A 56,467-nucleotide genomic window follows, 5' to 3' on the forward strand; every position below is an offset into this window, starting at 1 on the left:
AGTCGGGGTTTTGTTTTGCACGCAGGAAAGTGCTCGACGCAAAAGGGCGACTGCAGGGCAGCCGTTAAAGATGGTCATGAGCGCATCGGTAATGCGCTCAGTTGTTATCCATCTGCAAGCTAATCCGTGGAGCACCAGCGATTGCGTCCCAAGCGCTTCGCTTGATACAGGCACATATCCGCCGATTTCAACAACATGGCCATCGTCACTGACTCATCAACGGGACGGCGGGTGGCAATCCCCGCGCTTGCGGTGACGTAGCCCAAAGGATGCCCGGTATGTTCCAGTTCCAGCAATCGGATAGCCTGCAAGATGTCCTCGGCGACTTGAATGGCACCCGCGTTATTAGTGTTGGGCAGGAGCACGGTAAACTCCTCTCCACCGTAGCGCACCGCGAGATCCCCCGGACGTTTGATCGCTTGCTGGATGGCTCTTCCGACGGCGCTGAGGCAATCGTCGCCTGCGGCGTGACCATAATGGTCGTTGTAGCGTTTGAAGTGGTCGACATCGAGCATGATCAATGACAACGGCGAGTTCTGGCGACGAGCCAGACGGATTTCATCCGCCAATGCGGTATCGAGGCGTCGTCTATTACCGAGACCGGTAAGGCTGTCTGTCAGCGCCATGTCGCGCATGGCTTGATGAGCGGAACGGATTTCCCGCTCCATCGCCATTCGCTGACGCAACTGGTTCAGGACGATCAGCCCGAAGCAAGCGAGTACCAGAATCAGAAAAATCAGCACGAAGCCGTTTTTCAACAAGTCCCGGCGCCACGGGGCAGTAATGGAGTCCTTGGACAGTCCTGCTTCGACGACCAGCGGATAGGTCGTCAACGCGCGATAGCCATAAAGGCGTTCGGTGCCATCCACCACCGCCCGGATCTGGGCAATGCCCTCGTTGGAGCTGGGCAGGTAGGTCTTGAAAATCTCGCTGTTTGCCAGACTTTTGCCAACCACCGATGCGATAAAGGGGCGGCGGACCAGAATCGTGCCGTCACGCATGGCCAGCACCAGCGCGCCTTTGTCATCAATGCGGAAGTCGCCGTAATAGTCCACAAAATAGCTGACTTTGACCGTCCCCAGCAGCACGCCCGCGAACGAGCCATCAGGATTGTTCAAACGTCGGGAGATCGGAATGATCAAATCATGAGTGGAGCGGCTTTCGACCACCCGGCCGATGCGTACCTGCCGATCATCATGTGTGCGGTGGTACTGGAAGTAGTCGCGGTCGGCGTTGTTGGCCATTTCCGGTGTGACCTCCTTGTCGGTCACGATCCAATGGCCATCCGGGCCGTAGATGAACAGGCCATGCAACTGCGGCATGATTTTCGATTGCTGCACCAGTAGCTTGTGAATGCGCGCAACGTCGAGGTTCTGCAGGCCGTCACCCTCGACGCGCTCTGCAAGCCCGGCGGTGAGCACATCGACCTGGCGAATGGTGTCTTCGGCGTGTTGGGCCGTGGCACGAGCGAGGTTGGTGGCGGAGTCGCGAGCGGAAGCAAACACTGAACGATAGTCCCGCCAGGTTCGCCAGCTCTCTACTGCCAGAAAAGCCACGACGACCACCACCATGAAGCTGACGGTCAGCCGAAAGGTCGAGCCGGCCTTCACAGCTGTGTTGCGCCGCCCGTGGTTCGCAGTTGGCTCCTGGGAATTGCGTCCGAGCATCAACTTTTCCTTGAATGTCGTTCTGAACGTAGTGCTTGCAAACATTATGACAAGGATCGGCAGCAAGTTCGGCGCAGCCCCCCAATCTGGTGTCATTGTCTCCTTGCAGTTGACGGTGAAACCCTTTTCAGGCGATTTATCCCTTTCAGCCTGGCCATTAATCTGTGCCCATCTTGAACGCAACCGAACTTGCACAACTAAAAAGGGATTCAACATGAGCACTGCAACCTACAACCGCCTGAACAAAGACGACGCCGTCGTTCTGCTGGTCGACCACCAGACCGGCCTGATTTCTCTGGTTCAGGACTTTTCGCCGAACGAGTTCAAGAACAACGTACTGGCTCTGGCCGACCTGGCGAAGTTCTTCGAGTTGCCGACCATCCTCACCACCAGCTTCGAGCAAGGTCCGAACGGCCCGCTGGTGCCGGAGCTCAAGGAAATGTTTCCGGATGCGCCTTATATCGCACGTCCCGGCCAGATCAACGCGTGGGATAACGAAGATTTCGTCAAGGCCATCAAGGCCACCGGTCGCAAGCAGATCATCATTGCCGGTGTGGTGACCGATGTCTGCGTTGCGTTCCCGACGCTGTCGGCACTGGCGGAGGGGTTTGACGTGTTCGTGGTGACCGATGCCTCCGGCACCTTCAACACCACGGTGCAACAAGCGGCGTGGAACCGCATGACCCAGGCCGGCGCACAAATGATGAACTGGTTCTCGGTAGCCTGTGAGCTGCACCGCGACTGGCGCAACGACATCGAGGGACTGGGCAATCTGCTGTCCCAGCGGATCCCCAACTACCGCAACCTGATGAATGGCTATGCGGCACTGACGGCCCACCAGAAATAAGGTCATACCCAGACAAAAGCCTGCTGAAAAGCAGGCTTTTGTCATTCACGGCAGACACGGAAAAGGGGTGTCTACCTCAGACGGTGACGACAACCTTTCCGACTTGCTGATTGGCTTCAAGGAAGCGATGCGCCTGCTGAATGTCATCCAGGGTGAAGGTCTTGGCAATGACCGGTTGCAGAGCACCCGAAGCCAGACCATCGACAATAAAGGTTTTTGCGCGTGTCAGCACGGCCGGGTCTGAAACGATTTCCGAGTAGAGGTAACCCTTCAGCGTCAGGCATTTACCCAACACGGTAAACAACGGGAACGGTGTGGGTTCCGGGCTCAAGGCGCCGTACTCCAGCAGGATGCCCCCGCGAGCCATGCTCTGGGTCAGCGGCTCGAACGAGGGGCCGCCCACCGGATCGAATACCACGCGTGCGCCCTTGCCGTCGGTCAACGCCATGACCGCTGCCACCATGTCCTCTTCATCGCTGACGATCACGTGAGCTGCGCCGGCGTCCAGCAATGCCTGCTTTTTGGCACGGGTGCGGGTCACGGCAATCGAGGTGGCGCCGACCATCCGGGCAATCTGGAAGGCTGCGAGTCCGACGCTGCTGGAGGCGGCAGTCACGATCACGAAGTCGTTTTTCTGAAGTTTCGCTTGTTCGACCAGTGCTCCCCAGGCGGTGACATATTGCATCCAGGAGGCGGCGGCCTGTTCGAAGGACAGATTCGAGGGATGCTTGACGGTCAGGCTTGCGGGCACGTTGGCCAGTTCGCCGTAGGTGCCCCAGCGTGCAATGTCCAGCGGTGGAATGACGCTGACCGCATCACCGGCCTTGAACTCGCTGACATGGGCACCAACGGCGACCACGACACCGGCCGCTTCGTAACCGAGGCGACTCGGGAACTCCGCTTCCTGCAGATAAGCGTGATTGCGAAACATCACTTCTGCCCGATTCAGGCCGAAGGCTTTGACCTCGATCTGCACTTCGTCCGCCGCAGGTGCCGGGACATCAACGTTTTCCAGTTTCAGGACGCTCGCGTCACCGTATTCATGAATCCTGACAATGCGTGCCATGGGTAGCTTCCTCGGTTATCGATGAAATTGCACCAGTGTAATCGGTGCCATGGACGCCAATTTAGGCTTTGGCCTGCCGCCGATAAAGGCCTACGATGGTGCAACACTAGAAACAACGAGTTTCCAATGGATCGACTCACACTCATGTCCACGTTCGTCAAAGCGGTAGAGCTGGGGTCCTTCAGCGCGGTGGCAGATGAGCTCAATCTGTCCCCGCAAATGGTTGGTAAACAGGTGAAGATGCTGGAGCAGCACCTGGGTGTTTCGCTGCTCAACCGCACCACCCGCAAGCAAAGCCTTACGGATTTTGGCCGTACGTTCTATCAGCGGGCGAAGATGATTCTGGCTGACATGGAGGCCGCCGAAGAAATGGCCGCCGTGACCCGTGGCGTACCCAGTGGCCGGTTGCGCATCAATGCACCCGTCACGTTCGGCGTCAGTACGCTGTCGCCAAAGCTGCTGGAGTACATGGTTCGCTATCCGCAGGTTTCGGTGGATCTGACGCTGTCGAACGAACTGGTCGATCTGGTGGACGGTGGATACGACGTGGTGTTCCGCATCGGCGAGCTCGCAGACAGCGGCCTCAAGGCATTGCCGCTGATGCCCTATCACATGGTGCTGTGCGCGGCGCCGTCCTACCTCGCACGTCGCCCACCCATCACCACGCCCTGGGATCTTCAGGAACATGAATGCCTGGCGTTTGCCTATTCGGATGGCCGCTCACACTGGCGACTCGAAGGCCCGGAAGGGGTGATCGACGTGCCGATTAAAAGCCGATTGACGATTAATCAGGGTGACCCTTTGCTGTCCGGAGCAGTGGCAGGGCTTGGGGTGGTGATGCTGCCGCTGGAACTGGTCAAGGACTCGCTGAGGAGCGGCACACTGCTGAGTCTGCTACCGCAGTACAGGGTGCCGGTTTCGCCGATGAATCTGTTGTATGCACCGGATCCGAGGCTGACTCCGAAATTGAGGAGTTTTATTGATTTTGTGCGCATAGCGTTTGGACAAGAGCTGCATTGAGTGATAATGCTTAACGATCAGAGACTTGTCGCACCCAAATCCCTGAGTCCGGGCTTCACATACTTTCGCTACTCATCGACAATGCGCGCTCTGTTCCGGGGTAGTTCAGCGGTAGAACACTCGGCTCCTAACCGGGTGGGCGCTGGTTCGAATCCAGCCCCCGGACCCACTACATAGTAGGTCACAAGGAAGTATGTCCAGGCTTGAGGGTGAATCGGATGTGCTCGGCGGAATAAACGCCGGTTATGCGCACTTTCAACTGTCTCGCGCGCTCACTGCGCTTGACAACGACGCCAGTCCGAATGCACTTGCCCGGATCGAACGCTGGCAAAAGGTTCTCGAAAACCTGATGCATGGCCGTGCACTCTATGGTTCGCGGACGCCGTTTGCCGACTTGCCAGAATGGATCACGCTGGAAGTGGCCACTGGCGGCTTTGCAACGGGCAATCTTCTGGCCGGTGGCGAGTTGACCGTTCATGAGCGTCAATTGGCGTCATCGATCCCCGGCATTCGAGTGGGTTACGAACGACTCGATTTGAACAGGTGGCATCTTTCAGACGAAGGCGTCAGAACGTTGCAAGAGCGACTGACGAAGGAAAACTATCGGATCGATGCACCGGAAGAGGCTGCGTTGCTGACAGTGGCTTGGTTTCTGGGGCAACAACGAGTCGAAGAAGCCAGGAAGTTGATCGAGCAGATCGTGCCTTTCTTCGAACGAGTGCGTTTCTTTCCCGCGGCAGCCAGCGAGCGCCCGCTCCCGATGGCCGAGGTTGAGGTTTTCAATGCTGGCGAAATCAGCCTGCGCCTGTCCGTCCTCTCACCCCAGTCTCGTCTTACAGTTCAAAAGCATGTAGTTGAACGCAGGTTGCCTCTCTACGACGCAGCTGTCTCGCTTTTCCTTCTGACGTACAAGGATGGTTGGCCTTGCAGGTATTACCCTGAAGGCTGGTTCGAGCGCGCTTCGGTGCTTGGTAAAGAATTTGATATCGCCACTGAGGCTGATCCCCGCCGCGCAGGTAACTCCAGTGATCGGGTGGCGGAGTTGCTGGCATTGCTCAAGCAATGCGCCATTGATCCTGCGTCGCTTACGGGGCGCCAGGTTGGGCGTATTCGCAGAATTGTCGATGACTTTGTAGGCAAGCATGGACATCCCGAGTCCGAAGAACATTTCAGCAAGCGCGCACAACAGCGTCATCACGTATCCGCCTCGGCACACTATTTGATTGCCAAGGCTGCTTCCGCGCGTCTGGCGAGATATCCGGTCTCGGAAGGCATCCCTGATTTCGCGCCGTTACTGGAACCCATCACCAACGAAGAGGCAAAGGCTCACTCATTGAATGCGGGTGAGACGATCCCTCCCTCGGTGCGCCGACGTCTCGAACGTTGTCGCAAGGGAACGGTTGCTGAATTGATTGACCATGGCGTCATTACATCCGCAGATACAGTAGCAAAAGTGTTGCCGGCGATGACGGCGCAAATCTGTAGCGCTGGATATCGAGACGTGGCGTTACGGGCGTTATCTGCCGCTACCTATCGTGCTTTCAGGCGTCGACGCTCTTTATTACTGTTGAACATGCAGCGTCAGTTGAAAATCGATGATTTGCCTTGGGTTAAGGCTCTGGCGAGTGAGTACGACGCCGATGTTCTTGCGGTTGAAGGTGCCAGACAGGCTTTGGTCGAAGCGGCTGCATTGACGCTTGCTAAGTTTCCTCAGGCCATTCTGCCAAACAAGCTGCTTCAGGAGTTTTCCTCACTTGCTGAGTCGGCCAAGCTGGATCTTCCCTTCGTAGAAGAGATCGCGGCTGACATTTTCACGGGCGCTTTTGCCGGAAAATATATGGAGGCTGCCAAGCGTTCAGTCCGGTTGATTGCCGGGTCTCTTTATGCACGCTATTACGATATCGACATAGAGCAGTTGGCTGCACTGTCCAAACAGCGGAAAACTCGAAGCAACAGCGGTGTGCTGGCCGATTTGTGCGCGCGGCGGGCGAATGCCGATATCGGTAGATGGAGTCCAGCGAGCAACGGCACGATCATCGAGCAGCAACAGATTTTGACCACGCAAAACCTGGCAATCCTGTTTGATGATTTGGGTCTGAAACAGCTGTTGCATGATCGATTGAGCTCAATGGCCGAGTTGTGTTTCAAATGGATATGCAGGCACCAGCAGATGCAGATCAAGCTATACCATGCACGCTTGGTGATGTTGAAAAACACAGCGTATGCGTGGCGCCAGATGGTTTTTTATCTATCGATGCTGGAGCCGTCTCGGTTGGATAGTGTGCTTGGAAACATTGAAGTGCACTTTGCCGCTCAATCCGATGCATTTCGTGAAAGGTTTACTCCGGCCATGATCGGACTCCGTCTAGCAGCGTCCGGTCGCACCTTGACCATGGATTGCCAAAAGCGTGAGAAGGGCAAGGTTTTTCTCGGGTGGACCACTGAACGGCATTGGCTGATGCCGTCCTGAACATCTGAAATGTCTGCTGAGAAAAGAAAGGCCTGCCCTTGTGAGCAGGCTTTCTGCATTTTCAGAATCGGCTCAACCTGTAAGGGGCTTTGCTTGGTAGAGCATGAGTGCGTGCCATCGCTACTGTCGAAACCATCCCCCCAACCATCTCCGCTGTCACCGCCGCCTGCGTCAGCCCCAGATGCTGATGCCCGAAGGCAAGCAACACTTTTCCATCACACACCCGGTCAATCACCGGCAACGAATCCGGCAGCGATGGCCGGAATCCCATCCACGACGTGGCGGCTTCGATATTCAGCTCATTGCGGAACAAGCCCTTGCTCAGACGATGCAACTGCCAGGCCCGCGCCATGGTCGGTGGGGCATCGAGCCCGGCGAACTCGACTGTCCCGGCCAGGCGCAGCCCCTCGGACATCGGCGTCATGATGAACTTGCGCTCCAGCGAAGTGACGGGGAAGGGCAGTCGGTCATGTTCGTGAGGCAGCGTCAGGTGATAGCCGCGCTCGGTATCGAGCGGTACTTTTTTGCCGGTCAGTGCCGCGGTGAGTGTTGCCGAGTGGGCGCCGCAGGCGATCAGCACCTGACGAGTCGACAGTGTGCCGTCAGCGGTCAGCAGGTTGACGCCATGCTCCTGCACTTGTCCGTCCTCGACCCGTTGTTTTACAAACTGCACGCCGCTGGCCTTCGCGGCATTCACCAGTTCACACACCACCCGGTACGGATCGATGAAGTGTCCGGTGTCCGGAAAAAACAGACCGCCCTGAAGGCGTTCGCTCAGTTGCGGCGCGCGGTCATGCACCGCACTGGCCGACCAGATATCCACCGGGACTCGCTGCTGAAGCAAACGAGCCTGCAACGCCTCGATGGCCGGTCGCGAATCAGGTCGTTCAAAGACCAGCAACGAGCCTTCCACTTTCAGCAACTCGGGACGTTGGATGTCATTGAGCAACCGGTGCCAGGCGTCGAGCGAGTGTTCATTGAGCGCACGCAAGCCCGCTACTGTGCGTTGGAACGGCGCCGGCCGCAGATTCAACAACAGCCGAGTGAACCAGGGCACGGCGCCGGGCAGGTATTTCCAGTCCAGGCGCAGTGGCCCCATCGGGTCCATGAGCATGGCCGGCAAGCGCTTGAGTATCGACAGGTCGGCAATTGGAAATACCTGCTCGGTCGCCAGGTGGCCGGCATTGCCGAACGACGCACCGTGGCCGGGTTCCTGCGGGTCGACCACGATGACCCGCAATCCTTGCTGCGCCAGCCGCCATGCACAGGCAACGCCGATGATGCCGGCGCCGACCACGGCGATGTCATGGGTGATGTTCGGCATGGTTTCAGGCTTCCCTTTGGCCATCGAGCAGGCGTCGCAGTGACAGAGGATTGGATTGTTTGAGGGCGGCTGGCAGCAACATGTCGGGGAAGTCCTGATAACAGACCGGGCGCAGAAAACGCTGGATCGCAGCCGTACCGACCGATGTCGTGCGCCCATCGGAAGTCGCCGGGAAAGGCCCGCCATGCACCATCGCATCACAGACCTCCACACCCGTTGGCCAGCCATTGACCAGCAAGCGTCCGGCCTTGCGTTCCAGCGTTGGCAGCAGAGCGCGGGCCTGATCCAGATCCTCGTCATCCAGATGCAGGGTAGCGGTCAGTTGACCTTCCAGATGTTCCAGCACCTGACGGACGTCATCGTGTTCGGCGCATTCCACGATCAGGGACGTCGCACCAAAGGTTTCGGCTTGCAGCGCGGCATCGGCGAGAAAATCCGCCGCGTCGGTGACGAAAACATGTGCCTGCCCCTGATTCGGACCGGCAGCTCTTTGACCGACGGCTGCAAGACGTGCGCGTGGATTTTCCGCCAGTGCATTCACGCTGGATTCATAGGCATCGAAAATGCCGGGCGTGAGCATGGTCTGGGCCGGGCTGCGCTGGGCAAGTTCGGTCGCAGCGGTGACGAAGGTATCCAGTGCCGGTCCCTTGAGTGCAATCACCAGTCCGGGATTGGTGCAGAATTGGCCGGCACCCAGCGTGAGCGAAGCGACAAAACCTTCGGCCAGCGCTTGCGGCCGATGGCGCAGCGCAGCAGGAAACAGCAACACCGGGTTGATCGAACTCATTTCCGCATACACCGGAATCGGTTCGGGGCGAGCCTGGGCCGCTTTGATCAAAGCGAGTCCGCCGCTGCGCGAGCCAGTGAAGCCCACGGCTTTGATGCGTGGATCGCTGACCAGCGCAATGCCGACCTCATGTCCGGAACCGTACAGCAACGAGAATACGCCCTCTGGCAGACCGCACGCCTTGACGGCCCGAGCCACAGCGCGACCGACCAGTTCGCTGGTGCCGGGATGTGCGCCATGGGCCTTGACGATGACCGGGCAACCGGCGGCGAGTGCCGAGGCGGTATCGCCGCCGGCGACGGAAAACGCCAGTGGAAAATTGCTCGCGCCGAACACCGCCACCGGACCCAGGGCAATCTGGCGTTGGCGCAGGTCCGAACGCGGCATTGGCTGGCGCTGTGGTTGTGCACTGTCGATTCGCACACCCAGCCATTCGCCGGCCCTTACGGTGCGAGCGAAAAGGCGCAGTTGCTGGCAGGTGCGCCCGCGCTCGCCCAACAGGCGAGGGCGGGGCAGGCCGGTTTCGGCCATGGCGCGGTCAATCAACTCATCGCCAAGGGCTTCTATCTCGTTGGCGATGGTTTCGATGAATTCGGCGCGGCTTTCCAGCGACGTTTCCCGATAGCCGTCGAATGCGGCCCGGGCCAATGCGCAGGCCTGTTCGACATGCTCGGCGGAGCCGCCGGCGTAAGCGGGTTCCAGCAGAGTATCGGTGGTCGGGTTGATCCCCCGAAAGACCTCGCGATTGCCCGAGAGGGTTTGCTGACCGATCAGCAGTTTGCCCGTGAGAGACATGGCATCTTCCTGAAAAAAGGAGACCCGCCGCCGAAGTGCGCGGCGGGCTGAAACAAGGCGGGGCTCAGGCGAAGTTCTGTTCCGCCGACCAGTTTTCGTACCAGTGACGGAACAGCGCGTACTGGTTTTCCGCGTAGCGTCGCTGGGAATCGCTGAGGGCATCGGTTTCGTTGAAGTGCAGGGTGTATTCCTTGTCGCCGTTGAGCACCATCAGGTGTTTGTAATACAGCACCAGATCCGTGCCTTCGTCGAAGGACGACAGCACCGCCAGCGCCGACTCCAGCTCCCGTGCCTGGCGCCGGGCCTTGGCATCTCCCTTGGCCGCTTGCTTGCTCAGGGCTACCAGTTGCAGCACCTCACGGGGCAGGGCGTTGCCGATACCGGTAATCGCGCCGGTGGCGTTGCAGTTGACGAAGCCGTGTACGACCTGGGTGTCGACACCGACCATCAGCGTCACGTCATCGTCCTTGGAGGTGATGTTTTCAGCGGCGTAACGCAGGTCGCCGGCACCGCCGAACTCCTTGAAGCCGATCAGGTTCGGGTACTCGCGACGCAGTTCGAAGAACAGGTCGGCGCGGGTGGCGAAACCGTAGTAAGGGCTGTTGTAGATCACTGCCGGCAGGTTCGGCGCAGCTTGCAGAATCGCGGCGAAGTGAGCCTTCTGCGCGGCGAGCGAAGCACCACGGGACAGCACACGAGGAATCACCATCAGCCCCTGAGCGCCGACTTTTGCCGCATGGGCGGCGTGAGACACCGCTTCACGGGTGTTGATGGCGCCAGTCCCGACGATGGTCGGAATCCCGGCAGCCACCAGACGCGCCACGCCTTCCTGACGCTCGGCTTCGGTGAGCAGCGGCCAGTCACCCATGGAGCCGCAATACACGACAGCGCTCATGCCGATATCGATCAACTCGCGACCCTTGGCCACCAACGCATCGAAGTCCGGTTTGCGTGCGGCGGTGCACGGGGTCATCAGGGCGGGCATGCAGCCGGTGAAGATGTTGTCGCTCATTATTGTTCTCCTTGGAACGGTCATTCAGAAAGGTTTGGAAAAGCAGCGCAGCGGCTTAGATGCCCCACGCGAAGGGATCGTCTTCGTCGATCAGCAATGTGCTGTCGGCGCTCATGTAGGCACGGCCGGTGATGAACGGGCGCACGCGTTCACCTTCCCATTCGAAGCGACCTTCGAACTCGCTGCCGGTGATGCTCGCTTGCACCCAGCGTTCGCCGGGCTTGAGTTTTTCGTCGGCGGCCAGGCAGGCGAGTTTGGCGCTGGTGCCGGTGCCGCACGGCGAGCGGTCGTAGGCTTTGCCGGGGCACATGACGAAGTTGCGGCTGTCGGCGCGGTCGTCATCGGCGAACAGCTCGATATGATCGATGAGTGCGCGGTCCTCGCCATGGATGCCTTGGTCCTCGAGGGCCTTGAGCATTTTCCAGGTGAAGTCGGTCAGGGTTTCGACGTTGTCCATCGTCAGCGTCTGACCGTGCTCCGACACCAGGAAAAACCAGTTGCCGCCATAGGCGATATCGCCGAGGAACCGGCCGTATCCGGGCACTTCGACTGCCACCTGTTTGCGGAATCGATAAGCCGGCACGTTACCCAACGTCACAGCACCGTCTTCATGCAAAGTGGCGCTGACGGGGCCGACCGGTGTGTCGATCTTGTGCACGCCCGGGGCGATCAGCCCCAGATGCTGCAAGGAAGCGATCAGGCCGATGGTGCCGTGGCCGCACATGCCCAGGTAACCGGCGTTGTTGAAGAAAATCACGCCGCAGGTGGCGTCTGGCGACACCGGTTCGCAATACAACGCGCCGACCAGCACATCGTTGCCCCGCGGTTCCAGCAGGCAGGCCCGGCGCCAGCGGTCGTGCCGGTTGCGCAGGGCATCGCGCTTTTCGGCCATGGTGTTGCCGGGCAGATCGGGGAAGCCCTTCATCACCAGACGCGTGGGTTCACCGCCGGTGTGGGAATCAATGACGTGTACGCGTTTCATGTTCGTGTCCCTTCAAGAGGTTTCAATAAGCGCCGGCAGCGCGAGAGTTGGCAGCGGTGGCCGGGGATGTCGAAGCGACTTCGCTTTCATCCTCTTCGGATTCCAGACGCAGCAGGTGCGCCGGTACACCCGTGGCGGCGCCCCAGTAGTAAATGCCGGTGGCGAAAGCGGCGACGACCAGCGTGTCGAAGGGGTGAGCGAGGATGCCGAGACCACCGAAAGTGCCGAGTTTCGACAGCACGATGGTCACCGCGTAGAAGGCAATCAGCCACGCGGATGAACGCACTTGATGGGCAAGGCTCAGATGCCGGGTCGGTACGAAACGACCGCACAGCAGGTACACGACAAACATCAGGATTTGCAGGCCGAGCAGCCAGGAGACGGTGTTCCAGCCCGACCAGTAGACGATCAGCGCGGCGATGATGAACGACACCGGTCCCAGCAAGCCCATCCGCTTGACCCGGAACGGGCGCGGCATGTCCGGCGCATTGCGACGCAGTGCAGCGACGGTCACCGGCGCCACGGCATAGCTCAGCACCAGGGCGGCGGATACTACGTTGATCAGCGCTTCCCATGACGGGAACGGCAGGGTCCAGAACACCGACAGGGCGAAGGTCAGCCACAGTGCCGGACGCGGGATGCCGGACTTCTCATCGATGCGGGTGAAAACCTTGAAGAAGGTACCGGTCTGCGCCCAGCCATAGATCACGCGTGGCGTGGCGTTCATGTAGATGTTGCCGCAGCCGCTGGGCGAGATCACCGCGTCCGCCACCACCAGATAGGCCAGCCAGCCCACGCCGAGCGCCAGGGCGATGTCGCGATAGGGCAGAGCGAATTCCTTGGAAACCCCGGCCCAGCCATTGGCGAGCAGTTCAGTGGGGATGCCGCCGAGGAACGCCGTTTGCAGCAACACATAGATCGCGGTGGACAGCAGCACCGACAGGATCAGTGCAATCGGAATCGTGCGCTGGGGGTTTTTCACTTCGCTGGCCACCGAGATGATCGGGGTCAGGCCGAGGTAGGCGAAAATCACACCACCGGCGGAAACCGCCATCTCGATTCCCGAGAGCCCGAAAGGAGCGAAGCCCTGAACCTGGAAGTTCTGCGGTTTGAAGAAGGTGAACAGCACACCGATCACCAGCAGCGGCACGATGAACTTGAACACGCTCACCAGATTGTTGGCCTTGGCAAAGGTTTTCACGCTGCGATAGTTGAGCAGGAAGAACACACACAGAAGAGCGAACTGCACCAGCCAGCCCAACACCGTCGGATCGCCGCTGCCGGGCTGGGTCAGGCCGGGAAACCACGCCGCCGCATATTGGCGCGAAGCGACCACCTCGATCGCCACCAGACTGGAAAACGCGATCAGCGTGATAAAGCCCATCAGATAACCGAGCAGTGGCCCGTGGCTGTAGACCGGGTAACGCACCACACCGCCGGCCCGGGGCAGGGCAGCGCCCAGTTCGCAGTAGACGATGCCCAGCAGCAACACGGCGAAACCGCCCAGCAGCCAGGAAAATATCCCCGCCGGCCCGGCAATCGCAGAAACGTGACTGGCCGCGAACAGCCACCCCGAACCGAAGATCGCTCCGAGTCCGATAAACGTGAGATCGATCAATGAAAGCTGTTTTTTGAACTTGCCTTGGCCTGACATGGCGTCGCCTTCTTGTGAGTTATTGGATAGGCAGGTGTGTGTCACTGGGACGGGCCAAGATTGAACTCATCGGCAGCTGCGTGATTGATGCTTTGCGCAAGCCTGGATGACGAAATCGGCACAATTGCGATGAGAGATGACTGGCCTCGACAGGCCGTGGGCGTTGCTGCACTCTGCATGCGAACGCCGCATGGCGGGCCATTGGCCGACCCCACCGCGAAGGAAGACACCGACGATGCAGAACGCATTTGCGATCCTGTGCGAAGGCGATGAGCGCAATCGCCCCCAGACCCTCGAAGCCTTGGTGGCGGGCGTTGCCGCGCTGTTGCCGATGCTGGACGTGATTCCGAACGCGGTGATTTTCATCAAGGATCCGCAAGCGCGTTACGTCCTGGCCAATCGCACGCTGGTGCAGCGCTGTGGGTTGAAAGACCTGAAACCGTTACTCGGCAAAACCAGCGCGCAGGTGTTCCCGGCGCAACTCGGACCGGGCTACACCGAACAGGATCGCCGGGTGCTGGAAGATGGGTGGGTGCTGGAGGATCAACTGGAACTGCATCTGTACGGCAGTCGCGAACCGGGCTGGTGCCTGACCCATAAGCGACCGCTGTACAACCGTGACGGCGCGATCATCGGTCTGGCGGGCATTTCGGTGGACCTGCAATCAGCCAGTGAAACCCATCCAGCCTTCGAGCGTCTGGCCGCCGTCGACGAGCACATCCGCGCGCATTTCAATCGTCGGGTGACGCTGGGCGAACTGACCCGGATCGCCGGCATTTCGGTGGCGCAACTGGAGCGTTACTGCAAGCGCGTGTTCCACCTGACGCCTCGGCAGATGATCCAGAAAGTACGGCTGGAACATGCCCATCGCTTGCTGCACACCGACCTTCCGATCACCGAAGTCGCCCTGCAGTGTGGCTATACCGACCACAGCGCCTTCACCCGGCAGTTCAAGGCTTCAACCGGGTTCACACCGCGCCAGTACCGGCAGGCGACGGAGCAATGAGCGGTTCTCGGGTCATTGCGGATAAACTGAGCCCGTCAGTTCCAGGTTGCGCAGGTAAAACGAGATGAACCGGATACGAATACGCCATTGCGCGTATTTTCTTTGCGCGATCATGCTGACGTTGACGACGGCTTGCTCCAGCAAGGCTCGATACGCTACCGTGGGTGATCGCTGCTATGCCAAAGCGGTGCCGACCATGGGCGAGGGTGGCCTGGCCTGGGGACAGACCCTGGGCCAGGCACAGAAAAAATCAATGGATAACTGCATGCGCTACGCCAGCCGCTCCGGCGGAACGCCCGGTACTTGTCAGGTGGTGTTGGCCAAGTGCAAAAATTAACAGGGCGGTATAGCCGCCCACGCCACATCGACCGAAAAGGACTTCAGTGAATCTTCATCTTGAAATCGAGCGGATTTTTACCGACCAGGCCTTCGCAAGGCCCCTGTTTTATTCCCGCCCGGGAGGACTGCGTTTCGAACTCTCCGAAACCGGAGGAATGATCGAACAGTTCCTGTTGGCCTTGCGAAAATCGACCGAGATCTGCACCGACATTTTCAGTGACGAGCCCACGCTGGTGACGTGCCTGCGCTTTCACTCCGGCGGCCAGCGATTTGCCCATCGAGCGTTGCTTCAGTCCGTTCGATCTGCAGGTATCGAGATACCCGCAGAACGCTCGATCTGGAGTGAACGCACCGATCCGGACGACTGGTTCTGCGAAAGCGAGCCCGAGTACTGGATCAACCTCGCTTTCGAAGTGCCCGCAAGGATGCTTCAGGCATTGCTCTGGTGCGCACTGGCCACGGATTTTGGTGCGATCGCGCCGAATCCACGCTGCGCGATCTACCTGTTCAACCTGAAGGCCGGAGTGATGGTTTTCCCTTACGACGACCGAGGGATGGACGTGGTCGGGCCCAACAAGGATCTGCTTTCAAGGCTGTACCACCGGCATCATGCGTATCTTCTCGATTACGACCGGCCAGCGATGGATGCTGACTTCGCGGGCTTCTTCTGAGCCTGGGTCCAACCCGGGCATTCAGGCCCGTGCCTTATCAGCGTGCGCGTTTCAACGATTGAGAAAGAGCCTGCTTGGCGATCAGTGAGGCAACGTCCTTGGCACCGAAGCAGCGGAATTTGACACTGTAGGCGTCGGTATCGAGACGGACGATCTTCGTCACGAAGCCACCTTCGACGGTGACCTTGCGGATCGATGTCATGGGCAGTTCGACGTCCAGTGTCCCGTCCTGAGCCATGCGGTTCATGGCATTGGCGTTCAAGTGAACAGCGTTCTGGGTCACGGTCACTTTCCCGCCTACCCATAACCCGCTGTAGTGATTTCTGAACCCCTCGAGCACGCCGGCCAGCACGCCGACATTTCCGCTGCCGACGACCTCGTAGAATTCGCCCACGTCCTCGTAGTTCACTTCGGCGTCGGTCACCAGAAAGTTGGCCATCTTCGACTTCAATACTGCTTCGGCCATCCCTGCATCTCCTTTGTTTGATTACAGTCCAGAAACTCAGACGCCTGTTTACCTGACAAAAAACAAAATCACCATGTGTTTACTTCGTTCCTTCATGCGTCGCAGTTCTCACTGCCCGTATCTGTCTGTCTGGAGTTCTCTCGATGCCCTCGCTCAAAACACTGCCCGCTGCATTGCTGGGGCTGGCCCTCGCCTGTCCGGTCGAAGCCGAGTCTCAGGGCATGGAGTTGGGGCAGGTGCTGATCGGAGCTGAAGAACAGAGCGGCGAAGACTTTTCGGTGCAGGAAGCGAAGTCCCGGCTCGCGCAAATCCCCGGCGCGACCAATGTGGTCGACATGCGCACGCCCTTGCAGGGACGGGTGGCGAGCAATCAGGATGTGCTGGCGTATCAGCCGGGTGTATACGCGCAGTCGGCGGGCAACGAAGGGGTGAAGGTCTCGATCCGTGGCTCGGGCATCAACCGCGCTCCCGGTGCCCATGCTTCCGGGCTGTACACGATGCTCGACGGTCTGCCGCTGACCGGCCCCGGCGGTACGCCCTACGAGTTGCTGGAGCCACTGTGGCTCGACCATGTGGAAGTGTTGCGCGGTGCCAACGGTTTTGATCGTGGTGCGCTGGCGTTGGGTGGGGCGGTCGATTACGTCAGCCACACCGGCTACAACGCGCCGCTTTTGAACGTGCGCTACGTCATGGGCAGCCACGGTTATGCCCAGCGGCAAGTCAGTTCGGGCCAGGTGCTCGGCGATTTCGATTACTACCTGTCGATGACCGATGCGCACTCCGACGGTTATCAGGATCACACCGCGAGCAAAAGCCAGGGCGTGATCGCCAACTTCGGTTATCGCTTCAATCCGGACCTGGAAACCCGTTTCTACATCCGTCACCGCGAGACCGACAACGACCTCGCCGGTCGCGTGACCAAGCATTCCATCGAGCACGATCCGCGTGCGGCCAACCCCGCCTACGTGAACCGCAACGACAGCCGCGATCAGCCCGGCAGTACTTTCATCGGCAACAAGACCACGTATTACATCGACGACGATTCGAGCATCCAGACCGGTCTGGTCTATCACGATTACCCGATGGACCTGCGTGAAGGCCCGAACCGTTTGAAGGTCGCGTATACCGATGTCAGCGGCACGTTCGACTACAAGCGCCGCGACACCCTCTGGGGGCTCGAAAGCCGCAGCACGGTTGGCCTGCGGGTGACCAAACACCTGCCCAACGACGGTGCCAGCGAGCTGGTTCGGATCCCCACCGGCAACACCGCCGGTTATGCGCCGGGCACGCATATGCGCAACTTCACTTATCAAGGCTCGGACACCGTTCTGCACTTTGGCAATGATCTGGAGATCGCCGATGACCTGTGGCTGACCACGGGCCTCGCCGCGATCTACACCCGCCGCGAAAGTGCCGTGACTTACCCCGACGGAGGCGGCAAGACCAGCCTCGGCGACTGGGATTACGCGCCACGTCTGGGGCTGCGCTATCAGGTGACGCCGGACCTGCAACTGTTCGGCAACCTCAGCCGCTCGGTCGAAGCGCCGCATCCATGGTCGCTGATCTACAGCTCCAACGTTCGCTTCCCGGCGGGCAGCGGCGCCGCCACCGGCACCCAACGTGATCCGGTCAAACTGCAGAACCAGACCGCGACCACCCTGGAGCTCGGCGGTCGTGGCGACAGCGCACTCGGCGAATGGAGCCTGGCCTGGTACTACGCTCAGGTACGCCACGAATTGCTCTCGGTTTTACCGGACGCCAACGCCACCACGCCTTATGAACTCAACGCCAGCCCGACCGTGCACCAAGGTGTTGAAGCCAGCCTCAACAGCAACCTGTGGTCGGCGAACGACGGCGGCAAGTTGAGCCTGCGTCAGGCCTACACCTTCAGCGACTTCCACTACCGAGACGACGACCGTTTCGGCGACAACCGTCTGCCGGGCCTGCCGATGCATTACTACCAGGGCGAACTGCGCTACGACTTCCCGCAGGGCTTCTTCGCCGCCGTCAACACGCAACTGGTGTCGAAAGTCGCGGTGGATTACGCCAACAGCTACTACGCCGACCCTTACGCCACCTTCGGTGCCACACTGGGCTACAACGCGCCGAAGGGCGACTGGCAGACCTGGCTGGACATGCGCAACCTGACCGACAAGCACTACGCCGCTACCGTTACGCCGGGCTATGACGACAAGGGGCTGGATGCGGCGCGATCAACGCCAGGTGAGGGGATGGCGATGTATGTCGGGGTGTCGTGGAGTCTGCTTTGAGCTGTGTCGGATCGGGCCTAAGCTAATGAGAAAAGGGTATTTGTCCGGTGTTTTTAATATCGTTTAGTTTTGTTTTATCAACGAATCAAAAGCATCAAACCGACAGACCCCCGATTGCCATGACGGCACACGCTGAATCGATCACAGGCTCTTCAGGTTTGATTCACACGGGAGTGAATCATGCCGCATACCTTGGACATCACTGCATTACCGACCCTGGACCTGTCGCAGCTGGACGGTACGCCGCAGCAGCGCCAGGCCTTTCTCGATGAATTACGCCACGCCGCCCGCGATGTCGGTTTCTTTTACCTGACCGGTCATGGCATCGACGCCGAGCTTCTCAGGCAGGTGCAGGACCACGCCCGTCAGTTCTTTGCCTTGCCCGACAGTGAGAAAACCGCCGTCGGCATGATCAATTCGCCGCACTTTCGCGGCTACAACCGCGCCGCGTCGGAGATCACCCGAGGCCAGCCTGATCAGCGTGAGCAATTTGATCTGGGGGCCGAGCGCGACGTCTTGCCGTTGAACGCTGACAGTCCGTTGTGGGCGCGTCTGCAAGGGCCCAATCAATGGCCGCAAGCCTTGCCGCAACTCAAGCCGCTGCTGCTCGACTGGCAGCAAGCGATGACCCACATGTCGTTGCGTCTATTGCGTGCCTTTGCCCAGGCACTCGCGCTGCCGGAAGACGCCTTTGACCGCTTGTACGGCGACAAACCCAATGAACACATCAAGCTGATGCGCTATCCGGGGCAAGCTTCGTCGGCGAGCAGTCAGGGCGTCGGCGCGCACAAGGATTCGGGTTTCCTCAGCTTTCTGTTGCAGGACCAGCAGGCAGGCCTGCAAGTGGAAATCGAAGAGGGGCGCTGGATCGATGCGTTGCCACGGGATAACACGCTGGTGGTGAATATCGGCGAGTTGCTGGAACTGGCCACCAACGGTTATCTGCGCGCCACGGTGCATCGCGTGGTCTCGCCGCCCGAGGGCAGCGAGCGCTTGTCCATCGCGTTTTTCCTCGGCGCGCAACTCGATGCAGTGGTGCCGCTTTATCCCTTGCCGACGGCGTTGCTGCGTGAGGCTCGCGGTCCGGCCAGTGATCCGCTCAATCCGTTGTTTCGCGATGTCGGCTGGAATTATCTGAAGGGCCGACTGCGCTCCCATCCCGATGTCGCACAGCGCTTCTATGCCGATGCGTCGAATACCCAAACACCGCTTCGCAAGACCGCCAACGCCTGATCCATCACTCGCAAAAGGACACTTCCCATGTTGAAAAAAACAGGCCTGACCCTGGCCGTCCTCAGCGCGCTGGTGACTTCGTTCAGTGCTCAAGCGCTGGAGCCATTGCGCGTTGCCGCCGACCCGGTGCCCCACGCGCAGATCCTGGCCTACATCCAGAAAATCGATCCGCAACTGAACCTCAAGGTGATCGAAATCCCCCAGGGCGTGAATTCCAACGAGCTGCTGGTGCACGGCGATGTGGACGCCAACTACTTCCAGCATCTGCCGTATCTGCAATCCCAGGAAAAAGCCCTCGGCGAAAAACTCGCGGTGGCCGCCACGGTGCATATCGAACCGCTGGGGATCTATTCCCATCGTCACAAAACCTTCGCCCAGGTGCCGGACAAAGGCACAGTGGCGGTGCCCAACAACGTCACCAATCTGAGCCGTGCGCTGTACCTGTTGCAGGACAACGGCCTGATCAAGCTCAAGCCCGGTTTCAATGATCCGGCGGCCGATCAGGCGACGCCCAAGGACATCGCCGAAAACCCGAAACACCTGAAGATCCTCGAAATCGAATCGCCGCAACTGCCCCGTGCGCTGGATGACGTGGATCTGGCGGTGATCAACGGCAACTACGCACTGGAAGCCGGGCTGGTGCCGGCCAGGGATGCGCTGGGGCTGGAGAAGCCTGAGCACAACCCTTACGCCAATATTCTGGTGACCACGCCGAAACTGGAAAACGATCCGCGCATTCAGCAACTGGCGAAAGACCTGACTTCACCGCCGGTGGCCCAATACATCACCGAGCACTTCAAGGGCTCGGTGATCCCTGTGGCGGATGCCAGGCCATGATCGTCATCGAGCAGTTGAGCAAGACGTATCCATCAGCATCGACAGCGGCGCTGGACCGGGTATCCCTGAGCATTCCCGATGGCGCGATCTTCGGCATTCTCGGACGCAGCGGTGCGGGCAAGTCGACATTGCTGCGCTGCCTCAATCTGCTCGAACGTCCGGATGCCGGGCGCATTCTGCTGGACGGCGAAGACCTCACGGCGTTGTCCGACAGTGAACTGCGCCGTCAGCGCCAACGCATCGGCATGATCTTTCAGGGCTTCAATCTGCTGCATTCGCGCAATGTATTCGACAACGTCGCGGTGCCGCTGGAAATCGCCAGAGTCGCCAAACCCCAACGTCGTGAACGGGTTCGGGAACTGCTGGATCTGGTGGGCCTGAGCGACAAGGTCCAAGCCTTTCCTTCACAGCTTTCCGGTGGCCAGAAACAACGGGTGGGCATCGCCCGGGCCTTGGCGGCGCGACCGGCGTATCTGCTGTCGGACGAAGCCACCAGCGCCCTCGACCCGGAAACCACCGCATCGATTCTGGAGCTATTGCGTGACATCAATCGGCAGCTCGGTTTGACCATCGTCCTGATCACCCATGAGCTGGACGTGGTGCGCTCGATTTGCGATCACGCCGCCTCATTGGCCAATGGTCGATTGGTGGAAGCGGGACCGGTCGCCAGATTGCAGGCGACGCCGAATTCCGCGCTTGGTGCGGCGCTGCGGCCCAGTTGCGGCTTGCCGCTGGGGCATGACGCGCCGGGACTGAGTTTTCTGCGGCAATACGGTGTACGGGCGGCCCACTCATGAACCGGACCGTCGACTGGAACGAAATCCTGCAACTGGTGTTCAACGCCACCGGCGAAACCCTGTACATGGTGTTGTTGGCAGGGCTCTTCACCTTGCTGATCGGCCTGCCGCTGGGGGTGTTGCTGTTCATCAGCCGTCGTCAGGGTTTGTATCCGTTGCCCTGGCTCAATCAGGCACTGGGCGCGGTCATCAACCTGGGGCGTTCACTGCCGTTCGTGGTGATGCTGATTGCCCTGATCCCGCTGACCCGTCTGGTGGTCGGCACCACATTGGGCAGCACCGCCGCCGTGGTGCCGATCACCATCGGGGCGTTTCCGTTTTTTGCGCGGATTGTCGAGAACGCCCTGGACGAAGTGGAAAAGGGCCGGATCGAAGCCATCCTCGCCATGGGCGGCGACATCCGTCATGTGATTTTCAAAGTGCTGTTACCCGAAGCACTGCCGGCCCTGTTGGCGGGTGTCACCCTGACGCTGGTGATGCTGATCGGTTTTTCCTCCATGGCCGGGGTCATCGGTGGTGGTGGACTGGGCGATCTGGCGATCCGCTACGGCTACCAGCGCTTCAAGTGATGGTCGCCACCGTGGTGGTGCTGGTCATGCTCGTGCAGGATGTGCAAAGCCTGGGCGACCGATTGGTGCGGTCGCTGGCTCATCGACGCTGAGTGTCGGTTGCAGGCTTACCGCTTGAGGGGCGTGACGATCGAAGTTTCGTCGCTGTCGAGGACGAACACCGCCAGCAGGCGCGCAGGTTCGGTGTCGCTGGCGTTGGCGCTGACCAGATGCACGGAGCCCGGCTCCTCGACGAAGTTTTCGCCGACGTGGTAGATCTTTTCAGGCTTGCCCTTGACCTTGATGCGAAACGAACCTTCCAGCACCGTGGCGTAGATGAAGGCGGTCTTCGGATGGGTATGGGACGGTGATGCCGCTCCGGGCCCGTACTCGACGACCACCCCCCGCATGCTTTTGCCGGGGATGTTGGGAATCGGCCTATCAAAGACCACCGAAACCTTGCCGGCAGGCGGCTCGGCGGCCGAGGCAGTGCTGATCGACAGCGCTGCGAATGCCGCGCTCAACAGAAATCGGGTAACCATGAGATGTCTCCTTGGCAGTCAGGAAGTGGAATGGCCTGAGTGACTATCGAGCCGTCGAGCGAGCGATCCAGTTTTCAAAACGGATGGCCCCCAGACGCGAATCTTTGCCGGTGACCAGCGACTGATCGTCAAGCAGCGTCCCGAAGTAGCGTGCGTGCACGTCCGGTACGACTTTGCGCTTGTCGTGGCTTGCTTGCAGATAACGTCGGGCCAGTTCGTCCAGCGGCAGCGCCTCGGGCCCGCCGACATCCACCGAGCCGTTGAGCGGGGGCGCCAGAACGACGTCGAGTAACGCTGCGACCACATCGTCAGAGGCGATCGGTTGAATCAGCGCCGGAGGCACGCGAAGTTCATCGGCAACCGCAAAGGACTCGGCGATGCCGCCGACAAATTCGAAAAACTGTGTGGCCCGCAGGATCGAACAAGGCTGACCGGACGCCTTGATCAGGTTTTCCTGGGCCACCTTGGCGCGCATATAGCCAGACTCGGGCAACCGTTCACAACCGACTATCGACAACGCAACGTGATGGCGAACCCCGGCAGCCGCTTCGGCCGCCAGCAGGTTACGGCTGGACGTCTCGAAGAAATCCAGGACGGCCTGATCCTCCCAGGACGGCGCATTCGCGACGTCGACCACCACATCCGTGCCGTCCATCGCGGCCGCCAGTCCTTCGCGGGTGATGCTGTTGACGCCCGTGCTCGGGCTGGCGGCGAACACGTCATGGCCGCGCTCGCGCAGAAGGGGCACCAGTTTCGAGCCGATGAGGCCGGAGCCTCCGATAACGACAATCTTCATGGGTCTCTCTCCTTGATGACGCCAACCGTTGGCGCCGATGGAATGGAGAGTGCCGGTGCGGGGGAGGGAAGTCCTTGTGATGACCTTGAGTTTGCCTTGTCGAACCCTTGCATTTCCGTCCAGCCGGCGTTGCAAACTGGAGACAGTGGCGTGTTCACGGCAGGCGTATTATCGTTCTGGACCTCTCACCCTCTGCCGCCCGGAACACGGAGTCGAAGGCGCCTCGTCAAGGGACGTTCGCTGTGCCATTCAGGTTTGAAGACTATGTACTCGATCAAGAACGTCGCGAGCTGACCTTGCGCGGGCAGGTCGTGCCCATCAGCCCGCAGGTCTTCGATCTGTTGCTGCTGTTCGTCAACAACCCTGACCGCGTACTGAGCAAGGATGCTTTGCTCGACACGGTATGGAGCGGCCGCATCGTTTCCGAATCGACCATCACCAGCCATATCAATGCCGTGCGCAAGGCCATCGGCGATACCGGCGAGGAGCAGCGCCTGTTGCGCACGGTCGCCCGCAAGGGCTACCGCTTTATTGGCCGGGTCGATGCGCGCATGACCGGATCGGTGCCGGATCCCGTCGAACGCCCGATCGCCGCTACGACACCAGCCGCTTCCGGCGCGCGGGTGCTGCCGGAAAAGCCCTCGATCATCGTCCTGCCATTCCTCAATCTCAGCGGCGACTCCGAGCAGGACTACTTTGCCGATGGTGTCGTGGAGGACATCATCGCCGCGCTGTCGCGTTTGCGCTGGTTGTTCGTCATTGCGCGCAATTCGAGTTTCACGTTCAAGGGCCAGGCGGTGGACGCCCAAGGGGTCGGGCAGGAACTGGGCGTGCGCTATGTGCTGGAAGGCAGTGTGCGCAAATGCGCAAATCGGGTGCGCATCACCGGGCAACTGATCGACGCAACCAGCGGTGCCCACATCTGGGCCGAGCGTTTCGAAGGCACCCTCGGCGATATCTTCACGCTGCAGGATCAGATCACCGAAAGCGTCGTCGGCGCCATTGCGCCCCAACTGGAACGTGTGGAGATCGAGCGCGCCAAACGCAAGCCGACGGAAAGCCTGGACGCCTACGATTATTACCTGCGGGCCATGGCAAAACTGCACAGCGGCAATCAGGAGGCCATCGAACAGGCCCTGCCGATGTTCTACAAGACCCTCGAACTCGATCCGGAATTCGCATCGGCCTATGGCATGGCTGCCTGGTGCCACTTCTGGCGCAAGCTCAATGGCTGGATGGTGGATCGACCCGCCGAGATCGCCGAGGGTATTCGTCTGGCGCGCCTGGCGGTCTCACTGGGGCGCGATGATGCGGTGGCGTTGACCCGGGGTGGACATGCCCTTGCGCACCTGGCCGGTGATGTGGACGGTGGCATTGCCTTGCTCGACCGCGCCCGCCTGCTCAATCCCAATCTCGCGCCCGCGTGGTTTCTTGGCGGGATCCTGCGTGCGCTTCGTGGCGAAGCCGCGCCAGCCATCAAGGACTTGAACCATGCCGCCCGCTTGAGCCCGCTGGATCCGGAAATGTTCAGGATGCACGTCGGCATGGCCCTCGCGCATTTCTTGGCCGAGGATTTCGATAGCGCCGCCGAGTTCGCCGAAAAGGCCCTGGGCAATCTGCCCACGCTGTTGGTGGCAGCGGTGTTGCTGACTGCCAGTCATGCCTTGGGCGGCCGTGTTGAAAAGGCCCGCCAGGCGATGTTGCGTTTGCAGGCGATGAACCCTGCGCTGCGTCTCGGCCATCTTGAAGACTGGCTGCCGATTCAACGCCCCGAAGATTTCGCCCGCTTGATTGAGGGGCTTCGACTGGCAGGACTGCCTGAGTGAGCGCTCGAACGGACACGCTCCGGACACGGTTGCGGTGAACCTAAGCTAATGCAAAAACGGTATTTGTTTGTTGTTTTTAAGATCGTTTAGCTTTTACCGACCAACCCATCAAATCTGCAAACGATAGAACCCTCGATTGCCATGACGGCGCGCGCTGAATCGATCAAAGGCTCTGCAAACATTTCTTGATGACGGGCTCCATGAACTGGCCTGTCGCCGATAAGGATGTGTATGAGTGCCCCCGTCGCCGTGGCCTGCGAGCCGCTGATTCGTGTGCGTCAACTGAGCAAGGCCTTTGGCTCGAACCGCGCGCTGGACCGGGTCAGCCTGGAGATCTTTCCCGCCGAAGTGGTGGCGCTGCTGGGCGCCAACGGTGCGGGCAAATCGACATTGGTGAAGATCCTCGCCGGTAGCCAGTCGGCCGACAGCGGCGAGATTCAGGTCGACGCTCAGCCTCGGCAATTCAATTCGCCGCTGTCAGCGCGACGGGTCGGCATCGTCGCGGTCCATCAGCAGATCAACGAAGGCATCGCACCCGGATTGAGCGTGGCGGAAAACCTGCTGCTCGACGAATTGTGCCGCCCGGACGGCGACTTCTGGCTCAACCGCAAACGCCTGCTGGAACGTGCCGCGAGCATTGCCGCCGGCCTCGGCCTGGAGTTGCCGCTGGAGCAACCGATCGAACATCTCGGCCAGGCCGAACGGCAACTGGTGGTACTGGCGCGGGCCTTTGCCCTGAAGCCACGGTTGCTGATTCTCGATGAGCCCACGGCGGCACTGTCGGACGCCGAAGCGCAACGCCTGTTTGGCCTGATCGACACTTTGCGCAGCCGGGGCGTGGCGATCATTTATATCTCCCATCGGCTGTCGGACCTGCAACGGGTGGCCGACCGCGCCATCGTGCTGCGAGACGGGCAACTGGCCGGCGAATTCAGTGCCCGGCAATTGCCTCAGGCGTTGGAAGCCATGCTCGGCCAGGCGCTGGAGGCGCACGTCTACACGCCGCGAGCCGCAGGGCGCGAAGTGCTGAAGCTGCGCGGCGTGAAACTGCTGCCACGCACCCAAGCCTTTGACCTGACCTTGCACGAAGGCGAAGTGGTGGTGCTGACCGGGCTGCTCGGCGCCGGCAAAAGCGCGATCGCCGAAGTGCTGTTCGGTCTGCGCCAACCCTTGTGCGGCTCATTGCAACTGGACGGTGCCGACTGGCGACCGGGCTCGCCACGTCAGGCGATTCAGAGTGGCGTGTTCTTCGCCGCCGAAGACCGCGCCGGCCAGTCGCTGGTGCCGGATTTCTCCCTGCGCCGCACCCTGACCTTGCCGTTTCTCGAACGCTTTACCCGTGGCGGCTTCATCCGCAACCGTGCCGAAGCGGCAGCGGTGCAGGCGCAAGTCGCGGCGCTGGGGATCAAGGCCGCCGGCATCGACGTGCCGATGAGTGCGTTGTCCGGCGGTAATCAACAGAAGGTCGTGCTCGGTCGCTGGCTGCTCGGCGAGGGCAGGGTGCTGATTCTCGATGAGCCGTTTCAGGGCGTCGATGTACGCGCCCGACGCGAAATCGGCCAGTTGCTGCGCGACACGGCCGATGGCCGCGCCACGCTGGTGATCTGTGCCGATGTCGATGAAGCGCTGGAGATTGCCGACCGGATTCTGCTGGTGCGCGATCACGCGGTGGTCGCCGATTACCCGCGTGCGGGGCTGGATCGCGCCGCTGTGGTCGCTGCGATGGCCGGCACCGAAACGGAAAATTCTTTTGTTCACGTCGCGCCAAGGAGTAGAGCGAGTGCCTGATTCAAGTTCCCTGTTGTCATCGGCCCCGGCGATGTCCGGGCGCTTCGTACAAGCGTTGATCCGTTACGGCCTGCTGTGGGTGCTGGCGTTGATCGTGGTGTTTTTCAGCGTGGCGGAACCGGCGTTCCTGCGGGTCGGCAACCTGTTCAGCATCCTGCAGTCGGTGTCGATTGTCGCGCTGCTGGCGCTGGGCGTAACCCTGACCATGGCTGTCGGCGGGCTGGACCTGTCCATCGGCGCGGTGGCCGCCATGAGCCTGATGATCGCCAGTTACGTGATGGTGGTGCTTGGCTGGGGCGCGGTGCCGGCAGTGTTGATCAGTCTGGCGGGCGGTGCACTGGTCGGGCTGCTCAACGGCTGGCTGATCGTGAAGATGCGCGTGCCGGACATCCTGGCGACTCTGGGCAGCATGTTCCTGGTGATCGGCGTGCAGTTGATTCCCACGGGCGGGCGCTCGATTGCGGTGGGCATGACCCTGCCCGATGGCGATGAAACCGAAGGCGTGTTCAGTGCGCTGTTTCTGGCGCTTGGACGTGGACGGCTGTGGGACGTCGTGCCGATTCCGGTATTGATCACGGCTGTTGTCGCGCTGGCGGTGTGGCTGTTTCTCGAACGCACGCGCATCGGTCGATTGTTCTACGCGATTGGTGGCAACGAGCAGGCGGCGCATCTGGCGGGGGCGCCCGTACAGCGCTTCAAACTGCTCGCTTACGTGCTCTCGGCGCTGTTGGCCTCGCTGGGTGGCGTGTTGTTGGCGGCGCGGTTGGGACGGGGCGATGTCAGTTCGGGCAACGGCCTGGTGCTGGATGCACTCGGCGCTGCGCTGATTGGTTTTGCCGTGCTCGGTGCGAGGAAGCCCAACGCCTTCGGCACCCTGGTCGGCGCGCTGCTGGTGGCCTCGTTGCTCAACGGCCTGACCATGCTCAACGCGCCGTATTACGCACAGGATTTCGTCAAGGGACTGGTACTGGTGCTGGCCCTGATGTTCACCTTCGGCCTCGCGCATCGGGCGCGCTGAGCCGGTTCATTGATGCTTCAAGGAATGATCCATGCACGGTTCAATCAAGCAGTTCGCACGCCATTGCCTCACTGGTGCCTTGCTTTCGGCACTGGCGCTCAATGCCCAGGCCAAAGCCTTGCCGGGTGCACCGGCGCCGTTCGATAAAGGTCAGGTACAGATCGCGCTGGTGGGTTATCTGTTTTCCGGGGATTTCCCCGAAGCCTATTTGCGCGGTGTCGAAAAACAGACCGAAGCGCTGGGCGCCAATCTGCGGGTGTTCGATGCAAGGCAGCAGGCGGCCAGCCAAGGGGAGATGATCGATCAGGCGGCCGACCTCGGTGTCGACGGCATCATTGTGCAACTGGGCCTGGCCGAAACCCTCAAGGGGCCGATTGACCGCGCTATCGCCAAGGGCATCAAGGTCGTTGCCTTTGACGTTGACCTGAATACACCGCAGGTGACCCAGGTCGAGCAGGATCACCACGCACTGGCGCGGCTGGCGCTGGATCAGGCGGTGAAGGACAACGGCACTCGCTTCGATGCGGGGTACGTCTACATCAGCGGTTTCACGCCGATGGAGCGCCGCGACGAGATCTGGAGCCAGGTCAAGAAGAACAATCCGGGGATTATCGAGAAGGCACGGTTCGGCACCCTCAATCCGCCGATTGCCAACGCCGTGGCCGATCAGGCCAGCGCGGTGTTGCGCGCCAATCCGGGCATCAGCGTGATCTTCGCGCCGTTCGACGAGTTCGCCAAAGGCGCGAAGATCGCCGTCGACGAGGCGGGTCTGAGCCGCAAGGTGAAGATCTACAGCGCCGACATTTCCACCGCCGACATCCAGATCATGAAAGAGCCCGACAGCGCCTGGGCGGCGACGGCGGCGGTCAATCCGCAAGTGGCCGGGGCGATCAGCGTGCGCAGCCTGGCGCTGCTGATCGCCGGAGAGGATCCGGGTCACAAGGTGTTGGTGCCGCCGACCCTGATTACCCGCCAGCAGTTGCTGGATCTGGATGTGAAAAACGTCCGCGATCTGGGGCAGAAACTGCCGTCCTTCGGTGACACCGCCAACGTCGCGCGGGCGCCGTGGATACCTGTGGCGAACTGAAAATCCCAACACCCATAAAAACTGCAGCAGACATTTCCGTGCCTTGACTGACGACTCCTTTTTGTCGCCAGCGGCCGGGTATTGGCTGCGATAAAAGGAGCTGTCACATGATTCACCGTTCCCCTTCATTACTGGCCGTCGCTGTTGTCGGTGCGATCTGGCAACTGCCGGCGCACGCCGAGGACACGTCCACCCGCGCCGACGATGACACACGGCTGGGCACCGTGCTGGTCACCGGCACCCGAGGCACCGCGCGTACCGTACTGGATTCGCCAGTGCCGGTGGATGTGCTGACCGCCGAAGACCTGAAATCCGCCGGTGCCGCCGACGGCGAACTGGGGGCGGCGTTGCAGACACTGCTGCCGTCGTTCAGCCTGCCGCGCCAGTCCAACTCCGGCGGTGCCGACCACGTGCGCGCCGCTCAGCTGCGCGGCATGAGCCCGGACCAGGTGCTGGTGCTGGTCAACGGCAAGCGCCGGCACACCTCGGCGGTGGTCAACGACTCGTCGAAAATCGGTCGCGGTACCGCGCCGGTGGACTTCAACTCGATCCCGATCAGCGCGATCAAGCGCATCGAAGTGCTGCGTGACGGTGCCGGCGCGCAGTACGGCTCCGATGCGATTGCCGGGGTGATCAACATCATCCTCGACGACGCTCCCGAGGGCGGCGAAGTATCCACCAGTTATGGCGCCTACCACACCCATCAGGATGCCATCGGCAAAACCACCACCGATGGCCAGAACAGCGTGACCACCGCCAAGATCGGCACGCGGCTGGGCGAGGAGGGCGGCTTCATTCGTGGCGGTACCGAGTACAAGAATCGCAACCCGACCAACCGCGCCGGTTTCGACGGTTTTGCCGACACCCCGGGCCAGCGTAACTATGTGATGGGCGACGGTCTGGCGCGGGACGTGAACCTGTGGTTCAACGGTGAATTGCCACTGGCGGGTGGCAAGGCCTACAGCTTCGGCACCTACAACCAGCGCCACACCACCGGCGCCGAGTTCTATCGCTACCCGTCAGAGCAACCGCAGTTCTATCCCAACGGCTACCTGCCGCAGTCCCTTGGCGACAACACCGACATCTCCGCCACCGCCGGATTCAAAGGCCTGATCGGCGACGATTGGGACTTCGACAGCAGCCTCACCCACGGTCGCAACCGCTTCGAATCGGCCACCCGTCGCACCCTCAACGTCAGCCTCGGCGCGGACTCGCCGACCCGCTTCGACACGGGGGATTATGAGCTGCGCCAAACCACCGCCAACCTGGATTTCAGCCGCGAACTGCGCCTCGGTGGCCGTTCGTTCGTGCTGGCCCTGGGGGGCGAATATCGCTACGAGAACTACCTGACGTTTGCCGGTGACGAGGCTTCTTACATTGGCTCCGGGGCCGATGGCGCCAACGGTTTGCGCCCGAGCGAAGAGTCGGATCTGGACCGCAATGTGTTCGGCACCTATGCCGAATTGTCCGGGGATCTCACCGACCGTTTCTTCGTCGACGCCGCCACCCGCTGGGAACATTACGACGACGCCGGCAGCAAACTGACCGGCAAGCTCAGCGGTCGCTACAAGCTGACCGAGCAGTGGGCCGTGCGCGGCGCGGTGTCGAACAACTTCCGTGCACCTTCGCTGGCGCAAAGCGGCTTCCAGAACACCACCAGCAACTTCGGCGAGGGCGGCACGCTCACCGATATCCGTGTGCTGTCGGTCAACGATCCGATTGCCCGGGCGCTAGGCGCGCAGAAGCTCGATCCGGAAACCTCGAACAACTACAGCCTCGGCCTGACGTTCCAGTTGAATGAGCGTTTCGACGCCTCCCTCGATGTGTTCCGCATCGACGTCAAGGACCGCATCACACTGTCCCAGCGCATCGGCAGCGACGCGCTGGAAAGTTACATCAACGACAACTTCGGCGTGCCGGGCGTGCACGACGTCAACTTCTTCACCAACGCCGCCGACACCAGCACCCACGGCGCGGAACTGGTGCTCAACTACCATCAGCCGTTCTACGACGGGCAACTGGGGCTGACCACCGCGTACACCTACAACCACACCAAGGTCACCAGCACCAAGGGCACGCCGTCGCAACTGACCGCGCTGGGGATCGGCAACGATGCGCTGGTGGGCGTCGAGGAAACCAACACCCTGACGGATGCGGCACCCAAGGATCGCTTCGTGTTTTCCGCCAACTGGACCAGCGAACACTGGGGGTTGCTCGGACGTCTGACCCGTCAGGGCGAGACCACCCGGGTGTTCGATTTCGGCGACTCGCAGCCCGAGCAAACCTATGGTGCGGTGTGGCAACTGGACGCCGAGGTGACTTACAAATTCACCCCGACATTCAACATCGCCCTGGGCGGCAACAACCTGACCGACAACTACCCGGAACGCTCCGGCTCGGCCATCAACTGCGGCGGCAACCTGCCGTACGATGTGCTCTCGCCGATCGGCACCAACGGCGCTTACTACTACGCCCGCGCCACTTACGGCTTCTGAGCCTTGCCGCCATGGATGGCGGACTCTCTGCAGGATCACGCATGAGTAAAGCCAACGGCCCCCAACGCCATCTGCCGGTATTCCAGGCCTTGCTGATCACGCTGGGCATGGTCGTCACCACCGACATCCTCAAAACCGCGCCGACCGTTGCCTTGAACGTCGGGCCGGAACATTTCTATTGGGTCTGGGTACTCGGCGGTTTGGCGTCGATGGCCGGGGCCCTGTGTTTTGCCGAGATGGCCACCGCGTTTCCGCATCCGGGCGGTGACTATCACTTCCTGCGTACCGCTTATGGCGAGCGCATGGGTTTTCTATTTGCCTGGTCGCGGTTTTCGGTGATGCACACCGGATGGATCGCGCTGTCGGCATTCATGTTTGCCGACTACTTCAACGCGGTTTTTCCGCTGGGGGCGTACGGATCGGGGCTGTTTGCCGGCGCGATCATTGTTGCATTGGTGGTGCTGAACCTGATGGGCAGGCACATCGGCTTCATCACCCAGAGCGTGCTGGTCGGGCTGCTTGCCGTGGGCTTTCTGAGCATAGTCGGCGCCGGTGTATGGCTGGTCTGGCAGGGCATCGAACCGCTTGCGCCGAGTGCGCCGGTCACGCCAGAGCATACCGGCGCGGCAGGGTTTTCCGCCGCGATGATCTTCGTGTTTCTGGCCTTTGGCGGCTGGAGCGACGCGGCGACGTTGTCGGCCGAAGTGCGCGATGGCCGGCGTGGCATCTTCATCGCCATGCTCGGCGCGCTGACAGTGTTGATGGCGATCTACCTGGCGCTGAACTGGGCGTTTGTCCAAGGGTTAGGATTCGAGGGGCTGGCGGCGAGCAATGCGCCGGCGGTTGAGTTGTTGAACCGAGCATTCGGTGCGCCGGGGGTGATGCTGATCCTGCTGATGGTCGGTATCGCGGCCATCGCCACGATCAATTCGACCTTGCTGGTCGGCGCCCGCACCACCTACGCCGCTGCCCGGGACGTGCCGCAACTGCGCCGCTTCGGTGAATGGGACGAGCGCGATGGCGTACCGCGCAAGGCGTTGCTGGCCGAGGGCGCGGTGGCGTTGCTGCTGGTGGTGTTCGGCAGTTTGACCCAGAGCGGTTTCAACACCATGGTCGAATACCTGACACCGGTTTACTGGTTGTTTCTCAGTCTGAGCAGTCTGGCGTTGATTGTCCTGCGTCGGCGTTTTCCCGAAGTGCCACGGCCGGTCAGGGTGCCGCTTTATCCGATCGTGCCGCTGCTGTTTTTCGGGTTGTGCGTGTACATGCTGTATTCCAGCGTCACGGTGGTGGGGTGGGGGGCGTTTCTGGGGATCGGGGTGTTGGTGGTGGGGGCGCTGCTGCTGGCGGGGTTGAGCCGCCTGGTGTCGACACCTCGGCAAGCTCGGCAGCAGACGGCGGATTAAAACGATACCTGGGCCGGCTGCGACAGCCGCAACACTGACAAATCCCCCGTAATGCGTTTATAAGCCAGACGAATCGCCTCGATATCGCGCTCACGCTTCGGGCTGCCTTCATGCAGGATCACAATCACCTTGGTCGCCAGCCGCTCAGGCACTTTCGCGTCATGGTCCTTCCACTGCCCGTAGGCGTCCAGCACGGTGAAACCGTCCGGGAAACGCGGCGTCACTTCCTGATCGAGAAACTCGCGCCAGCGCGCCGGGCTCACCACGCCTTCCTTGCCTTCGATCGGCCCCACCGAGAAATACAGCTCGGTGCGCACCCACTGCGCCTGCGCCGGGCGCGTGGCATCGCCTTGCAGGGTTGAACTGGCGGGGTCTTTGGTGTGTACGGAGGCGGGAGGCGGGCTGGCGCAACCGGCGATCGCCAAAAACAGTGCGGCCATCAACAGGCTTTTTTGCATGGAAACTTCCTTTTTATGAGTTGAGTTCAGGCGCGGGCAATCATAAAGGGCAGCAGTAATAGCGATAAAAGATTAAAAAGTGGACGCTTGCTTGATTTATGGAATAAGTAGGTCAGCTAGGAAAATCATGAAACAACGGTTTATCCGGGAACAAAAAAAGGCGCATGAGGTGTTAACTCATGCGCCTTTCATTCATTTACTGGCGTTCAACACAATCCGATACCTCGCTTTACCGCTGCGCAGATGGTCGACCGCTTCATTGACCTTGCTCATCGGAAACTCCTCCACCTGCGGCAGGATCTGATGGCGGGCACAGAATTCGAGCATGGTCGCTGTGGTGGTGGGCGAACCCACCGGCGAGGCCGACAAGGACTTTTGCTGGGGAATGAGGTTGAACACGTGCACCGGAATCGCATCCGGGACAACACCGACGAAATGCAGTCGTCCTTTGCCGCGCAGCGTCGCGAGCATGGCGGTCCAGTCCAGGTTGGCGTTGGCGGTCACCAGCAGGAAATCCAGCGTTCCGGCAATGGCCTTGAGCGCATTGCTGTCGGTGGAGGCGACGACCTTGTGGGCGCCGAGGCGTTTGGCTTCGTCCTGTTTGCTCAGTGAGGAAGTGAAGGCTGTGACCTCGCAACCCCAGGCATTGAGAAAACGCAGCGCCAGATGGCCCAGGCCGCCGATGCCGACCACACCGACTCGGTCAGTGGGTTTGATGCCGAATTGCACCAGCGGATTGAACACGGTGGAACCGGCACAAAACAGCGGCCCGGCCTTGGCCGGATCCAGTCCGTCAGGGATCGCGGTAGCCCAGGCCCAATGTGCTCGCACGCGGTCGGCAAATCCGCCGTTGCTGCCGATGATCGTCGGTTGCACCGTCGTGCAGAGATGATGGGAGCCGCCCATGCACGAAGAACAATGCATACAGCTGCCCTTGTACCAGCCGATCCCCACCCGCTGGCCGACTTCCAGTCCCCGAACCTGCGGGCCTGCCCGTACGATCCGGCCAACCACTTCGTGACCGGGAATGAACGGGTACTGGCTGATGCCCCAGTCGTTGTCGATCAGCGACTGGTCGGAGTGACAGACGCCGCAATACTCCACGGCGACTTCGACTTCTTCCTCTCCCAGCGGACCGGGATCGTAACTGTAACGCTCCAGCGGCGCACCGGCTGCGGTGGCGGCCCAGCCGGTAAATGCAGTGGGTTCGGTGTTATTGCTCATCGGACACCTCCAGGTCTGGCGCTGCGGACGCAGCCTGAAGAGTCTAGCGGGTCATCGTGCAGGCGCGAGCCAGGTGTCCAGCACGCGTCGGTCGAGTTCTTCCCAGTCCGCCATACCCAGCACCCGCGTGGTGTTGAGGCCGCGCAGATAACCGCGCAGCTGATTGGCCACGGCCCGTACCGACTCCGAGTCGTCCGCTGACTGTCCCAGCACGGTTTCGTATTCGACGAGGTATTCAGCCACCCGGTCGCGGAACTCGGGCAGAACGGCATCGCGGATCAGATCAAAGGTACGCACGGAAAATCCTCATTTGTTTTCGTTGTGATCGAGTGTGCCGCAGTCTGCACGCTGCGCAACTATTGCTTCAAGTAATAGTGACCATCAAGAAACGCAAGTTCTGCTTTGCGGCCGACAGGCGGAAAATCGCCTCCATCGAAACGCAGCTCAAGGAATTTGCGCGATGAAGACTTTGACCCGACTGGCTTTGGTCGCCCTGCTGATGGGCGGGGTAGCCACCACTGCACCGACTTACGCAGCCGACGCCGGTTCGTGCCATTTTCTGCCCATCGGCGCAGCCGGCAGCGGACTGCAGCACTCGCAAACCGTGGGTGTGTTGTACAGCGAAAATACTCTGGACAACCTGCAATACCTCGAGCGCTATCACGATGTGGCGGTGAACGGTGCCAAGGATGCGCTCGATGCGCGGATTCGCGAGGCCTTCGTCAACAGCTCCGACCCGGAACTGGCCATCGACTGGTTGATGAGTTCGCTGCAACAGCAGTTTCTCTCGGTGACGGTCTACGACAACCTGGATTCATTGCTTCAGGCCCATCCCGACGTGGTGGTGATGCTCGACACCCACAACCGCTTGCTGACGCAACGCAACAGTCAGGTCGAAGCGCGATTCGCCGCCCGCTTCTACGACGCCAACCTGCAATACATCGGCAAGGCCGAAGGTGCGGTGGAAAAACAGATGCCGTCGGTATGGGTTCACGACAAGGCCGCGCCCGAGATCGCCGCCCGGATCGAACAGCAACGCGACCTGCAATTCAGTGCCTTGAAGCAGTTCGATGATTCGCTCAAGGCCCTGGTGAGTGCTGGCTGAATACCCGAATCAGATATCGCAACGGCAGCGCCCATGACGCTGAACGTTGCTTGAGAACCGAAACTTTATTTTCAGGATGTTATCCATGCGTGCCTTTTTTATCCCTGCCATGGCTTCTGCCGCTTTGCTGCTGAGCGCTTGCGCCTCCGCGCCGAATGACCCGACGTTGACCTTGCAGACCCACAAGACGCCGGCCCAGTACGCCGAATGTGTGGTGCCGAAACTGCAGCACAGCGCGATGAACCCGACGGTTTCCCAGACCCAGCGCAGCTACCGGATTGTGGTGCCGAGCAAGGTGTCGGCGGACAACGTGCTGGAAGCCTACAAGGCGCAGGACGGCGGCAAGGTGTTTCTGTATGAGCGTCACTTGCTGGCATCGAGTTTCCTGCCGTCGAGTTTTGAACGGGCCGCCCAGGAGTGCCTTTGACGCCTGACGCTCAACGCTTTTGACGATGCTCCTTTGGTTGGCCGCAACCAACCAATTTCTTGCCCCGCACCTTGCGGGGCTTTTTTTGTCCGGCGTTTGCTGCCGCCGGCGCTACGCTGGATAGCGCAAAGGTATTTCGGGAGAACCAGGAGATGAAGAAGGACAGCAGCGGCACGGCGACCGAGAATCCCTCTGCGCTGATCGACGCAAGAATCCAGGAACTGAACGACTGGCGCGGCCAGAGACTGGCCGAGATCCGCGCAATCATTCACGAGGCGGATCCTGAGGTGGTCGAGGAGTGGAAGTGGCGGGGTGTTCCGGTCTGGTCACACAACGGCATCATCTGCACCGGTGAAACCTACAAGGCCGTGGTGAAAATGACGTTTGCCAAAGGCGCGGCGCTGGAGGATCCGTCTGGACTGTTCAATGCCAGTCTGGAAGGCAATACCCGGCGGGCAATCGATGTTCACGAAACTGACAGGATCGATGCAACGGCACTGAAAGCACTGGTGCGTTCGGCGATTACATTGAATTCGAAAAAGTGATTTGCCGTTGAGGCAGAGATGAAGCGGAGGAGGGTGAAACGAGGAAGGAAAATGGCAGGGGCGGCTGGATTCGAACCAACGCATGGCAGGATCAAAACCTGCTGCCTTACCGCTTGGCGACGCCCCTGTAGCTATTGTGTTCAGTCCCGGGAGGACCTCTGCAACAGTGGGCGGCACTTTACCAGCGCTCTTGCGTTCTGGGAACCCCTGAATCAAATAAATTTCATGAAAAACAGCTACTTATTTTCCGGAAGGGGAGAAAACACGGATTTTCAGCGGGCGTGACCGGTCCAGGCGCCCCAAAAGGCGCGGACGCCTGAACCTTGTTTCATCCCAGCCGGCTCGGTTCCATTCCCAATAATCCGGTCAAGGTATTCATGATTGCCTGCTGCCGCGCTCGGTCTGTCAGATAACGCGCCTGGGCGGCCGCGACGTCGGCGTGGCAGTGCGGGCAGATCGATTCGTGGGGATGAATGTATTGCAGGCAGCTTCGGCACAGCGCCAGTTGTTCGGGTATGCGTCCTTCCTCCGGGGATTTCTGACCCTGATTGATCCAGGCCAGTTTGATCACCTGGCCGCTGTCGCTGACACTGCTGATTTGTTCGCCGGTATCGATGCGTTCGGTGATCAGGTCAAAGCGTCCGACCGCGAAGGAGCGTTGCGCCGCGTCTTCGAGCTTGACGATGCGCTCGCGCAGTCCGCGTTTTTTCAGTTCCAGGGTCCGGTAGTGGCAGTACGGGTTGTTGCCGGGTTTGCCCAGCAATGAGTGCGACGTCCAGGTGCAGCCACCCCGGCAGACATCGTTGTAATAGCAGGTGCGACAGTAGCCCCACAGGTCGTCGACCGAGCGCAGGCGGCCGAAGTGGATGCCTTCGCTGTAGTGCCAGATATCGTGCAGGCTCATGTTGCGCACGTTGCCGCCGGAGAAGCCGACGGTCGCCAGCGACGGGCAGCCTTTTACCGTGCCGTCGGCTTCAAGCGCCAGTACCGTCTGGCCCGCCGCGCAGCCGCTCCAGTGCACGCGCTCGTCACCGAAACCGCGCCACAAATGCTCGTAAGGGCCGTAATAACCGATGTTGTTGCCGACGTTCATCAGCAGACCGCGATCCACGCCTTCACGGTACAGCCGGGCGAGCAGCGGCATCACTTCCAGCAGTTGATAGGGTTGCAGCAACAGTTCCGGGTGGTCCACGGCGTTGCCCATGGCCACGGTGATCTGGATCTGCCAGTGGGTGGCGCCCAGTTCGATGATGGTGTCCATCAGTTCCGGCAGGTCAGGCAGGGTTGCCGCGCCGATCTGCGTGTTGACGCTGACGGCCAGCCCGGACGCCTTGGCCCGGCGCAGGGTGTCGACCGCCTTGTCGAACGAGCCGGGCACGTTGCGCACCTTGTCGTGCAAGGGCGCGAGCCCGTCCAGAGAAATCCCGACGCCGTTGAGCCCGGCATCGACCGCCGCCTGCATTTTCGCCGGGGTCAGGTTGCGGCCGCCGGTCTGGATGGCACAGTACATGCCGTGGTCGTGAATGGCCCGGATCAGTTGGGTCCAGTCCTTGCGCAAATAGGCTTCGCCGCCGATCAAGGTGATCTCGCGGGTGCCGAGGGCCGCGAGAGAATCGATGACATCGAGGCATTCGCGGGTGTTGAGTTCATCCGGGCGTCGATGCCCCGCGCGCGAGCCGCAATGCAGGCATTTGAGATCGCACGCCAGGGTGATTTCCCAGACCACGTGCACCGGCACGTAGCGTTTGAGATCGGTTTCGCTGAGGTAGCGGGCAGGGCGGTTGTCTGTCATGGGGAGATCCTTGCGCACGGTCCTGTGCGCGGCACGATTGGACTGACCTTGAAAACCGGCAAGACGCCGGGCGCGAAGCCTCGCGCCCGGCGTATGCGGTCTAGCGAGCTTCCAGTCGGGCAATCTCCGCGTTCAGTTGCTCAAGGGCACTGCGCAAGGCGCCTTCGTGCGCCAGTTGCTGCTCGCCCTGTTGCACCACTGTTTTCAGTTGCGCCAGATCACCGCTGGCCTGGGCCGTCTGCATGGCTACGGCATACAGAGGGTGAACGTGATGCTCCGGCGGCTGTGGCTCGACACTGGGCGCCTGATGTACGGCGACGTGGCGCACGTCATGCCACTGGCCGTTTTCGTTGTAGCGGTAATCGACAAAGCCGCTGCTCCAGTCGTTCAGAATGCCCTTGAGGTGGAAGGTCTGGGCGATCTGGCTCAGCGGACCGCTCGGGCTGCCGTCGAGGGTGAGGATGATGTAGTTCTCGGCCGACGGCGTCAGTCTGGCCTCGGAATAGTCGCCCCAGATCCGGGCATGAAAATTGACGGGCGGCCAGGTGCTTTGAAAGACGCTGGCCACGCCGCTGACTTTTTTGCGGACGGTATCGACCACGATATCGAGGGTCAGAACCGGTGCGCCGAGCAGGGAATTGCTGGCGATGAGGCGGGTGTGAAAAAGTCCGATCGACATGATGCTGCTCCCTTGTGAATGTATGGGTTCCAATAGCCGATCAATGGCTTTGCAGGCGGCTGATTTCTTTTTTGGCGGCGTCCACCGCGATGCGCAACTGCGGCAATTGCTCCAGTTGCTGCCGGGCAAGTCCCGACAGGTTTTTCATCTGGGCCAGGTCGCCGCTGGCAATGGCCGTCTGGATCGGTGCGGCATAGAGCGGCAGGACCGGTTTGTGCGGTTGAATGACAGGGCCCGGATGGAAGGGCTGGAAGACTTTCGATTGCACCTCCACCAGATGGGCGGGCACGTTGTTCAGTTCGTGCCAGCGTTGGCCGTCGAAATATTCATAGTTGGCCACACCTTCGCGCCAGTCGGTACCGACCACCAGATGGATCTTGAAGTTGATGATGGCGTTGGAACCAGGGCCGCCGTGATTGCCCTGTGCGGTGATCAGGATCTTGCTGACACCGGGCTTCATGACCGTCAGGTAGGTGTATTCACCCCAGACATCCGAATCGATGTCGAGCGGCGGATTGGTGGCCTGCGTCACGGCGGCCGTGCCGGTGACATGCTGCTGTGGCGTGGACACCAGCAGATTCAGCGCAAGGCTTTGCGCGCCTGGCTGGCCCGTGCCGATCCTGTAGCACACGGGGAACAGACCGACATTTTGCTGAGTGACTGACATGTGATTTGCCTCCATTGCAAGGTGAGTAATGGCCTTAGTGTTTATCCAGACGGGACACTTCTCTGGCCAGTTTTTCGTACGCGGTTTGCAGCTCCTTCGCTTCCGGCTTTGTCGAATCGCGTTGCTTCAACAAAGTCTTCATCTGTTGCAGATCGCCTCCCGAAATCGCGTCCTGGATGGCAACGCCGTAGGGCGGCATGTTGTGTTTTGAACCAGTCATGGCGAGGGTTTCCTCGTGGTGGTTGCCGAACGTTCCCCTTCAGGCAAGGGGAGTCTTTCCTGACAGACAGGCGACAACCGGCACCGGGAATCACTGGCGACAGTGACTCGCGGCGAAGTGAACGCCTGATCCGTCCGGATCCGTATATTCGTGGTGATTGAAGGGGCGCCGACGCCGCGGGCGTCAGCCGAAACCGTCCGGTCTGCTGTCCGGAATCGGAAGGCGCGTCTGCCGTGGCAGAGGGCAAGAGAAGTTCGCCTGTACGTTGGTCATCTTTCTGTCCTTGATAGAAAGCAACGAAACACAGGGATAGGTTGTTCACTCATCAAGAGTGCATTAACCCGCAAGCACAAAAACCATCCCTGATTTTTCTTCCAGTGCTGCCGATGGCGTTCGTCGAGAGACGTTTGCCAGGTGGCCAGCATATCGCCAGCCACGCAACCCTAGCCCTGTTTGTCCGGGGCTGCCAGAAAAAGCGCCGAACGGTCATGGCCGCTGCTATCCTGCGCGAATCATGAAGCAGGCAGTGAGTACGCGCGCTGTATGAACACGAATCGTGATCCGTTTCCCTTGCCCGAAGACCTCAAGGTTTTCCTGACGGTCATCCGCAAGAACAGCTTTGCCAGCGCTGCCGATGAGCTGGGCTATTCGCCGGCCTACGTCAGCAAGCGCATCGCGGTGCTCGAAAACACGCTCTCGACAAAACTTCTGCACCGCACCACCCGGCGCATCGCCCTGACCGACGATGGCGAGCGGGTGAGGATCTGGGCAGAAAAGCTGCTGGGGGATTTCGATGACTTCCTCGGCGAAATTGCCCAGGCCCGGCACCAGCCGGCGGGCTCGCTGCACATCTGCAGCAGCTTCGGTTTCGGGCGCAATCACGTGGCGCCGGCCATCAGTGAGCTGTCCCGAGCGTGCCCGAAGCTCGATATACGTCTGGACGTGTTCGACCGCGTGGTCGATCTGGTGGGCGAGGGCTTCGACCTGGAAATCCTCGTCGGCGATGACCTGCCGGGCCAGCACCTGGCGCGCAAACTGGTGAGCAACCGGCGGGTGCTGTGCGCCACGCCGCAGTACCTTGAGCGCCGGGGCACGCCGCAAACCCTTGCAGATCTGCAGGACCACGATTGCCTGGTGCTGAAGGAGCGCAACAATGCGTTCGGCATTTGGGAGCTCACCAGGGACGGACAAGAGGAATCGGTGCGGGTCAGCGGCCCGTTGTCCTCCAACAGCGGCGAAATCGTGATGGAGTGGGCCCTGAGCGGCGGCGGGATCCTGTTGCGTTCGATGTGGGACGTCAAACCGATGCTCGAACAGGGGCGACTGGTGCAAGTGCTCGCGGACTACACCCAGAGCGCCAACGTCTGGGCCGTTTACCCGACGCGGCTCAGCGAGTCGGCCAAGCTGCGGGTGTGTGTTGAGTTTCTTGAAGAGTATTTCCGCGACCTGTCCGTCGAATGAAAAACCGGGTGGTTCAGTGAGCCACCCGGTTTTCTGTGTTCAGCCCAGCCAAGGGTTTTCCGCGAGATGCCGCGCTTCAAAGGCGCGAATCTGCCCGGCCCGTTGCAGCGTCGTGCCAATGGCGTCCAGCCCCAGCAACAGTGACTGTTTGCGCAGCGCGTCGATCTCGAAAGCGATCCGTGTGCCGTCTGCCAGTTCGATGGTCTGCCCGGGCAGATTCACGCGGATCTGCGCAGTCGCCGGCACGCTGATGACTTCGGCGATCTGCTTGAGCTGCCCGGCATCGAGCTGGATCGCCAACACGCCGTTGCGCTGGCAGTTGTCGTAGAAGATCCCGGCGAACGTGGTGCCGATCAACGCCCGGATCCCCACTTGTTTCAAGCCCCACACCGCGTGTTCACGGCTGGAGCCGCAACCGAAGTTGGGGCCGGTCACCAGAAACGCCGCGTCCTGCCAGGCGGGCTGATTGAGCACGAAATCGGGATTGGGCTCACCCGAGGCCAGAAAACGCAGATCGAAGAACAGCCCCCGGTCCAGCCCCTGACGATCAATACCCTTGAGGAACTGCTTGGGCATGATCACGTCGGTGTCGATGTTGGCCGCCAGAAACGGCGCGGCGCTGCCGCTGATGGTGGTGAACGGTTGCATGGCTCAAACTCCCGGCGCGAAGGCGCGAACGTCAGTCAAATGGCCGGTGATGGCCGCCGCCGCGACCATCGCCGGGCTCATCAGGTGCGTACGCGCACCGGCGCCCTGACGGCCTTCGAAATTGCGATTGGTGCTGGAGGCGCAGCGATCCCCCGGCGCGAGGACATCGTCGTTCATCGCCAGGCACATCGAGCAGCCCGATTGCCGCCATTCGAAACCGGCGTCGCGAAAGATCTGCGCCAGACCTTCGTCTTCGGCCTGATCGCGCACCTGCGTCGAGCCGGGCACGATCATCGCCCGCACATGAGCCGCGACTCGCTGGCCGCGCACCACGCGGGCAACGTCTCGCAAATCTTCGATCCGCGCATTGGTGCAGGAGCCGATGAAGGCGTGGCTGATCACCACTTCGTTCAGCGGCGTGCCGGGTTTCAGGCCCATGTAATCAAGGGCGCGTTGCAGGCCCTGGCGCAGTATCGGGTCGGGCTGACTGGCCGGGTCCGGCACTCGTCCGCCGACCGGGGCGGCCTGATCCGGGCTGGTGCCCCAGGTGACCATCGGTTCCAGAGCCGAGACATCCAGGCTGACTTCACTGTCGAACACCGCGCCATGGTCGCTGTACAGGCCTTTCCAACGCTCCACCGCCTGCTCCCAGACTTCACCTTTCGGCGCACGCGGCTTGAGTTGCAGATAGGCGAAAACCTTGTCGTCCGGGGCCATGAACGCCCCACGGGCGCCGGCCTCCACGGCCATGTTGCAGATGGTCATGCGCGCTTCGACGCTGAGGTCGCTGATCGCCGGGCCGGTGAATTCGATGGCAAAACCGGTGGCCCCCGAGGCGCCGATCTTCTCGATCAGGGCCATGATGATGTCTTTCGACGTGAGCCCCGCGCCCAGTTCCCCCTCGACCGTCACCCGCATGGTTTTCAGGCGCTTGTAGACCAGGGTTTGCGTCGCCAGCAGGTGTTCGATTTCCGAGGTGCCGATACCGAAACCAAACGCACCCAGCGCGCCGTAAGTGGTGGTGTGACTGTCGCCGGCCGCTACCACCATGCCCGGCAGAATGAAACCCTGCTCCGGCGCCACGACATGCTCGATGCCCTGGCGCTTGTCCAGCACATCGAACAGTTCGATGCCAAAGTCGCGGCAGTTTTCCTCGAAATACGACACCTGCCGCGCACCTCCGGCATCGGGCATGGCCGCGGTGCGGGTTGGCGCGGTGGGGTTCACATGATCGACCACCGCCAGCGTGGCCGCCGGGCGCCAGACCTTGCGTCCGGTGTCGCGCAAACCGCTGAAAGCCTGCGGGCTGGTGTATTCGTTGGCGACCTGACGGTCGATGTACAGCAGCACATGACCCTGATCGTCGAGATCGCAGACGGTGTGGCTGTCGATGTGTTTCTGGTACAGGGTTCTCGGGCTGGGCATGGCGCGGGCTCTTTTCTGTCAGTGCAAAAACAACGTACGGACAGAGTCATTGATCGCCGAAATGGCATCAAGCGCGCTTTGGTAAAGCCGTTGAACACGGATTGTGAGTAATAAAGCGACGGCGAGGCACTAAGCCGTAGCGTCGAATGCCTCGTGATACGTCACCACGCCCACCGGCCATTCACCTTCAAACGCCAACGCCTGAAAGTACTCCGCCGGAACGCCCGGCAACGCCAGACCGGCATGGGCCTTGAAGCCGAAGCGAGCGTAATAGTCCGGATCACCCAGCACTACGCAGCCAACGCCGCCGATGCGCTGCAACTGCGCCAGCGAGGCTTTCATCAGCGCCGAGCCGATGCCCTGTTGCTGGTGGGTCGGGGACACGGAGATCGGGCCCAGGCCGTACCAGCCTTGAGCACCGGAGGAGATCGTCACGGGTGAAATGGCGACATGGCCGACCACCGTATCGTTCTCCACCGCCACCAGCGAAACGCTGAGCTGGCCGGCGCGGCGCAAGGCGTCGACGATGAATTGTTCGGTGTGGCTGGAGTGTGCTTCGTGCTGGAAAGCGGCTTCGGTGATTCGGGCGATGGCGTCGATGTCTTCGAGGCGTTCGTTGCGGATTGTGATGTTTGTTTTCATGCGTTCTCGGGTGTCACGGTCGATCAGGGTCCGAAGGGTTTCGAACAACGGATCGGCACTGGTGTATTGCTTGCCGTAGGCCAGGTTGAAGCCATAGTCGAAGTCTGGCGGATTCCTGCCTTGCGTGTGTTGTAAAAGTGTTTCCAGCTTGTCCAGCGCCTTTACCGCTCTGGCTTCGGCAGAACCGGCGTTTTCATAGTCGTCCCAGAGCGCGAGGATCTCGTTTTTCAGCGCGTCGTCCAGAGCGCGGGTGAGCAGCAGCAAGTCGTTGCGTTCCTGTTCGCCCTTGTCGGGCAAACCGGCTTGATCGACCGCCGGAATGTCACCGTTGATGGCCTCGCCGAGGTCATGGATGACGCACATCTTCAGGACTTTCAGCACATCGAGCCCGGCCAGATCGTCGGCGAACACGATGGCCATCAGGCACAGGCGCCAGCTGTGTTCGGCGGTGCTTTCACTGCGCCCGGAGGAGGTGTGAGCGCTTCTGAGGACGTCCTTGAGCCGTTCCGCTTCGCGCAGAAAGTCGAGGCGTCCCTTGATTTTTTCAAGGTTCATGCAGGGACCGGGATTGAGAGGGCAGGATCCAAAGCCTAGGCCCGGTCTTGATCATCGTCCACGCATAAAATATGCGGCGGGTGGCTCAGAGGGTTTCCACCAGCCGTGCGGCGGTGCCGTCCGACAGGGTGATCCGCGTCCAGCGACACAGGCTCTCGCGGATGGGGACGACGGTTGAGTCGTTGTGGCCGGTGACGAATTCCAGTGCCGGTGGCGCCTGGACTTCCCGCCAGCCGTTGTCATCCAGCAAGGACTCCCTGTGCTGGATTTCTGCCGTCGCAAAGCACCACAACGATTGCCCCAGCAGCTCGCTCAGCGGCCTGCTGAACTGCGCGGCGCGGGCCGGGGAGCAGGCCAGCAGGCGATGGGTCAGGTCGCAGACAAGGTGAACCGGGCGCGCACTGTCCGTCACCAGTCGGGCGAGCGCCTGATCGGCGGCGCTGTCGAGTCGTGCCGCGAGCAACCGTTCAAGATGAAAATGGGCGTCCGGATCCATCGCCTGCACACCGCTTTCCCAGCGGGAAATCGTCGACTGGGTGACCTTGAACAGCTCGGCGGCATGGCTCTGCTTGACGCGGTGCAGCACCCGCCAGCGGCGCAGGGCGAGGCCGGGGAGACTGGGCTTGAGCAAGGTGTCGGGCATGGCGATGGATCGCAAAGGGAATGCGGGCCGACAGTCTGAAGACTGCCGGCCCGTGCTGCAAATCGGCGCGATATCAGGTCATTCCGGCAGCCTGGCGATCACCTTGATCTCGAACTGAAAGCCATACAGCCACGTCACGCCGACCGCGGTAATGGTCGGATGCGGCGCTTCACCCCAGAACTCCGGCACCACTTCCCAGATGGTTTCGAACGTGGATTGCGGATCGACCATGAACACCGTCACGTCCACCACGTCATCGAAACTGCCCCCGGCTGCGCCGAGAATCGCATTCAGATTGGTAAACGCCAGTCGCACCTGTTGCTTCAGATCCGGCTCGGGCGAGCCATCCTCCAGGCTGCCGACCTGCCCGGAAACGAACAGGAAACCGTTGGAACGCACCGCTGGCGAATAGCGATTGCGCTCGTAGAGGGCATGGCGTCCGGGCGGGAAAACCACGTCGCGTTTTGGCTGGGCATGGGTCATGGGGTGTCTCCTTTAATGGGTTGAGAACCTGCGATGGAGAAACTCTAGGGGCTTGCATCGGCGCGATAAACGCGCAACCTTGGCGCTCACTGTTTGTAAATCCCAAACAATCGAGCTGCCATTAGAGGTGGGTAATGGACCGTTTTGACGCGATGCAGGCTTTTGCCCGAGTGGTGGAGGCGGGCAGTTTCACCAAAGCCGCCGAGACGCTGCACATGAGCAAGACCACCGTGACCCAGCTCGTCCAGCAACTGGAGGCGCGGTTGAGAGTGAAATTGCTCAACCGCACCACACGCAAGGTCAACGTCACGGAGGACGGCGCGGCCTACTATGAGCGAGTGATCAAATTGCTGGCGGACATGGACGACGCCGAAACCAGCCTTCCCGGCACGGCGGCCCAGCCCAAGGGGCGCTTGCGGGTCGATGTGCCGAGCCCTTTGGCCAATCTGATTCTGGTGCCGGCGCTGCCCGAATTTTATGAGCGCTATCCGCAAATCCAGATCGACATGGGCGTCAGCGACCGGATCGTCGACATCATCGATGAAAACGTCGACTGTGTGGTGCGCGGCGGTGAGTTGCGGGATCAGTCGCTGATGGCCCGCAAGGTCGCCGATCTGCAACTGGGCGTGTATGCCGCGCCGAGTTACCTGGCCCGGGCCGGCACGCCCAAGCATCCTCGTGAACTGGAAGACTCTCATCACCGGGTGGTCGGGTTTCTCTGGGCGCGTACCGGCAAACCCGTGCCTTACGCTTTGCACAACGAACTCGAAGATCTGCAGATCAAGGGTCGCCATGTGCTCGCGGTCGATGACGGCAATGCCTATCTGGCGGCGGGCCTCGCGGGGCTGGGCGTGTTGTGGTTGCCCAGGTACATGTCCAAGGCACACGAAGCGAGCGGTGATCTGCTGCCACTGTTCGAAGGCTGGCGCCTCGATCCGATGCCGCTCTACGTGGCGTACCCGCCCAACCGTCACATCAGCCGCAAACTGCGGGTGTTCATCGACTGGATCGCCGAGGTGATGGCCCGCCACGCACCGGTCATGGATCGCCCAGGTTCGCCAGCAACCACTCGGTGAAACTTCGCGCCATGGGGTCGTGTTCACTGTCGCGGTGGGTCAACAGGGCCCAGTTCGGGCCGCGAATGGTCTGCTCAACCAGTGGCTGCAACAATCCGTTTTCCCGTGCCTGACGGCTGAGCAACTGGCTGACCAGCGCAATCCCGAGACCTGAGCAAGCCGCGTCCAGCAACAGGCCCGGGTCGGAGAAGTTCAGCCCCTGTTCCTGCTGCCCGATATCGATACCGGCCTCTACCGCCCAATGGCTCCAGTCCATCTCCCGCTCGCCGTGCAGGGTGGTGCGCTCAGCCGGCGGCACCGTCAGCAGGCTCGGGTGGCACGCAGGGTAGAGCCGGTCGGCGTGCAGCACTTTGAAACTGCATTCGGCCTGGGAGCTGATGTCGTCGCGCACCGCCAGATCGATGGTCTGGGTCGCCATGTCCGGCACTTCATCGGTGCTGAAAATCCACAGGTCCACCTTCGGGTGCTGACGGCGGAAGACTCCCAGCCGTGGCAGCAACCAGTGCCGGGCAAACGCCGGTGTGGTGTTGAGCACCAGCTGATTGGGCTTCTGGTATTGCCCCAGTCGCCGGATGCCCACCGACAGTTGCTGCAACATCGCCTGAGTCGTGGAGAGCAGATCGTGGCCGGCGTCGGTCAGCGCGACGCTGCGCCCGCTGCGGAAAAACAGCGGCTGTTCCAGATACGCCTCAAGGCTGCGGATCTGCTGGCTGATGGCCGACTGCGTCAGGCTCAGTTCCTCGGCGGCCTTGTGGAAGCTGCCCAATCTGGCGGCCGCTTCGAAGCCGCGCAACGAGCTGAGGGGTGGCCAGTGTTTCAGCATGATCGATAAGTTCCTCTAATCAGTTTTCCGCTAAATCCATCGTTTGTTTGCCCTTCAGGCCGCCATTAGCATGCACGTCAACGCCGCCAAGGCTGTTTCCATTGAACACAATGGCTTAACTCAAAGGGCTTTTTACCATGCAGCAGAACAAAAACAACAACAGCGGTTGGATGATGCCGGCAGAGTGGGTAACGCACGCCGCGACCTGGATGGTCTGGCCCCACAACAAGGCCCTGTGGGAGTCGGGCTGGCGCGTGACCCTGCCGTTGGTGCAGGAAGATTTCGCCCGCGTCGCCAATGCCATCGCCCGGTTCGAACCGGTGAAAATGGTCGTCGATCCGTCGGCCATCGCCAGTGCCAAAGCCTTGTGCGGACCGAACATCGAACTGATTCCGCTGGCCGTCAACGACAGCTGGTGCCGCGACTCCGGCCCGAGTTTCGTCGTTCATCCAGAGCAAGGTCTGGCCGGGGTGAGCTGGCGCTTCAACGCCTGGGGCGGCAAGTCGGCGCATGATCTGGACGAAAGCCTGGCCCGCCGCGTGCTCAATCACCTGGGCGGCGAGTGCTTCGGTACGGCGCTGAGCAACGAAGGGGGCGCGATCCATGTGGACGGCGAGGGCACGCTCATCACCACCGAATCGGTGTTGCTCAACCCTAACCGTAACCCCGGCGTAAGCAAGGCCGAGATGGAAGAGATCTTCAGCCGTCTGCTCGGCGTGAAGAAAACCATCTGGTTGCCGGGCGATCCGGATTACGTCACCGGCGACATGACTGACGGCCACGTCGATGGCGTCTGCGCTTTCGCCCGTCCCGGCGTGTTGTTGGTGGATGCCACTCACGATCGCAGCTCGGTGTACGCCGAAGTCGTGCGGGAAAACCGTCGCGCACTGGAACTGGCCACCGACGCCCGGGGCCGCCAATTCGAGCTGATCGAGCTGTATGAAGCCACCGATGCGGTGGACACCGAAGCCGAAGTGTTCTGCGCCTCGTACACCAATTTCTACATCGCCAACGGCGCGATCATCATGCCCGCCTACGGCATTGAAGCCGACCATATCGCGGCGCAAACCTTGGCGAAGGCATTCCCGGGCCGCGAAGTGGTGCCGGTGCAGATCAATCACTTGGCCCATGGTGGCGGCGGTGTGCACTGCATCACCCAGCAGCAGCCGGCTTGGCCTCTGGAGGGTTGATCGATGACGATGCTCAAAGTCGCCACCACCCAGATGCCGTGCACCTGGGATTTGAAAAGCAACCTCGACCGCGCCGAGCAACTGGTGCGTGAAGCGGCGGCGCAGGGTGCGCAAGTGATCCTGTTGCAGGAGCTGTTTGCCACGCCGTATTTCTGCATCGAGCAAAGCCACCACCACATGGCGCTGGCCGAGGAGTATCGCGACAGTCGGGTGCTGTCGCGCTTCGCTGCGCTGGCCCGGGAGCTCGGCGTGGTGCTGCCGCTGAGCTGGTACGAGAAGGCCGGCAACGCCTACTTCAATTCCCTGAGCGTGGCCGATGCCGACGGGCGCCTGTTGGGGGTGTACCGCAAGACCCACATCCCCAACGCCATCGGCTATCAGGAGAAGGAGTATTTCAGCCCCGGCGACACCGGCTTCAAAGTCTGGGACACCGCGTTCGGTCGCCTCGGCGTGGGCATTTGCTGGGATCAGTGGTTTCCGGAAACCGCCCGCAGCCTGGCCTTGATGGGCGCCGAGGTGCTGCTGTTCCCGACGGCCATCGGCTCGGAACCGGGCTGTGCCGACCTGGATTCGCGGGACCACTGGCAGATGACCATGCGTGGCCACGCCGCTGCCAACCTGCTGCCGGTGGTCGCCTCCAACCGAGTTGGCCGTGAAGTGGCCGGCAGCGATGCGACGCTGCAGATGAATTTCTACGGCTCGTCGTTCATCTGCAACCACAAGGGAAAAATGCTCGTCGAAGCCGACCGCGCCAGCACCGGCGTGCTGGTGCAGAGCCTGGATCTGGCAGCCATGTGCGAGGAGCGCCTGAGCTGGGGCATCTACCGCGACCGTCGCCCGGAAATGTATGGCGCGTTGTTGAGTCAGGACGGCCGTCACCTTCACGCCCGCTGGAATCCTCAAGGAGTCTGATATGCACACTTCACGCAAGTGGTTGCTGGGTGTTCTGGGTCTGGCGCTGGCCGGTTTGATGCCGGTCGTGCACGCCGAAGACAAGACGCTGCGGCTATACAATTGGGCGGACTATTTCGCCGAAGACACCTTGAGCAAGTTCACCGCCGAAACCGGAATCAAGGTGATCTACGACGTGATGGACGGCAGCGAAACCCTGGAGGCCAAGATGCTCTCCGGCGGCAGCGGCTACGACCTGATCTTCCCCGGCGACACCGTGGCCGAACGGCTGATGCGCGCCGGCAGCCTGTTGCCGCTGGATCCGTCGAAGGTCACGGCGATGAACGACATCGAGCCGGGCCTGCAAAAGCTGCGCAGCCATTACGAGCACTCGAGCAAGGCCACGGTGCCCTACACCTGGGGCACCATCGGCCTGACCTACAACGCCGGGCAGATCAAGCAACGCATGGCCGATGCGCCGGTCAACAGCCTCGACATGCTGTTCAAGCCGGAACTGGCCGCGAAGTTCGCCGATTGCGGGATTTCAATGATCGACTCGCCGGACGAAGTGCTGGCGGTGGTGCTCAATTACCTGGGCCGCGACCCGCGTAGCGCCAAGCCTGCTGATCTGGCGGCGGCCAGTGATCTGCTGATGAAGCTGCGGCCGTACATCCGCAAGTTCCAGTCGCAACCGGTGACCGACCTGGTCAACGGTAACCTGTGCCTGTCCCTCGGCTACAGCGGCGACATGACCCAGGCCCAGCGCACCTCGGACAGCGCCGGCAAGCAGACCCGCTTCCAGTACCGCGTGCCCCGTGAAGGCACCACGGTGTGGATGGACACCATGGCCATTCCGGTGGATGCCAAACACCCGGAATACGCCTACGAATTCATCAACTTCGTGATGCGCCCGGAGAATATGGCTGCGATCAGCAATTTCACCGGTTACCCGACCTCCAACGCCAAGGCCCGGCCAAACGTGGATGAGGCCATGCGCAACAACCCGGACATCTACCTCGACGAGGCGACCTATGCTCGTCTGATACCGGGCAAGGACATTCCCCAGGCCGACATGCGTGCCCGCATGCGCACCTGGACCAAGTTCAAGACCGCCACTGCAAAGTGATTTTTCCGGGCCGTTTCGGCGGCCCATTCCAAACAGGAACGTACACATGCCCACTCGTCGTGAGTTCATCAAACAGGTTTCAGTCGCCGCCGGCGTAGGCGCTGCCGTCATGGGCCTTGGTCTGTCCCCGGCGCGGGTACTGGCGGCCAGCGGAGGTCGCTGGTTCATGCCCGACGAGGGCGACAAACACGAACGCGCCTACATGGCCTTCGGCGCGCAGGACGCAATCTGGGAAGACTTCACCGAAGACGTCCAGGAAGCCCTGGGCCGGATCGCCCGCGCCATTGCCCGCTACGAACCGCTGACCATTTATTGCCGCAGCAGCGAACGCAGCCTGGCCGAAGAGATTTGCGGCACGTCCAACATCACCTACCAGATCGCCAACCTCGATGACATCTGGATGCGTGACATCAGCGCCAACTTCGTCATTGACGACAAGAATGGCCTGGGCGCGGTGGACTTCAATTTCAGCGGCTGGGGTAACAAGCAACAGCACTCCAAAGACGCGAAAATCGCCCAACGTGTAGCGCAAGACGCGCAAGCAACCTACATCCGCAGCGAACTGGTGGGCGAGGGCGGCGGTATCGAAGTCGATGGCCACGGCACCGGGATCATGACCGAAAGCTGCTGGGTCAACGCCAACCGCAACCCCGGCTGGAGCAAGGCCGATGTCGAGGCGGAACTGAAAGCACGCCTGGGCCTGCGCAAAATCATCTGGCTGCCGGGCATCAAGGGCAAGGACATCACTGATGCCCACGTCGATTTCTACGCGCGCTTCGTCAAGCCCGGCGTAGTGATCGCCAACCTTGATACCGACCCGAAGTCCTACGACAACAAGGTCACTTTGGCGCATCTGGAGATCCTGAAGAAAGCCACCGACGCCGACGGTCGCCCGCTGCAGATCCACACCGTGTCGCCACCGCTCAATCCACGCAAGACCAAGTTCAACAAGAACAACGACGACTTCGCGGCCGGTTACATCAACTACTTCGTCATCAACGGCGCGGTCATCGCCCCGGAGTTCGGCGACAAGGAGGCCGACAAGAAGGCCTTCGACCTGCTCAAGCAGCTCTACCCGAACCGCGACGTGGTACAGATCAACATCGACGCCATCGCGGCCGGTGGTGGCGGGATTCACTGCGTGACCAGTCACCAGCCGGCGTGAGGCCGTTGCTCAGCGAAACCGTTGGGGAAGCGCTTCGGCAAAGGGATAGAAGTCAAACCAGGGTTTGGCTTCGTCGATCACCTGGCGGAAAGACGGGCGCTGCACCAGTCGCTCGAAGTAAGCGCCGAGGCGAGGGCGGTCGGCGCCAAACGGCACCAGTGTACTGGCGTAGAACAGCGCCGGACTGGCGGAGCAATCGGCCATGCTGTAGGCCGGGCTGGCGATCCATGGGTGGGTCGCCAACTGGTTTTCCAGCATGTCGTAGGCGGTGTTGAGCAAGGTGCGCTGGCTGCTCAGATCGGCGTTTGCATTGTGGATGCGGTCGGCGACGATCTGCGACATCGGCGTCATCACGTAGTTGTCGAAAAAACGGTCCCACAAACGCACTTGCAGCGCGGTATCCCAGTCATCGGGGATCAGGTGGCCCGCTCCGGCGTGGTAATGGTCCAGATATTCGATGATCACGCTCGACTCCGGCACATTGTGCTGGCGGGCGCGATCCTGCAATACCGGGAACTTGACCAGTGGCCACAGCGCCCGCAGCTCGGCCCGCTCGGCTTCGCTGGACAGGTCGATCAGACGTTTTTCGAAGGCGACGCCGTGTTCGTACAGGGCAATCAGGGCTTTGTGGCAGTAGGACGACAACGGATGGTAATAGAGGGTCAAGTCCATGGTTCAACGCCTCGCGGTGGTGGTGAAAGGCACTACACAGGTATAGCGCGCCTGCGCACGGCCACGCATTTGATTTCCACCAGCAATCCCGGATGCGCCAGTTCACTGACGCCGATGCAGGTCCAGGCACAGAAGCCTTTGGGGAATACGCGGTTCTTCACGTCACGAAATATCGGCATGTGCCGGCTCGTGTCGGATTTCAGCGACCGTGCGCAAGCGCCGCCAGTTGTTCGGTATCCACCCGCACAAACACCGAATCACCCACCGCCGTCAGCACATCCCCGGCGTACACCTCGCAGATCACCCGGCTCTTGCGCCCGGTTTCACCTTCGACTTTTGCCTTCAGCGTCAGCGGCACGCCCATCGGCGTGGGCTTGATGAATTTGATGCCGAGATTGCCGGTGACGCAGTTGATGCGCGGCAGGCTTTCGGCTTCACGCCCTTCGGCGCGGTAGTGGTAAGCCATCGCCGTCCAGTTCGAATGGCAGTCCACCAGCATTGCGATCAGGCCGCCGTAGACCAGCTCCGGCCAGCCGCAGTATTTGGCCTCGGGCGCATGCTCGGCCATGACGTGTACGCCGTCTTCATGCCAGAAGCTCTTGATGTGCAAGCCGTGCGGATTGCTGCTGCCGCAGCCGAAGCAGACGCCGTCGGGGGCGGCGGTGTCTTGCAGGGAAGTGTCGAGGGGGGACATGCCGGGATCATCCTTAAACGGGTTAGTCGAACCGAGGGGATTCTAACCCTGAATCAAGGACAAGGCGTTGCTTCAAGTGACGCCGTCTGCTGCTGACATTGATCCCCGCACGATGCTAATTGCGTTGAGCCAGATTGCGTTGAAATTCCTCGAAGCTGCACGGCAGGCTCGCAGCCTTGCGCTTTTTCGATGTGTCGTGCTCGTCGGGCAATTGATCGCTCAACTCCCAGACTTCAAGCATCTTCGCGTACTCGAAGGCATGGCGCGGGCTGCTCTGAATCCACTGCTGGAAGGCCTGGCGTTCTTCGGGCGTGCAGGTTTCGTCTTGCAGGCGCAAGCACCAGTGAGCTGCCTGATGGAGGATTTCATCATCGGCGTCTTGAGGACTTTGGCGATTCATTGACTGTTTCCAGGATGGCCGGAGAGGGCACTTTACCCTGCCTCTTGCAAAAAAAACGTCAAATTTCCACAGGGATTCAGCCGGCCCGACGGACAGAATGCGCGTGCGCCGGACAGATCGCGCCGCCATTCAGGCTTTTCGACGTTTTGTCATATTCCGGCACTTTCCGATGTAGAGAGTGGGCAGCCCAACCGGTTTTCAATGAGGCTGCATCGTGTTTCCACGTCTACTGTGTTCGCTGTCCGTGCTGAGTCTGTCCATCGCCGCCGCCCACGCGGCCAGCCTTGATACCCCGCGCCTGCAGGGTATCGACAACTTCCGCGATGTCGCCGGTGTCACCACGGCCTACTCCACGGCCCATGACGGCACGATGCGCGCCGGTGTGTTTTATCGCTCGAATGCGCTGACGCCGACGGCGTCGGATCTGGCGACCCTCAACGGGCTGGGGATCAAGGCCGTTTACGACTTGCGCACCCCCAGTGAAATCGCGGCCACGCCGGACACGCTGATCAGCGGCGCGACCTACCAGAACATCGACATCATCGGCGCCACCACTTCGGGCGCGAACATCACCACGGTCTCGTTCAAAAGCGCCGCCGATGCCATCGCCATGATGCAGGACACCAACCGCGCCTTTGTCAGCGATGCCGGCATGCGCCGCCAGCTCGGCGTGTTGTTCAACGAACTGGCCGGTGTCGACGGTGCCGCGCTGTTCCACTGCACCGCCGGCAAGGACCGCACCGGCTGGACCGCCGCCGTGCTGCAAAGCATCGCCGGGGTCGACAACGCCACGATCATGAGCAACTACCTGGCGACCAACGACTACACCGCCGCCCGGGTGGCCAGGACACTGGCGATGATGCCGGCAAACATGGCTGCCATTTACGCGCCGCTGCTGGGCGTGGAGGCCAGTTACCTGCAAGCCGGCCTGGATCAGGTGACTGCGCAATACGGCAGCATGGACAACTACCTCAAGCAGGGTCTGGGTCTGTCCCAGGAAACCATCTATGTGCTGCGCGGCAAAATGGTCGAGTACAACAGCCTGCCCGGTCAGGCAGGGCTGATCGGCAATGCCGCCGCCGGTGCGCAGCTGTTGCAGGCGTTGCAAAACAGCAAACTGTCGGGCACCTACAGCGCCTACAACTACTACCTGCAATCGGCCATCGACGCCGGAACTCTGGGCGGTGTCGAGTCCACCGTCGGCGGTCAGGTGCATGCCGATGCGGCGAGTTACCTGCTGCGTCAGAACGCAATGATCGAGCAGGCCGCCGCGCCGTTCGCCAGCGGCACTGATCTCAAGGTCGGCCAGTACCGGTTGTGGAGCACCGCGCTCGCCGGTTACCTGGGCACCGACGGTTCGGCCCATGCGCAAAGCAGCAACGAACACAGCCAGGGCCTGATGGTCGGCGTTACCCAGCGCTTCTCCGAACAACTCAGCGCGCGCGGCGGGATCGGTTACAGCAAGGGCACCGTTGGCGCGGCGGGCGGCGAGGCCAATACCGATTTCGCCTTCCTCGATCTGGGCGCCCGTTATGGCTTCACCAGTCTGGAACGGGGTTTGTTTGCCGATGCCAACCTCAGTACCGGCTACGTCGACTACGACAGCAAACGCGACCTCGGCGGTGGCCTCGGTTCGGCGAAGGGCGACACCCACGGCAATCTCAGCGGCGCCACGCTGGCGCTGGGTTATCGCCTGCCGATGAACGATATGGTTCTGGAGCCGAGCCTCGGCGTGCGCGTCAGTCGTCTCGACCTGTCGGGCTTCCAGGAGAAGGGCAGCGAGCTGGCCCTCGATGTCGACGGCCTCCAGCAAACCCGTCGCAGCGCCGTGGCCAATCTTGAGGTCTCGTTCGCTCCGATGTCTGCGGACGCATGGCAACTGGTGCCGGGCGTGCGGGTCGGCTACGAGCGTGTGCTGGGCGATCATCAGGTCGACAGTGAAGGGCATCTGCTGGGACTGGATATCGAACAACGCGCGGCGTTCGACAACCGTGATCAGTTCAGCGGCGGCGTCAACCTGATGGCCAGCCTTGGCGCGTTGAGTCTGGGCGCCGACGTCGGCGCAAGCGGCGGGGGCGACAGCCACGGTTTCAGTGGCGGGCTCAAGGCCAGTTATCAGTTCTGAACATTTGAAGGTGAAGAAAAAGGACTGCGTCAGCGCAGTCCTTTTCGCATTTCTGCGGGGCTTACGCCGTAGGCATCCTGAAAGTACTGGCAGAACCGCCCGACATTACTGAAGCCGTATCGCAGGGCCACTTCGCTCACCGTTGACGACGAACCTCGCTTCAACGCTTCGCAGGCCCGCTCCAGCCTGACCTGGCGCTGATACGCGACAATCGAGGTCCCGACAAACCGCCGGAAGCCTTCCTGCAACGCCCGCAGGCTGACGTTCACCCTTCCCGCCAGATCCGTCCCGCTGAGCAGTTGCTCGGGATGCGCCTGAATGTATTCGATGGCCTGTTTCACATGCCGTGGCGCAATTGACGCTTCAGGCCGGCGCAGGGCTTCGCTGAAATTGTGCGGCCAGGCTTCCAGCACCGCGTCCACCAGCATTTCCCGCAGGCGCGATGGCATCAGTGAACCGGCGTTCAACAGCAAGTCAAATTCAGTGCCGGTGGCCAGATCGATCAGAGCACGAATGCCCTGAAACGCCGGGCTGTTCAGATCCACCCTCGGCTCGAAATGCAGCTTGTGCACGATCGGTCGG

The 56,467-nt window shown here is 61.2% G+C and carries 53 protein-coding genes, 2 tRNA genes and 3 pseudogenes (1 of these 58 cut by a window edge); 28 read left to right on the top strand and 30 right to left on the bottom strand.

Annotation, left to right across the window (positions count from 1 at the left end; translation table 11 throughout):
• Positions 1-119: 119 nt before the first annotated feature.
• On the bottom strand, positions 120-1,667 hold the full coding sequence (locus BBF94_RS23060) for a sensor domain-containing diguanylate cyclase (RefSeq protein WP_065261268.1): 1,548 nt from the start codon (positions 1,665-1,667) through the stop codon (positions 120-122).
• A 214-nt stretch (positions 1,668-1,881) separates the two neighbouring features.
• Here BBF94_RS23060 and ycaC point away from each other — a divergent pair, with 214 nt between their 5' ends.
• Positions 1,882-2,514: an isochorismate family cysteine hydrolase YcaC gene (gene ycaC, locus BBF94_RS23065; RefSeq protein WP_065261269.1), complete on the top strand. Its 633-nt coding sequence runs from the start codon at positions 1,882-1,884 to the stop codon at positions 2,512-2,514.
• 76 nt (positions 2,515-2,590) lie between these two features.
• Here the strand turns inward: ycaC and BBF94_RS23070 are convergent, their stop codons facing one another.
• Positions 2,591-3,580: a zinc-dependent alcohol dehydrogenase family protein gene (locus BBF94_RS23070; RefSeq protein WP_065261270.1), complete on the bottom strand. Its 990-nt coding sequence runs from the start codon at positions 3,578-3,580 to the stop codon at positions 2,591-2,593.
• 126 nt (positions 3,581-3,706) lie between these two features.
• Here BBF94_RS23070 and BBF94_RS23075 point away from each other — a divergent pair, with 126 nt between their 5' ends.
• The 3 genes from BBF94_RS23075 (at position 3,707) to BBF94_RS23085 (ending at position 7,070) form a co-directional block, all read left to right on the top strand.
• Complete coding sequence (locus tag BBF94_RS23075) at positions 3,707-4,600, top strand: LysR family transcriptional regulator (protein ID WP_065261271.1); 894 nt, start codon at positions 3,707-3,709, stop codon at positions 4,598-4,600.
• 94 nt (positions 4,601-4,694) lie between these two features.
• A tRNA-Arg gene (locus BBF94_RS23080) sits at positions 4,695-4,769 on the top strand.
• 24 nt (positions 4,770-4,793) lie between these two features.
• Positions 4,794-7,070, top strand: coding sequence for a hypothetical protein (locus BBF94_RS23085; RefSeq protein WP_065261272.1), 2,277 nt, complete (start codon positions 4,794-4,796; stop codon positions 7,068-7,070).
• Positions 7,071-7,131: 61 nt separating this feature from the next.
• Here the strand turns inward: BBF94_RS23085 and BBF94_RS23090 are convergent, their stop codons facing one another.
• From BBF94_RS23090 to BBF94_RS23110, 5 genes are all read right to left on the bottom strand, one after another.
• The gene (locus BBF94_RS23090; protein WP_141676619.1) at positions 7,132-8,394 is read right to left on the bottom strand and encodes an NAD(P)/FAD-dependent oxidoreductase; all 1,263 of its coding nucleotides are present in this window, start codon (positions 8,392-8,394) and stop codon (positions 7,132-7,134) included.
• A 4-nt stretch (positions 8,395-8,398) separates the two neighbouring features.
• Positions 8,399-9,976: an aldehyde dehydrogenase (NADP(+)) gene (locus BBF94_RS23095; RefSeq protein ID WP_065261274.1), complete on the bottom strand. Its 1,578-nt coding sequence runs from the start codon at positions 9,974-9,976 to the stop codon at positions 8,399-8,401.
• Positions 9,977-10,040: 64 nt separating this feature from the next.
• Positions 10,041-10,988 (bottom strand): dihydrodipicolinate synthase family protein, encoded by a 948-nt coding sequence (locus tag BBF94_RS23100; RefSeq protein ID WP_065261275.1) that lies wholly within the window; start codon positions 10,986-10,988, stop codon positions 10,041-10,043.
• A 55-nt stretch (positions 10,989-11,043) separates the two neighbouring features.
• On the bottom strand, positions 11,044-11,970 hold the full coding sequence (locus BBF94_RS23105) for a 4-hydroxyproline epimerase (RefSeq protein ID WP_065261276.1): 927 nt from the start codon (positions 11,968-11,970) through the stop codon (positions 11,044-11,046).
• A 22-nt stretch (positions 11,971-11,992) separates the two neighbouring features.
• Positions 11,993-13,624 carry an APC family permease gene (locus BBF94_RS23110; RefSeq protein ID WP_065261277.1) on the bottom strand — a complete coding sequence of 544 codons (1,632 nt, stop codon included), beginning with the start codon at positions 13,622-13,624 and terminating at the stop codon, positions 11,993-11,995.
• A 235-nt stretch (positions 13,625-13,859) separates the two neighbouring features.
• On the opposite strand from BBF94_RS23110, the gene BBF94_RS23115 reads away from it, so the two are divergent.
• The 3 genes from BBF94_RS23115 (at position 13,860) to BBF94_RS23125 (ending at position 15,640) form a co-directional block, all read left to right on the top strand.
• A complete protein-coding gene (locus BBF94_RS23115; protein ID WP_065261278.1) occupies positions 13,860-14,630 on the top strand; it encodes an AraC family transcriptional regulator in 771 nt (256 codons plus the stop codon).
• 64 nt (positions 14,631-14,694) lie between these two features.
• Positions 14,695-14,967, top strand: coding sequence for a hypothetical protein (locus BBF94_RS23120; RefSeq protein ID WP_065261279.1), 273 nt, complete (start codon positions 14,695-14,697; stop codon positions 14,965-14,967).
• Between the two features lie 46 nt (positions 14,968-15,013).
• Positions 15,014-15,640, top strand: a complete 627-nt coding sequence (locus BBF94_RS23125; RefSeq protein ID WP_065261280.1) for a DUF3885 domain-containing protein — start codon at positions 15,014-15,016, stop codon at positions 15,638-15,640.
• 37 nt (positions 15,641-15,677) lie between these two features.
• On the opposite strand, the gene BBF94_RS23130 is transcribed toward BBF94_RS23125, so the two are convergent.
• Positions 15,678-16,106: a hypothetical protein gene (locus BBF94_RS23130; protein WP_065261281.1), complete on the bottom strand. Its 429-nt coding sequence runs from the start codon at positions 16,104-16,106 to the stop codon at positions 15,678-15,680.
• 143 nt (positions 16,107-16,249) lie between these two features.
• Here BBF94_RS23130 and BBF94_RS23135 point away from each other — a divergent pair, with 143 nt between their 5' ends.
• The 5 genes and pseudogenes from BBF94_RS23135 to BBF94_RS23155 all read left to right on the top strand — a co-directional run bounded on the left by BBF94_RS23135 (position 16,250) and on the right by BBF94_RS23155 (position 21,904).
• Positions 16,250-18,376 (top strand): TonB-dependent receptor family protein, encoded by a 2,127-nt coding sequence (locus BBF94_RS23135; protein WP_065261282.1) that lies wholly within the window; start codon positions 16,250-16,252, stop codon positions 18,374-18,376.
• Positions 18,377-18,556: 180 nt separating this feature from the next.
• Entirely contained in the window at positions 18,557-19,609 is a 1,053-nt protein-coding gene (locus tag BBF94_RS23140; RefSeq protein ID WP_065261283.1) for an isopenicillin N synthase family dioxygenase, read from the top strand.
• Positions 19,610-19,636: 27 nt separating this feature from the next.
• Complete coding sequence (locus BBF94_RS23145; RefSeq protein WP_065261284.1) at positions 19,637-20,446, top strand: MetQ/NlpA family ABC transporter substrate-binding protein; 810 nt, start codon at positions 19,637-19,639, stop codon at positions 20,444-20,446.
• Positions 20,443-21,243: a methionine ABC transporter ATP-binding protein gene (locus tag BBF94_RS23150; RefSeq protein WP_082302457.1), complete on the top strand. Its 801-nt coding sequence runs from the start codon at positions 20,443-20,445 to the stop codon at positions 21,241-21,243. The genes BBF94_RS23145 and BBF94_RS23150 overlap by 4 nt, the downstream gene beginning before the upstream one ends.
• Positions 21,240-21,904, top strand: a pseudogene (locus BBF94_RS23155) (methionine ABC transporter permease). Before BBF94_RS23150 ends, BBF94_RS23155 begins: the two are co-directional and overlap by 4 nt.
• Before the next feature lie 15 nt (positions 21,905-21,919).
• Here BBF94_RS23155 and BBF94_RS23160 read toward each other — a convergent pair.
• The gene (locus BBF94_RS23160) at positions 21,920-22,333 is read right to left on the bottom strand and encodes a cupin domain-containing protein (protein ID WP_065261285.1); all 414 of its coding nucleotides are present in this window, start codon (positions 22,331-22,333) and stop codon (positions 21,920-21,922) included.
• A 43-nt stretch (positions 22,334-22,376) separates the two neighbouring features.
• Complete coding sequence (locus BBF94_RS23165; protein ID WP_065261286.1) at positions 22,377-23,129, bottom strand: SDR family oxidoreductase; 753 nt, start codon at positions 23,127-23,129, stop codon at positions 22,377-22,379.
• A gap of 242 nt (positions 23,130-23,371) precedes the next feature.
• On the opposite strand from BBF94_RS23165, the gene BBF94_RS23170 reads away from it, so the two are divergent.
• The 6 genes from BBF94_RS23170 (at position 23,372) to BBF94_RS23195 (ending at position 32,749) form a co-directional block, all read left to right on the top strand.
• Positions 23,372-24,955, top strand: coding sequence for a winged helix-turn-helix domain-containing protein (locus tag BBF94_RS23170; RefSeq protein ID WP_065261287.1), 1,584 nt, complete (start codon positions 23,372-23,374; stop codon positions 24,953-24,955).
• A gap of 231 nt (positions 24,956-25,186) precedes the next feature.
• Positions 25,187-26,743, top strand: a complete 1,557-nt coding sequence (locus BBF94_RS23175) for a sugar ABC transporter ATP-binding protein (protein ID WP_065261288.1) — start codon at positions 25,187-25,189, stop codon at positions 26,741-26,743.
• Complete coding sequence (locus BBF94_RS23180) at positions 26,736-27,761, top strand: ABC transporter permease (protein ID WP_065261289.1); 1,026 nt, start codon at positions 26,736-26,738, stop codon at positions 27,759-27,761. The genes BBF94_RS23175 and BBF94_RS23180 overlap by 8 nt, the downstream gene beginning before the upstream one ends.
• A 31-nt stretch (positions 27,762-27,792) precedes the next feature.
• Positions 27,793-28,848, top strand: a complete 1,056-nt coding sequence (locus BBF94_RS23185) for a substrate-binding domain-containing protein (protein ID WP_065261290.1) — start codon at positions 27,793-27,795, stop codon at positions 28,846-28,848.
• A 107-nt stretch (positions 28,849-28,955) separates the two neighbouring features.
• Positions 28,956-31,343 carry a TonB-dependent receptor plug domain-containing protein gene (locus BBF94_RS23190; protein ID WP_065261291.1) on the top strand — a complete coding sequence of 796 codons (2,388 nt, stop codon included), beginning with the start codon at positions 28,956-28,958 and terminating at the stop codon, positions 31,341-31,343.
• 41 nt (positions 31,344-31,384) lie between these two features.
• Complete coding sequence (locus BBF94_RS23195) at positions 31,385-32,749, top strand: APC family permease (protein WP_065261292.1); 1,365 nt, start codon at positions 31,385-31,387, stop codon at positions 32,747-32,749.
• On the opposite strand, the gene BBF94_RS23200 is transcribed toward BBF94_RS23195, so the two are convergent.
• From BBF94_RS23200 to BBF94_RS23210, 3 genes are all read right to left on the bottom strand, one after another.
• Positions 32,746-33,207: a DUF3574 domain-containing protein gene (locus BBF94_RS23200; protein WP_065261293.1), complete on the bottom strand. Its 462-nt coding sequence runs from the start codon at positions 33,205-33,207 to the stop codon at positions 32,746-32,748. The two genes, BBF94_RS23195 and BBF94_RS23200, sit on opposite strands and share 4 nt — an antisense overlap.
• 192 nt (positions 33,208-33,399) lie before the next feature.
• Positions 33,400-34,431, bottom strand: coding sequence for an NADPH-dependent aldehyde reductase Ahr (gene ahr / locus BBF94_RS23205; RefSeq protein WP_065261294.1), 1,032 nt, complete (start codon positions 34,429-34,431; stop codon positions 33,400-33,402).
• Positions 34,432-34,482: 51 nt separating this feature from the next.
• Entirely contained in the window at positions 34,483-34,728 is a 246-nt protein-coding gene (locus BBF94_RS23210) for a hypothetical protein (protein ID WP_065261295.1), read from the bottom strand.
• 163 nt (positions 34,729-34,891) lie between these two features.
• On the opposite strand from BBF94_RS23210, the gene BBF94_RS23215 reads away from it, so the two are divergent.
• The 3 genes from BBF94_RS23215 to BBF94_RS23225 all read left to right on the top strand — a co-directional run bounded on the left by BBF94_RS23215 (position 34,892) and on the right by BBF94_RS23225 (position 36,508).
• Complete coding sequence (locus tag BBF94_RS23215; RefSeq protein WP_065261296.1) at positions 34,892-35,536, top strand: ATPase; 645 nt, start codon at positions 34,892-34,894, stop codon at positions 35,534-35,536.
• A gap of 85 nt (positions 35,537-35,621) precedes the next feature.
• Positions 35,622-35,963, top strand: a complete 342-nt coding sequence (locus BBF94_RS23220; protein ID WP_065261297.1) for a hypothetical protein — start codon at positions 35,622-35,624, stop codon at positions 35,961-35,963.
• A 152-nt stretch (positions 35,964-36,115) separates the two neighbouring features.
• Positions 36,116-36,508, top strand: coding sequence for a DUF1801 domain-containing protein (locus BBF94_RS23225; protein WP_065261298.1), 393 nt, complete (start codon positions 36,116-36,118; stop codon positions 36,506-36,508).
• Positions 36,509-36,560: 52 nt separating this feature from the next.
• On the opposite strand, the gene BBF94_RS23230 is transcribed toward BBF94_RS23225, so the two are convergent.
• The 5 genes from BBF94_RS23230 to BBF94_RS23250 all read right to left on the bottom strand — a co-directional run bounded on the left by BBF94_RS23230 (position 36,561) and on the right by BBF94_RS23250 (position 39,866).
• A tRNA-Gln gene (locus tag BBF94_RS23230) sits at positions 36,561-36,635 on the bottom strand.
• A gap of 201 nt (positions 36,636-36,836) precedes the next feature.
• On the bottom strand, positions 36,837-38,300 hold the full coding sequence (locus BBF94_RS23235; RefSeq protein WP_065261299.1) for a GDL motif peptide-associated radical SAM/SPASM maturase: 1,464 nt from the start codon (positions 38,298-38,300) through the stop codon (positions 36,837-36,839).
• Between the two features lie 100 nt (positions 38,301-38,400).
• Complete coding sequence (locus BBF94_RS23240; RefSeq protein ID WP_065261300.1) at positions 38,401-38,979, bottom strand: DUF1842 domain-containing protein; 579 nt, start codon at positions 38,977-38,979, stop codon at positions 38,401-38,403.
• Positions 38,980-39,019: 40 nt separating this feature from the next.
• On the bottom strand, positions 39,020-39,646 hold the full coding sequence (locus BBF94_RS23245; RefSeq protein WP_065261301.1) for a DUF1842 domain-containing protein: 627 nt from the start codon (positions 39,644-39,646) through the stop codon (positions 39,020-39,022).
• Positions 39,647-39,680: 34 nt separating this feature from the next.
• Complete coding sequence (locus tag BBF94_RS23250) at positions 39,681-39,866, bottom strand: DUF1843 domain-containing protein (protein ID WP_065261302.1); 186 nt, start codon at positions 39,864-39,866, stop codon at positions 39,681-39,683.
• A gap of 543 nt (positions 39,867-40,409) precedes the next feature.
• Between BBF94_RS23250 and BBF94_RS23255 the strand changes: the two genes are divergently transcribed.
• Positions 40,410-41,327: a LysR substrate-binding domain-containing protein gene (locus BBF94_RS23255; protein ID WP_065261303.1), complete on the top strand. Its 918-nt coding sequence runs from the start codon at positions 40,410-40,412 to the stop codon at positions 41,325-41,327.
• 39 nt (positions 41,328-41,366) lie between these two features.
• Here the strand turns inward: BBF94_RS23255 and leuD are convergent, their stop codons facing one another.
• From leuD to BBF94_RS23280, 6 genes and pseudogenes are all read right to left on the bottom strand, one after another.
• Positions 41,367-41,975, bottom strand: a complete 609-nt coding sequence (gene leuD, locus BBF94_RS23260; RefSeq protein WP_065261304.1) for a 3-isopropylmalate dehydratase small subunit — start codon at positions 41,973-41,975, stop codon at positions 41,367-41,369.
• A 3-nt stretch (positions 41,976-41,978) separates the two neighbouring features.
• A complete protein-coding gene (gene leuC / locus BBF94_RS23265; protein WP_065261305.1) occupies positions 41,979-43,400 on the bottom strand; it encodes a 3-isopropylmalate dehydratase large subunit in 1,422 nt (473 codons plus the stop codon).
• Positions 43,401-43,529: 129 nt separating this feature from the next.
• Positions 43,530-44,042, bottom strand: coding sequence for a GNAT family N-acetyltransferase (locus tag BBF94_RS28265; protein ID WP_263970170.1), 513 nt, complete (start codon positions 44,040-44,042; stop codon positions 43,530-43,532).
• Positions 44,040-44,597: pseudogene (locus BBF94_RS28270) on the bottom strand (HD domain-containing protein); the annotation flags it as partial. The gene BBF94_RS28265 and the pseudogene BBF94_RS28270, both read right to left, overlap by 3 nt.
• Positions 44,598-44,682: 85 nt before the next feature.
• Positions 44,683-45,240 (bottom strand): helix-turn-helix domain-containing protein, encoded by a 558-nt coding sequence (locus tag BBF94_RS23275; RefSeq protein WP_065261306.1) that lies wholly within the window; start codon positions 45,238-45,240, stop codon positions 44,683-44,685.
• Between the two features lie 78 nt (positions 45,241-45,318).
• Entirely contained in the window at positions 45,319-45,723 is a 405-nt protein-coding gene (locus BBF94_RS23280; RefSeq protein ID WP_065261307.1) for a RidA family protein, read from the bottom strand.
• A 134-nt stretch (positions 45,724-45,857) separates the two neighbouring features.
• Here BBF94_RS23280 and BBF94_RS23285 point away from each other — a divergent pair, with 134 nt between their 5' ends.
• Positions 45,858-46,799, top strand: coding sequence for a LysR family transcriptional regulator (locus BBF94_RS23285; protein ID WP_065261308.1), 942 nt, complete (start codon positions 45,858-45,860; stop codon positions 46,797-46,799).
• Here the strand turns inward: BBF94_RS23285 and BBF94_RS23290 are convergent.
• Positions 46,762-47,622 carry a LysR substrate-binding domain-containing protein gene (locus BBF94_RS23290; RefSeq protein WP_065261309.1) on the bottom strand — a complete coding sequence of 287 codons (861 nt, stop codon included), beginning with the start codon at positions 47,620-47,622 and terminating at the stop codon, positions 46,762-46,764. The two genes, BBF94_RS23285 and BBF94_RS23290, sit on opposite strands and share 38 nt — an antisense overlap.
• 137 nt (positions 47,623-47,759) lie before the next feature.
• Here BBF94_RS23290 and BBF94_RS23295 point away from each other — a divergent pair, with 137 nt between their 5' ends.
• From BBF94_RS23295 to BBF94_RS23310, 4 genes are read left to right on the top strand one after another with little or no spacing between them, the layout of a single operon-like run.
• Entirely contained in the window at positions 47,760-48,812 is a 1,053-nt protein-coding gene (locus BBF94_RS23295; protein WP_065261310.1) for an agmatine deiminase family protein, read from the top strand.
• Positions 48,813-48,815: 3 nt separating this feature from the next.
• Positions 48,816-49,724: an N-carbamoylputrescine amidase gene (aguB, locus tag BBF94_RS23300; protein WP_065261311.1), complete on the top strand. Its 909-nt coding sequence runs from the start codon at positions 48,816-48,818 to the stop codon at positions 49,722-49,724.
• A 1-nt stretch (position 49,725) separates the two neighbouring features.
• Entirely contained in the window at positions 49,726-50,829 is a 1,104-nt protein-coding gene (locus BBF94_RS23305) for an extracellular solute-binding protein (protein ID WP_065261312.1), read from the top strand.
• Between the two features lie 46 nt (positions 50,830-50,875).
• Positions 50,876-51,994, top strand: a complete 1,119-nt coding sequence (locus BBF94_RS23310; protein ID WP_065261313.1) for an agmatine deiminase family protein — start codon at positions 50,876-50,878, stop codon at positions 51,992-51,994.
• Between the two features lie 9 nt (positions 51,995-52,003).
• Here the strand turns inward: BBF94_RS23310 and BBF94_RS23315 are convergent, their stop codons facing one another.
• The 4 genes and pseudogenes from BBF94_RS23315 to BBF94_RS23325 all read right to left on the bottom strand — a co-directional run bounded on the left by BBF94_RS23315 (position 52,004) and on the right by BBF94_RS23325 (position 53,760).
• Positions 52,004-52,666 carry a glutathione S-transferase family protein gene (locus tag BBF94_RS23315; RefSeq protein ID WP_065261314.1) on the bottom strand — a complete coding sequence of 221 codons (663 nt, stop codon included), beginning with the start codon at positions 52,664-52,666 and terminating at the stop codon, positions 52,004-52,006.
• A gap of 32 nt (positions 52,667-52,698) precedes the next feature.
• Positions 52,699-52,854, bottom strand: a pseudogene (locus BBF94_RS27770) (RidA family protein); the annotation flags it as partial.
• Between the two features lie 11 nt (positions 52,855-52,865).
• Entirely contained in the window at positions 52,866-53,360 is a 495-nt protein-coding gene (locus BBF94_RS23320) for a PaaI family thioesterase (RefSeq protein ID WP_065261315.1), read from the bottom strand.
• A 115-nt stretch (positions 53,361-53,475) separates the two neighbouring features.
• Positions 53,476-53,760, bottom strand: a complete 285-nt coding sequence (locus tag BBF94_RS23325; RefSeq protein WP_065261316.1) for a FecR/PupR family sigma factor regulator — start codon at positions 53,758-53,760, stop codon at positions 53,476-53,478.
• Between the two features lie 214 nt (positions 53,761-53,974).
• Here BBF94_RS23325 and BBF94_RS23330 point away from each other — a divergent pair, with 214 nt between their 5' ends.
• A complete protein-coding gene (locus BBF94_RS23330) occupies positions 53,975-55,885 on the top strand; it encodes a tyrosine-protein phosphatase (RefSeq protein WP_065261317.1) in 1,911 nt (636 codons plus the stop codon).
• 29 nt (positions 55,886-55,914) lie between these two features.
• On the opposite strand, the gene BBF94_RS23335 is transcribed toward BBF94_RS23330, so the two are convergent.
• Positions 55,915-56,467, bottom strand: partial view of a helix-turn-helix transcriptional regulator gene (locus BBF94_RS23335; protein WP_065261318.1) — the 3' portion only. The gene runs 416 nt beyond the window's last position; only the last 553 of its 969 coding nucleotides appear in the window; its start codon lies off the right edge, out of view — the gene reads right to left on this strand; it ends in the stop codon at positions 55,915-55,917.

It is taken from the genome of Pseudomonas bananamidigenes (genome assembly GCF_001679645.1).
Lineage (GTDB): Bacteria > Pseudomonadota > Gammaproteobacteria > Pseudomonadales > Pseudomonadaceae > Aquipseudomonas > Aquipseudomonas bananamidigenes.

Bases quoted from the DNA above. Each gene is read 5' to 3' on its own strand.
- BBF94_RS23060 (WP_065261268.1), bottom strand. From the start codon at position 1,667: ATGCTCGGACGCAATTCCCAGGAGCCAACTGCGAACCACGGGCGGCGC.
- ycaC (WP_065261269.1), top strand. From the start codon at position 1,882: ATGAGCACTGCAACCTACAACCGCCTGAACAAAGACGACGCCGTCGTT.
- BBF94_RS23070 (WP_065261270.1), bottom strand. From the start codon at position 3,580: ATGGCACGCATTGTCAGGATTCATGAATACGGTGACGCGAGCGTCCTG.
- BBF94_RS23075 (WP_065261271.1), top strand. From the start codon at position 3,707: ATGGATCGACTCACACTCATGTCCACGTTCGTCAAAGCGGTAGAGCTG.
- BBF94_RS23085 (WP_065261272.1), top strand. From the start codon at position 4,794: ATGTCCAGGCTTGAGGGTGAATCGGATGTGCTCGGCGGAATAAACGCC.
- BBF94_RS23090 (WP_141676619.1), bottom strand. From the start codon at position 8,394: ATGCCGAACATCACCCATGACATCGCCGTGGTCGGCGCCGGCATCATC.
- BBF94_RS23095 (WP_065261274.1), bottom strand. From the start codon at position 9,976: ATGTCTCTCACGGGCAAACTGCTGATCGGTCAGCAAACCCTCTCGGGC.
- BBF94_RS23100 (WP_065261275.1), bottom strand. From the start codon at position 10,988: ATGAGCGACAACATCTTCACCGGCTGCATGCCCGCCCTGATGACCCCG.
- BBF94_RS23105 (WP_065261276.1), bottom strand. From the start codon at position 11,970: ATGAAACGCGTACACGTCATTGATTCCCACACCGGCGGTGAACCCACG.
- BBF94_RS23110 (WP_065261277.1), bottom strand. From the start codon at position 13,624: ATGTCAGGCCAAGGCAAGTTCAAAAAACAGCTTTCATTGATCGATCTC.
- BBF94_RS23115 (WP_065261278.1), top strand. From the start codon at position 13,860: ATGCAGAACGCATTTGCGATCCTGTGCGAAGGCGATGAGCGCAATCGC.
- BBF94_RS23120 (WP_065261279.1), top strand. From the start codon at position 14,695: ATGAACCGGATACGAATACGCCATTGCGCGTATTTTCTTTGCGCGATC.
- BBF94_RS23130 (WP_065261281.1), bottom strand. From the start codon at position 16,106: ATGGCCGAAGCAGTATTGAAGTCGAAGATGGCCAACTTTCTGGTGACC.
- BBF94_RS23135 (WP_065261282.1), top strand. From the start codon at position 16,250: ATGCCCTCGCTCAAAACACTGCCCGCTGCATTGCTGGGGCTGGCCCTC.
- BBF94_RS23140 (WP_065261283.1), top strand. From the start codon at position 18,557: ATGCCGCATACCTTGGACATCACTGCATTACCGACCCTGGACCTGTCG.
- BBF94_RS23145 (WP_065261284.1), top strand. From the start codon at position 19,637: ATGTTGAAAAAAACAGGCCTGACCCTGGCCGTCCTCAGCGCGCTGGTG.
- BBF94_RS23150 (WP_082302457.1), top strand. From the start codon at position 20,443: ATGATCGTCATCGAGCAGTTGAGCAAGACGTATCCATCAGCATCGACA.
- BBF94_RS23160 (WP_065261285.1), bottom strand. From the start codon at position 22,333: ATGGTTACCCGATTTCTGTTGAGCGCGGCATTCGCAGCGCTGTCGATC.
- BBF94_RS23165 (WP_065261286.1), bottom strand. From the start codon at position 23,129: ATGAAGATTGTCGTTATCGGAGGCTCCGGCCTCATCGGCTCGAAACTG.
- BBF94_RS23175 (WP_065261288.1), top strand. From the start codon at position 25,187: ATGAGTGCCCCCGTCGCCGTGGCCTGCGAGCCGCTGATTCGTGTGCGT.
- BBF94_RS23185 (WP_065261290.1), top strand. From the start codon at position 27,793: ATGCACGGTTCAATCAAGCAGTTCGCACGCCATTGCCTCACTGGTGCC.
- BBF94_RS23190 (WP_065261291.1), top strand. From the start codon at position 28,956: ATGATTCACCGTTCCCCTTCATTACTGGCCGTCGCTGTTGTCGGTGCG.
- BBF94_RS23195 (WP_065261292.1), top strand. From the start codon at position 31,385: ATGAGTAAAGCCAACGGCCCCCAACGCCATCTGCCGGTATTCCAGGCC.
- BBF94_RS23200 (WP_065261293.1), bottom strand. From the start codon at position 33,207: ATGCAAAAAAGCCTGTTGATGGCCGCACTGTTTTTGGCGATCGCCGGT.
- ahr (WP_065261294.1), bottom strand. From the start codon at position 34,431: ATGAGCAATAACACCGAACCCACTGCATTTACCGGCTGGGCCGCCACC.
- BBF94_RS23215 (WP_065261296.1), top strand. From the start codon at position 34,892: ATGAAGACTTTGACCCGACTGGCTTTGGTCGCCCTGCTGATGGGCGGG.
- BBF94_RS23220 (WP_065261297.1), top strand. From the start codon at position 35,622: ATGCGTGCCTTTTTTATCCCTGCCATGGCTTCTGCCGCTTTGCTGCTG.
- BBF94_RS23225 (WP_065261298.1), top strand. From the start codon at position 36,116: ATGAAGAAGGACAGCAGCGGCACGGCGACCGAGAATCCCTCTGCGCTG.
- BBF94_RS23235 (WP_065261299.1), bottom strand. From the start codon at position 38,300: ATGACAGACAACCGCCCTGCCCGCTACCTCAGCGAAACCGATCTCAAA.
- BBF94_RS23240 (WP_065261300.1), bottom strand. From the start codon at position 38,979: ATGTCGATCGGACTTTTTCACACCCGCCTCATCGCCAGCAATTCCCTG.
- BBF94_RS23245 (WP_065261301.1), bottom strand. From the start codon at position 39,646: ATGTCAGTCACTCAGCAAAATGTCGGTCTGTTCCCCGTGTGCTACAGG.
- BBF94_RS23250 (WP_065261302.1), bottom strand. From the start codon at position 39,866: ATGACTGGTTCAAAACACAACATGCCGCCCTACGGCGTTGCCATCCAG.
- BBF94_RS23255 (WP_065261303.1), top strand. From the start codon at position 40,410: ATGAACACGAATCGTGATCCGTTTCCCTTGCCCGAAGACCTCAAGGTT.
- leuD (WP_065261304.1), bottom strand. From the start codon at position 41,975: ATGCAACCGTTCACCACCATCAGCGGCAGCGCCGCGCCGTTTCTGGCG.
- leuC (WP_065261305.1), bottom strand. From the start codon at position 43,400: ATGCCCAGCCCGAGAACCCTGTACCAGAAACACATCGACAGCCACACC.
- BBF94_RS28265 (WP_263970170.1), bottom strand. From the start codon at position 44,042: ATGAAAACAAACATCACAATCCGCAACGAACGCCTCGAAGACATCGAC.
- BBF94_RS23275 (WP_065261306.1), bottom strand. From the start codon at position 45,240: ATGCCCGACACCTTGCTCAAGCCCAGTCTCCCCGGCCTCGCCCTGCGC.
- BBF94_RS23280 (WP_065261307.1), bottom strand. From the start codon at position 45,723: ATGACCCATGCCCAGCCAAAACGCGACGTGGTTTTCCCGCCCGGACGC.
- BBF94_RS23285 (WP_065261308.1), top strand. From the start codon at position 45,858: ATGGACCGTTTTGACGCGATGCAGGCTTTTGCCCGAGTGGTGGAGGCG.
- BBF94_RS23290 (WP_065261309.1), bottom strand. From the start codon at position 47,622: ATGCTGAAACACTGGCCACCCCTCAGCTCGTTGCGCGGCTTCGAAGCG.
- BBF94_RS23295 (WP_065261310.1), top strand. From the start codon at position 47,760: ATGCAGCAGAACAAAAACAACAACAGCGGTTGGATGATGCCGGCAGAG.
- aguB (WP_065261311.1), top strand. From the start codon at position 48,816: ATGACGATGCTCAAAGTCGCCACCACCCAGATGCCGTGCACCTGGGAT.
- BBF94_RS23305 (WP_065261312.1), top strand. From the start codon at position 49,726: ATGCACACTTCACGCAAGTGGTTGCTGGGTGTTCTGGGTCTGGCGCTG.
- BBF94_RS23310 (WP_065261313.1), top strand. From the start codon at position 50,876: ATGCCCACTCGTCGTGAGTTCATCAAACAGGTTTCAGTCGCCGCCGGC.
- BBF94_RS23315 (WP_065261314.1), bottom strand. From the start codon at position 52,666: ATGGACTTGACCCTCTATTACCATCCGTTGTCGTCCTACTGCCACAAA.
- BBF94_RS23320 (WP_065261315.1), bottom strand. From the start codon at position 53,360: ATGTCCCCCCTCGACACTTCCCTGCAAGACACCGCCGCCCCCGACGGC.
- BBF94_RS23325 (WP_065261316.1), bottom strand. From the start codon at position 53,760: ATGAATCGCCAAAGTCCTCAAGACGCCGATGATGAAATCCTCCATCAG.